The 55,843-nt window shown below is 65.6% G+C and carries 55 protein-coding genes (2 of these 55 only partly in view); 18 read left to right on the forward strand and 37 right to left on the reverse strand.

Features of this window, described 5'->3' with window-relative positions:
• On the forward strand, positions 1-34 hold the final stretch of the coding sequence (locus tag DX923_RS14425; protein WP_116115792.1) for an LON peptidase substrate-binding domain-containing protein. The gene continues 623 nt to the left of window position 1, outside the view; the window shows 34 of its 657 coding nt (coding positions 624-657); its start codon lies beyond the left edge, outside the window; it ends in the stop codon at positions 32-34.
• Positions 35-118: 84 nt separating this feature from the next.
• On the opposite strand, the gene DX923_RS14430 is transcribed toward DX923_RS14425, so the two are convergent.
• The 5 genes from DX923_RS14430 to DX923_RS14450 all read right to left on the reverse strand — a co-directional run bounded on the left by DX923_RS14430 (position 119) and on the right by DX923_RS14450 (position 6,617).
• Positions 119-1,327, reverse strand: coding sequence for a thiolase family protein (locus DX923_RS14430; RefSeq protein ID WP_240322656.1), 1,209 nt, complete (start codon positions 1,325-1,327; stop codon positions 119-121).
• Between the two features lie 63 nt (positions 1,328-1,390).
• On the reverse strand, positions 1,391-2,287 hold the full coding sequence (locus DX923_RS14435) for a prephenate dehydratase (RefSeq protein ID WP_116116367.1): 897 nt from the start codon (positions 2,285-2,287) through the stop codon (positions 1,391-1,393).
• Between the two features lie 6 nt (positions 2,288-2,293).
• A complete protein-coding gene (locus tag DX923_RS14440; RefSeq protein ID WP_116115794.1) occupies positions 2,294-4,378 on the reverse strand; it encodes an LCP family protein in 2,085 nt (694 codons plus the stop codon).
• A 154-nt stretch (positions 4,379-4,532) separates the two neighbouring features.
• On the reverse strand, positions 4,533-5,729 hold the full coding sequence (serA, locus tag DX923_RS14445) for a phosphoglycerate dehydrogenase (protein WP_116115795.1): 1,197 nt from the start codon (positions 5,727-5,729) through the stop codon (positions 4,533-4,535).
• A 108-nt stretch (positions 5,730-5,837) separates the two neighbouring features.
• Positions 5,838-6,617: a S1 family peptidase gene (locus tag DX923_RS14450; protein WP_116115796.1), complete on the reverse strand. Its 780-nt coding sequence runs from the start codon at positions 6,615-6,617 to the stop codon at positions 5,838-5,840.
• Positions 6,618-6,903: 286 nt separating this feature from the next.
• Between DX923_RS14450 and DX923_RS14455 the strand changes: the two genes are divergently transcribed.
• Positions 6,904-7,230 carry a hypothetical protein gene (locus DX923_RS14455; RefSeq protein ID WP_116115797.1) on the forward strand — a complete coding sequence of 109 codons (327 nt, stop codon included), beginning with the start codon at positions 6,904-6,906 and terminating at the stop codon, positions 7,228-7,230.
• A 140-nt stretch (positions 7,231-7,370) separates the two neighbouring features.
• On the opposite strand, the gene DX923_RS14460 is transcribed toward DX923_RS14455, so the two are convergent.
• The gene (locus tag DX923_RS14460; protein WP_116115798.1) at positions 7,371-7,997 is read right to left on the reverse strand and encodes an L-threonylcarbamoyladenylate synthase; all 627 of its coding nucleotides are present in this window, start codon (positions 7,995-7,997) and stop codon (positions 7,371-7,373) included.
• A 152-nt stretch (positions 7,998-8,149) separates the two neighbouring features.
• On the opposite strand from DX923_RS14460, the gene DX923_RS14465 reads away from it, so the two are divergent.
• On the forward strand, positions 8,150-9,088 hold the full coding sequence (locus DX923_RS14465) for a helix-turn-helix domain-containing protein (protein WP_116115799.1): 939 nt from the start codon (positions 8,150-8,152) through the stop codon (positions 9,086-9,088).
• Positions 9,089-9,128: 40 nt separating this feature from the next.
• Here DX923_RS14465 and DX923_RS14470 read toward each other — a convergent pair whose 3' ends face one another.
• The 5 genes from DX923_RS14470 to DX923_RS14490 all read right to left on the reverse strand — a co-directional run bounded on the left by DX923_RS14470 (position 9,129) and on the right by DX923_RS14490 (position 13,863).
• A complete protein-coding gene (locus DX923_RS14470) occupies positions 9,129-11,576 on the reverse strand; it encodes a heavy metal translocating P-type ATPase (protein WP_116115800.1) in 2,448 nt (815 codons plus the stop codon).
• 1 nt (position 11,577) lies between these two features.
• Positions 11,578-11,802 (reverse strand): heavy-metal-associated domain-containing protein, encoded by a 225-nt coding sequence (locus DX923_RS14475; protein ID WP_116115801.1) that lies wholly within the window; start codon positions 11,800-11,802, stop codon positions 11,578-11,580.
• A gap of 35 nt (positions 11,803-11,837) precedes the next feature.
• Complete coding sequence (locus DX923_RS14480; RefSeq protein WP_006504090.1) at positions 11,838-12,119, reverse strand: metal-sensitive transcriptional regulator; 282 nt, start codon at positions 12,117-12,119, stop codon at positions 11,838-11,840.
• Between the two features lie 104 nt (positions 12,120-12,223).
• Positions 12,224-13,171, reverse strand: coding sequence for an aminodeoxychorismate lyase (locus tag DX923_RS14485; protein ID WP_116115802.1), 948 nt, complete (start codon positions 13,169-13,171; stop codon positions 12,224-12,226).
• Entirely contained in the window at positions 13,168-13,863 is a 696-nt protein-coding gene (locus DX923_RS14490) for an alpha/beta fold hydrolase (protein WP_116115803.1), read from the reverse strand. The genes DX923_RS14485 and DX923_RS14490 overlap by 4 nt, the downstream gene beginning before the upstream one ends.
• Positions 13,864-14,029: 166 nt before the next feature.
• Between DX923_RS14490 and DX923_RS14495 the strand changes: the two genes are divergently transcribed.
• The 3 genes from DX923_RS14495 to DX923_RS14505 all read left to right on the forward strand — a co-directional run bounded on the left by DX923_RS14495 (position 14,030) and on the right by DX923_RS14505 (position 17,001).
• Complete coding sequence (locus DX923_RS14495) at positions 14,030-15,067, forward strand: HAMP domain-containing sensor histidine kinase (RefSeq protein WP_116115804.1); 1,038 nt, start codon at positions 14,030-14,032, stop codon at positions 15,065-15,067.
• Positions 15,064-15,723 carry a response regulator gene (locus DX923_RS14500; RefSeq protein ID WP_116115805.1) on the forward strand — a complete coding sequence of 220 codons (660 nt, stop codon included), beginning with the start codon at positions 15,064-15,066 and terminating at the stop codon, positions 15,721-15,723. Before DX923_RS14495 ends, DX923_RS14500 begins: the two co-directional genes overlap by 4 nt.
• 153 nt (positions 15,724-15,876) lie before the next feature.
• Positions 15,877-17,001 (forward strand): hypothetical protein, encoded by a 1,125-nt coding sequence (locus tag DX923_RS14505; RefSeq protein ID WP_116115806.1) that lies wholly within the window; start codon positions 15,877-15,879, stop codon positions 16,999-17,001.
• 167 nt (positions 17,002-17,168) lie between these two features.
• Here DX923_RS14505 and DX923_RS16375 read toward each other — a convergent pair whose 3' ends face one another.
• Genes DX923_RS16375 through DX923_RS14515 form a run of 3 tightly spaced genes read right to left on the reverse strand, consistent with a single transcriptional unit; the run spans position 17,169 to position 19,743 of the window.
• Positions 17,169-17,306: a hypothetical protein gene (locus DX923_RS16375; RefSeq protein ID WP_162873035.1), complete on the reverse strand. Its 138-nt coding sequence runs from the start codon at positions 17,304-17,306 to the stop codon at positions 17,169-17,171.
• Positions 17,306-18,577: a fatty acid desaturase family protein gene (locus DX923_RS14510; RefSeq protein ID WP_116115807.1), complete on the reverse strand. Its 1,272-nt coding sequence runs from the start codon at positions 18,575-18,577 to the stop codon at positions 17,306-17,308. The genes DX923_RS16375 and DX923_RS14510 overlap by 1 nt, the downstream gene beginning before the upstream one ends.
• 56 nt (positions 18,578-18,633) lie before the next feature.
• Positions 18,634-19,743, reverse strand: coding sequence for a ferredoxin reductase (locus tag DX923_RS14515; RefSeq protein ID WP_116115808.1), 1,110 nt, complete (start codon positions 19,741-19,743; stop codon positions 18,634-18,636).
• Positions 19,744-19,822: 79 nt separating this feature from the next.
• On the opposite strand from DX923_RS14515, the gene DX923_RS14520 reads away from it, so the two are divergent.
• Positions 19,823-21,028 (forward strand): PucR family transcriptional regulator, encoded by a 1,206-nt coding sequence (locus DX923_RS14520; RefSeq protein WP_116115809.1) that lies wholly within the window; start codon positions 19,823-19,825, stop codon positions 21,026-21,028.
• Here the strand turns inward: DX923_RS14520 and DX923_RS14525 are convergent.
• Together DX923_RS14525 and DX923_RS14530 are read right to left on the reverse strand one after the other, a co-directional pair.
• The gene (locus DX923_RS14525) at positions 21,018-21,605 is read right to left on the reverse strand and encodes a hypothetical protein (protein ID WP_116115810.1); all 588 of its coding nucleotides are present in this window, start codon (positions 21,603-21,605) and stop codon (positions 21,018-21,020) included. The two genes, DX923_RS14520 and DX923_RS14525, sit on opposite strands and share 11 nt — an antisense overlap.
• Positions 21,606-21,713: 108 nt before the next feature.
• Positions 21,714-22,364 carry a hypothetical protein gene (locus tag DX923_RS14530; RefSeq protein WP_116115811.1) on the reverse strand — a complete coding sequence of 217 codons (651 nt, stop codon included), beginning with the start codon at positions 22,362-22,364 and terminating at the stop codon, positions 21,714-21,716.
• 358 nt (positions 22,365-22,722) lie between these two features.
• Between DX923_RS14530 and sqr the strand changes: the two genes are divergently transcribed.
• From sqr to DX923_RS14555, 5 genes are all read left to right on the forward strand, one after another.
• On the forward strand, positions 22,723-24,063 hold the full coding sequence (gene sqr / locus DX923_RS14535) for a type III sulfide quinone reductase, selenoprotein subtype (RefSeq protein ID WP_116115812.1): 1,341 nt from the start codon (positions 22,723-22,725) through the stop codon (positions 24,061-24,063).
• 86 nt (positions 24,064-24,149) lie between these two features.
• Complete coding sequence (locus DX923_RS14540; protein ID WP_116115813.1) at positions 24,150-24,464, forward strand: TusE/DsrC/DsvC family sulfur relay protein; 315 nt, start codon at positions 24,150-24,152, stop codon at positions 24,462-24,464.
• Positions 24,465-24,520: 56 nt separating this feature from the next.
• Entirely contained in the window at positions 24,521-25,072 is a 552-nt protein-coding gene (locus DX923_RS14545; protein ID WP_116115814.1) for a DsrE/DsrF/DrsH-like family protein, read from the forward strand.
• Between the two features lie 109 nt (positions 25,073-25,181).
• Complete coding sequence (locus DX923_RS14550) at positions 25,182-26,006, forward strand: alpha/beta hydrolase (protein ID WP_116115815.1); 825 nt, start codon at positions 25,182-25,184, stop codon at positions 26,004-26,006.
• Positions 26,007-26,217: 211 nt separating this feature from the next.
• Positions 26,218-27,528: a citrate synthase gene (locus DX923_RS14555; RefSeq protein ID WP_116115816.1), complete on the forward strand. Its 1,311-nt coding sequence runs from the start codon at positions 26,218-26,220 to the stop codon at positions 27,526-27,528.
• 108 nt (positions 27,529-27,636) lie between these two features.
• On the opposite strand, the gene DX923_RS14560 is transcribed toward DX923_RS14555, so the two are convergent.
• Both DX923_RS14560 and DX923_RS14565 read right to left on the reverse strand, forming a co-directional pair.
• Complete coding sequence (locus DX923_RS14560) at positions 27,637-29,610, reverse strand: protein-arginine deiminase family protein (protein WP_116115817.1); 1,974 nt, start codon at positions 29,608-29,610, stop codon at positions 27,637-27,639.
• A gap of 248 nt (positions 29,611-29,858) precedes the next feature.
• On the reverse strand, positions 29,859-31,868 hold the full coding sequence (locus DX923_RS14565) for a protein-arginine deiminase family protein (RefSeq protein WP_116115818.1): 2,010 nt from the start codon (positions 31,866-31,868) through the stop codon (positions 29,859-29,861).
• A 267-nt stretch (positions 31,869-32,135) separates the two neighbouring features.
• Between DX923_RS14565 and DX923_RS14570 the strand changes: the two genes are divergently transcribed.
• The gene (locus DX923_RS14570; RefSeq protein ID WP_116115819.1) at positions 32,136-33,122 is read left to right on the forward strand and encodes an L-lactate dehydrogenase; all 987 of its coding nucleotides are present in this window, start codon (positions 32,136-32,138) and stop codon (positions 33,120-33,122) included.
• Positions 33,123-33,182: 60 nt separating this feature from the next.
• Here DX923_RS14570 and DX923_RS14575 read toward each other — a convergent pair whose 3' ends face one another.
• A complete protein-coding gene (locus tag DX923_RS14575) occupies positions 33,183-34,196 on the reverse strand; it encodes an ABC transporter substrate-binding protein (RefSeq protein WP_116115820.1) in 1,014 nt (337 codons plus the stop codon).
• A gap of 39 nt (positions 34,197-34,235) precedes the next feature.
• Between DX923_RS14575 and DX923_RS14580 the strand changes: the two genes are divergently transcribed.
• Genes DX923_RS14580 through DX923_RS14590 form a run of 3 tightly spaced genes read left to right on the forward strand, consistent with a single transcriptional unit; the run spans position 34,236 to position 37,083 of the window.
• Positions 34,236-35,270 carry a FecCD family ABC transporter permease gene (locus DX923_RS14580; protein WP_116115821.1) on the forward strand — a complete coding sequence of 345 codons (1,035 nt, stop codon included), beginning with the start codon at positions 34,236-34,238 and terminating at the stop codon, positions 35,268-35,270.
• Positions 35,267-36,319, forward strand: a complete 1,053-nt coding sequence (locus DX923_RS14585; RefSeq protein ID WP_116115822.1) for a FecCD family ABC transporter permease — start codon at positions 35,267-35,269, stop codon at positions 36,317-36,319. The genes DX923_RS14580 and DX923_RS14585 overlap by 4 nt, the downstream gene beginning before the upstream one ends.
• On the forward strand, positions 36,316-37,083 hold the full coding sequence (locus DX923_RS14590) for an ABC transporter ATP-binding protein (RefSeq protein WP_116115823.1): 768 nt from the start codon (positions 36,316-36,318) through the stop codon (positions 37,081-37,083). Before DX923_RS14585 ends, DX923_RS14590 begins: the two co-directional genes overlap by 4 nt.
• A gap of 52 nt (positions 37,084-37,135) precedes the next feature.
• Here the strand turns inward: DX923_RS14590 and DX923_RS14595 are convergent, their stop codons facing one another.
• The 12 genes from DX923_RS14595 to DX923_RS14650 all read right to left on the reverse strand — a co-directional run bounded on the left by DX923_RS14595 (position 37,136) and on the right by DX923_RS14650 (position 46,442).
• Positions 37,136-37,351 (reverse strand): hypothetical protein, encoded by a 216-nt coding sequence (locus tag DX923_RS14595; protein WP_116115824.1) that lies wholly within the window; start codon positions 37,349-37,351, stop codon positions 37,136-37,138.
• A 174-nt stretch (positions 37,352-37,525) separates the two neighbouring features.
• The gene (locus tag DX923_RS14600) at positions 37,526-38,392 is read right to left on the reverse strand and encodes an ATP-binding cassette domain-containing protein (protein ID WP_116115825.1); all 867 of its coding nucleotides are present in this window, start codon (positions 38,390-38,392) and stop codon (positions 37,526-37,528) included.
• Positions 38,393-38,465: 73 nt separating this feature from the next.
• Positions 38,466-39,173, reverse strand: a complete 708-nt coding sequence (locus DX923_RS14605) for a hypothetical protein (protein WP_162873036.1) — start codon at positions 39,171-39,173, stop codon at positions 38,466-38,468.
• Positions 39,170-39,796 carry a hypothetical protein gene (locus DX923_RS14610; RefSeq protein WP_116115827.1) on the reverse strand — a complete coding sequence of 209 codons (627 nt, stop codon included), beginning with the start codon at positions 39,794-39,796 and terminating at the stop codon, positions 39,170-39,172. The genes DX923_RS14605 and DX923_RS14610 overlap by 4 nt, the downstream gene beginning before the upstream one ends.
• A 42-nt stretch (positions 39,797-39,838) precedes the next feature.
• Complete coding sequence (locus tag DX923_RS14615) at positions 39,839-40,606, reverse strand: hypothetical protein (RefSeq protein ID WP_116115828.1); 768 nt, start codon at positions 40,604-40,606, stop codon at positions 39,839-39,841.
• The gene (locus tag DX923_RS14620; protein WP_116115829.1) at positions 40,603-41,172 is read right to left on the reverse strand and encodes an RNA polymerase sigma factor; all 570 of its coding nucleotides are present in this window, start codon (positions 41,170-41,172) and stop codon (positions 40,603-40,605) included. The genes DX923_RS14615 and DX923_RS14620 overlap by 4 nt, the downstream gene beginning before the upstream one ends.
• 131 nt (positions 41,173-41,303) lie before the next feature.
• A complete protein-coding gene (locus DX923_RS14625) occupies positions 41,304-42,809 on the reverse strand; it encodes a CoA-acylating methylmalonate-semialdehyde dehydrogenase (RefSeq protein ID WP_116115830.1) in 1,506 nt (501 codons plus the stop codon).
• Between the two features lie 33 nt (positions 42,810-42,842).
• Complete coding sequence (iolB, locus tag DX923_RS14630) at positions 42,843-43,748, reverse strand: 5-deoxy-glucuronate isomerase (RefSeq protein ID WP_116115831.1); 906 nt, start codon at positions 43,746-43,748, stop codon at positions 42,843-42,845.
• The gene (iolC, locus tag DX923_RS14635; RefSeq protein ID WP_116115832.1) at positions 43,745-44,743 is read right to left on the reverse strand and encodes a 5-dehydro-2-deoxygluconokinase; all 999 of its coding nucleotides are present in this window, start codon (positions 44,741-44,743) and stop codon (positions 43,745-43,747) included. The genes iolB and iolC overlap by 4 nt, the downstream gene beginning before the upstream one ends.
• Positions 44,744-44,919: 176 nt before the next feature.
• Positions 44,920-45,780 (reverse strand): hypothetical protein, encoded by an 861-nt coding sequence (locus DX923_RS16380; protein ID WP_162873037.1) that lies wholly within the window; start codon positions 45,778-45,780, stop codon positions 44,920-44,922.
• Positions 45,781-46,032: 252 nt separating this feature from the next.
• Positions 46,033-46,158 carry a hypothetical protein gene (locus DX923_RS16985; protein ID WP_275895834.1) on the reverse strand — a complete coding sequence of 42 codons (126 nt, stop codon included), beginning with the start codon at positions 46,156-46,158 and terminating at the stop codon, positions 46,033-46,035.
• Between the two features lie 95 nt (positions 46,159-46,253).
• The gene (locus DX923_RS14650; protein ID WP_205413058.1) at positions 46,254-46,442 is read right to left on the reverse strand and encodes a hypothetical protein; all 189 of its coding nucleotides are present in this window, start codon (positions 46,440-46,442) and stop codon (positions 46,254-46,256) included.
• Between the two features lie 469 nt (positions 46,443-46,911).
• On the opposite strand from DX923_RS14650, the gene DX923_RS14655 reads away from it, so the two are divergent.
• Positions 46,912-47,652: a GntR family transcriptional regulator gene (locus DX923_RS14655; protein WP_116115835.1), complete on the forward strand. Its 741-nt coding sequence runs from the start codon at positions 46,912-46,914 to the stop codon at positions 47,650-47,652.
• 72 nt (positions 47,653-47,724) lie between these two features.
• On the opposite strand, the gene iolD is transcribed toward DX923_RS14655, so the two are convergent.
• The 6 genes from iolD to DX923_RS14685 form a co-directional block, all read right to left on the reverse strand.
• A complete protein-coding gene (gene iolD, locus DX923_RS14660; protein ID WP_116115836.1) occupies positions 47,725-49,635 on the reverse strand; it encodes a 3D-(3,5/4)-trihydroxycyclohexane-1,2-dione acylhydrolase (decyclizing) in 1,911 nt (636 codons plus the stop codon).
• A gap of 135 nt (positions 49,636-49,770) precedes the next feature.
• Positions 49,771-50,844: a transaldolase family protein gene (locus DX923_RS14665; RefSeq protein WP_116115837.1), complete on the reverse strand. Its 1,074-nt coding sequence runs from the start codon at positions 50,842-50,844 to the stop codon at positions 49,771-49,773.
• A gap of 151 nt (positions 50,845-50,995) precedes the next feature.
• Entirely contained in the window at positions 50,996-51,919 is a 924-nt protein-coding gene (locus DX923_RS14670) for an alpha/beta fold hydrolase (protein ID WP_116115838.1), read from the reverse strand.
• A gap of 166 nt (positions 51,920-52,085) precedes the next feature.
• Positions 52,086-52,913 (reverse strand): hypothetical protein, encoded by an 828-nt coding sequence (locus DX923_RS14675; protein WP_116115839.1) that lies wholly within the window; start codon positions 52,911-52,913, stop codon positions 52,086-52,088.
• 155 nt (positions 52,914-53,068) lie between these two features.
• Positions 53,069-53,626 (reverse strand): hypothetical protein, encoded by a 558-nt coding sequence (locus tag DX923_RS14680; RefSeq protein WP_116115840.1) that lies wholly within the window; start codon positions 53,624-53,626, stop codon positions 53,069-53,071.
• A 231-nt stretch (positions 53,627-53,857) separates the two neighbouring features.
• Positions 53,858-55,396 carry a family 10 glycosylhydrolase gene (locus DX923_RS14685; RefSeq protein ID WP_116115841.1) on the reverse strand — a complete coding sequence of 513 codons (1,539 nt, stop codon included), beginning with the start codon at positions 55,394-55,396 and terminating at the stop codon, positions 53,858-53,860.
• A gap of 189 nt (positions 55,397-55,585) precedes the next feature.
• On the opposite strand from DX923_RS14685, the gene DX923_RS14690 reads away from it, so the two are divergent.
• Positions 55,586-55,843: the 5' portion of a hypothetical protein gene (locus DX923_RS14690; RefSeq protein ID WP_162873038.1), read on the forward strand. Its footprint extends 876 nt past the window's final position; 258 of the gene's 1,134 nt are visible here — the first part of the coding sequence; its start codon is at positions 55,586-55,588; its stop codon lies off the right edge, out of view.

Below are 55,843 nucleotides of genomic sequence, written 5' to 3' on the forward strand. Positions count from 1 at the left end.
CGCTTACCGGCCTGCGACGCCGGTCGCGAATTGAGCCGCTGCGCGGCATGGCGCGCAGGGTTCGGTGGGGGCAATGACATCGGGAGATGCGTTGGCGTGCGTGGTCTGCTGTTGTCGGTCAGAGTCGGGTGAACAGTGCGGCCAGGGCTTGTCCGCCGCCGATGCACATCGTGACGATCCCGGTCTCCAGGTCGCGACGTACGAGGTCTTTCATCACGCGCAGGGTCAGGATCGCCCCGGTCGCTCCGACCGGATGTCCCAGGGCGATGGCCCCGCCGTAGGGGTTCACCCGCTCTGGGTCCAGGCCGGTGTCGCGGGCGACGGCGACTGCTTGAGCGGCGAAGGCTTCGTTGAGTTCGATGACGTCGATATCGCCGGGACCGGTGCCGGTGAGGTCGAAAAGTTTCTGCAGGGCGTACACCGGGGCGTATCCCATCACCGACGGGTCGACGGCGGCGGTGGCCACGGCGGTCAGGGCGACTGTCGGGGTCAGTCCGCGTTCGGCGGCGACCCGGCCGCGGGTGACGATCACGGCGGCGGCGCCGTCGTTGACCCCCGAGGAGTTTCCGGCGGTGACGGTACCGCCTTTTTCGAAGGCCGGGTGGAGCCGGCTCAGCGTTTCCAGGGTGCTGTCCGGTCTGGGGTGTTCGTCGGCGGTGACGAGGACGGGGTTGCGTCCGCCGGTCTGCACCGGGGTGATCTCTTCGGCGAAGGCTGTCTGGGCCGGTGTGCCGGCGGCTCGTTGCTGGGAGCGCAGGGCGAATTCGTCTTGTTCCTGTCTGCTGACCCCGTAGATGCGGGCGATGTTCTCGGCGGTGCGTCCCATGTGGCCGCCGGTGAAGGGGTCGGTGAGCATCAGCAGGGTTCCGTCGTGAAGGGTGTGGTGTCCCAGGGTGCGTCCGGCGCGGGCGTCGAAATCGTAGAAGGGCATGCGGGACATGTTCTCGTCGCCGCCGGCGACGACGAGGTCGACGCCGCCCCAGTGCAGTTGCTGGGCGGCTGACCAGATCGCCTGGAGTCCGGAGCCGCACAGGCGGTTCACCGTCCAGGCCGGGGTGTCGACGCCGAGTCCAGCTGCGAGGGCTACTCGTCGGGCGTTGTAGGCGTCAGCGCCGACCTGTCCGATACAGCCCATGAGGACCTCGTCGACGTCCGAGAACGGTACGCCGCTGCGTTCCAGTGCGGCCCGCACTGCGACGGCACCCAGTTCATGAGCGGGTGTTCCGGCGAAGGCACCACCGAAGGCGCCGACCGGGGTGCGGGCGCCGTCGAGGAGGACGATCTGGTCGTGGCCGGTGGTCCGCGGCCCTGGCATCGCGGCAGTCATGGCCCCGACTGTAATCCGCTCAAAGCTGACGAAATAGTCAGCGCGCGAACGTTATTCAGATAATCATCGGCTTTCGTCGACCGGGTGGCCCACCGATGCCCCGACCCTGCGGCGGTGCGCATGTGCCGGGTAGACCCCCAACATCCGGAACTCGGTGGTGAAGAAACCCAACTCCTCCAGAGCCCGGGCCAATGCCGGGTCCTCCGGGTGCCCTTCGACCTCCACCAGGAACATCGTGGCCGCGAACTGGTCACCGACCATGTAGCTCTCGAGCTTGGTCATGTTGATGCCATTCGTGGCGAAACCACCCAAGGCCTTGTACAGCGCCGACGGGATATTGCGCACCCGGAAGACGAAACTCGTCATCGTCGGCCCTTGGAGCTCCTCACGGCTGGGCAGCCGCCCCTCCCGGGCCAGCACCACGAAGCGCGTCATATTCGTCGGATCGTCCTCGACGTCGGTGCGCAGCACCTCCAAGCCGTACAGTTCGGCGGCCCCTCGCGGCGCGATCGACAACTTCGCCGGGTCGCCCCAGTCGCGGACCTCCCGCGCCGACCCCGCCGTATCCCCGGCGATCACCGGACGCAGACCGTGCTCGGCGATCAGACGTCGGCACTGCCCCAGAGCGTGGATATGGCTGTGCACGGTGCGGGCGCTCTCGACCGTAGCGCCAGGCACGCCCAGCAACTCGAATCTGATCCGCAGGAAATGCTCCCCCACGATGTGCAGGCCCGCGGTGGGCAGCAGGTTGTGGATGTCGGCGACCCGCCCGGCCAGGGAATTGTCGATCGGAATCATGGCCAGGTCGGCCTCCCCGGAGGCCACCGCGTCCAAAGCCTCCTCGAAGCTGACGCACGGGGCTGCATCCCCGCCGGGGAACACCTCCTGGCACGCCAGATGCCCGTTGCAGCCGGGCTCGCCCTGATAGACGATACGAGGTCGAGCAGTGTTACCAGACACATTCACTCACTTCACACAGGGGATGATTCCGCCGGTCAACGCCGTCAGCGTACCGGGGGCGGTGTCTTCCTTCTTGTCGCCACTACCCACCGTGCTCGGGGCGAGCGCCGTCGTCGAGGGCGACGGCGTGGGGGCCCCTGGTCTGGGCGCGACGCCAGGCACCGAAGCCGGACTGCTCAAGCCAGCCGGGATCCGGAAACCTGCACCCAGGACGACCTGCATCTGGGTCGAGGAGAGACCGGCCTTCTCCGCGGTGACCGCACCATTACCGAGCAGGGTGGCGAGCTCGGTCGCCGCGGCGGACTGCCCCGGGCCGTGTTCCACGACGGTCTTGATCCGCACCGCTTGAGTACCGGCTTCTCCCTTCTGGTACCCCTTTCCGGCAAGACCGTTCAGCAGCTGTGCCGCCAGCCCGCTGGTGCCCGACCCGTTGGACACCGAGACTGTCGGCTTGGGTGCATTGCTCGTCGGGGCAGAGGTGGCCGTGGCCGTGGCGGCGGGTTTCTTCCCGCTCTCCAGCAACTGTTTGATGGTGGCTTGGATGACCGGCAGGTCGACCTTGTTGGAGGCACCGCCGTACTTGTCGGTGAAGAAGCCCTGCACCGGAAGCGTGTAGAAGACGACCTTGCCTTCGGTGACCTGCGTGACCTTGGTCATCAGGTCCATGACGTTGAGTCCGCTGTCCACGGCGATATTCCGTTTGGCGACCTCGATGAGGCCGCTGAGCTTGCTCGGGTTGGCGAAAGTACCGGCCTGGCGCAGCTGGTAGGCCAGCGAAGCCATGAAGGCCTGCTGCCTGCGTTCCCGGTCGAGGTCGGTGAAGTCTCCGGTTCGGGCCAGTTCGTCACGACGTTGACGGACGAAGGCGATGGACTGCTCGGCGTCGATCTCCTGCTTCCCGGCCTTGAAGTCGGCCCCGGAATAGCGGTCCTTGGTGTCATGTTTCAAACAGACCTGGACGGGCTGTACCACCTGGGCGATCTCGTAGAAGGCGACCATGGTCACCTCGACGAAATGGTGGATGCGCAGGCCGTTGCCGAGGAAGGCCTCGACGGTCTTGATCTCCTGTTTCCGGCCGGCTTCCCGCGCTTCGGTGTGCTTGTCCTCGTCGGACATGTTCGCCGTCTTCAGTTCGGCGGTGCGCCCTTCGAAAGCCACGTCGTAGGCTTCCTTGATCTTGCCGTCGCATTTCTTGTACGGGCATCCGGGGAAGTCGACGAAATTGTCCCGGGGGATCTGAATGATGGAGGCGGGCCTCCCGTCTGCCGGGATGTGCATCAGCATCAACACGTTGGTGTTCATCCCGCCGATGGTGGAGTTCCCGGTGTGCATCGCGTCGTAGATGTCCTTGGACAGGGGCTGACCTTTGAGGTTCAGCCGGCTGTCCAGCCCCATGATGAGGATGTTCGTGTCGGTGGTGACCCCTTTTTCTCCGGGGTGGAGTTCCTCGATGGCCTTCGACCGGTTGATCCCCTGGTCGAGTCGGATGTACTGGAATCCGACATAGCCCACGAGCGTGAGCACCAGCAGCAAAGCGGTCCCCCCGACCCAGCTCAGGGCACGAAGGACCGGACGTCGTTTCTTCGCTGGTGGTGTCGTCGGCTCAGGATCGGCGGGGATATCCGCGTCCGGCACCTGTTCGACGGCTGGTGCAGGCTCGACCGGCCGGACAGGTCGAGCTGGCGGGACAGGACGCGCAGGACTGGCAGCTGGTTTCGAGGCAGGAGGTTCCGAGGCAGGAGGTTCCGCCTTCGCCGGCTGCACCTTCTTGGCAGACACCCGCGGATCCGGTACGGGCAACCGGCGGATCTCCGCGGTCGACTCCGCAGGAGCGTCGGACTTCACGGAGACCGCCGACACCCGTTTCAGCGGCGGCAGCATCCGCGGCGAAGACGCTGCCGGCTTCCGCCTGGGCGGCGGCACCACAGCCTTCGGCTTCGTGCTCTTCCGCGCCGCTGCAGCAGACTTCTCAGCGCTCTTCGGCGTCGAGCCACCGGACCTCACGGCCGGTGCAGCAGGGAGCTCCGCAGCCTCGGCGCCCGGGCTCGCCTCGTTGTCGGGACGGGACGGGCCCCGGTCGTTCTTCGTCATTCCGCTCCTGGTCAGACCTGTATGCGGTCCCCCTCGATCGTCTCGGGCAGACGTCGCGCCCACACGATACCGACACCTCCTGGAAAAACGGTGAGCCTACCGAGCCCGCAAAGTGCGGGCGAAAGCTCCCCCAGGAAGCGACATTCGTTGTCGCTCAAGCGATGTGCCTGACCCTGATGGTCACTTCCGACCCGCGGAGAGACTCCAGGACACCCTCCGGCACCACATCATGGGTGTCGATGACCACATAGCCGAAATCACCGTGGGTGCCGAGAAACTGCGCCTCGACGTTGACCCCGTGCTCAGCCAGGAGATTGTTGACCGTCGCCAGCACACCCGGAACATTCAGGTGGATGTAGGCCAGTCGACTCCCCCCGGGCTCCTGACGCAGATTCACCGGTGGGAGGTTCACCGACATCGACGTATTCCCCAACAACGAATAGTCCCGCAGCTTCAACGCCACGAAACGACCGATATCGACCTGAGCCTCCTCGGTGGACCCCCCGATGTGCGGAGTGAGGATGACATTCGGCACCCCCTGCAACGGAGTCACAAAGGCATCGCCGCGGCTCTTCGGCTCCGTCGGGAAGACATCCACCGCAGCACCCGCGATATGACCCGAACGGATGTGCGTCGCCAAGGCACCGTAATCGACGACGAAACCACGGGACAGGTTCAGGAAAAGGCTCCGCCGCCGCATCCTCGCGAACTGTTCCTCACCGAAGAAACCCGCGTTGGCACCCCGCCCGTCGACATGCAAGGAGACGGCCTCGGCGACATCGAGCAATTCCTCCAAACTGTTGCACCGTCGAGCATTGCCCAACGCCAGCCGGTCCTCCACGTCGTAGTAGAAGACCTGCATGCCGAGCATCTCGGCGACGACCGACAACTGCGAACCGATGTTCCCGTAGCCGACGATGCCCAACCGGCGCCCCCGGATCTCGTGCGAACCGGTGGCCTGTTTGTCCCAGGTCCCCTCGTGCAAGGCTCGGTCCTTCTCGGTGAGTCGACGTGCCAACGAGATGATCTCCGCGATGGCCAGTTCCACCACCGAGCGGGTGTTGGAGAAAGGCGCATTGAAGACGGCGACCCCACGGGCCGCCGCCGCAGCCAGATCCACCTGGTTCGTGCCGATGCAGAAGGCACCGATGCTCTCCAGGTGCGGCGACGCGGACAACACCCGCTCGGTGATGTGCGTATTTGAACGAATACCCAGCGCGGTGACCCCGCGCAAGGCGGCGATCAACTCGTCCTCGTCGAGAGAACCACCGTGGGTCGTCACGTCAAACCCTGCACCGGTAAGGATCTCAGCAGCCAACGAGTGCACGTTCTCCAACAGGAGTGCCTTCATCTCCCCATTGTGGCGGGACGGACACCGTGGAGACGAAACATCCCGACTGCCGGAATTTTCCTCACGAAGAAGGTGACTGCTGGAATCTGCCGCGACGACCGCCAAGGGTCACCGGGTCGGGGCGACCCCTGTCGTCCGAGATATCCACGACGCATTGTCCGCCGTCGTGGTGTAGAAACCCTCCGAACGGCAATCTCCCCCCAAGAAGGCCCCCCACACCTTGCCGTCACGAAGCAACGGCCCGCCGCTGTCCCCCGAGCAGCCGGTGCCGGTGACCGGGGTCAGCACCGCCGCCTTGAGATCCGGGTAATTGGAGGTCCCCTCGAAACGGTCCATCCGCTGGGTCCCTCGGCGCAGCTGACGGCTCGGATCCGTCTCGAACGACTGCGACCCCCAGCCGATGACCGTGAAGAGGTCACCACGCCGGGGCCGACGATCGGTCCACGGCAGGAAAGAGCCCTCCGGCTCGCTGTCGAGCTTCACCACAGCCATGTCCCCCACCGGCGCGAACACCGCTTCGACGATCTTCGCCCGAGGCCCCACCCCGAAAGTCACCGTACGGGTGTACGCCGTGTCAACGCCGATGGCCTCGCCCTCACCCGTAGGCTCCGCGCAGTGCCTGGCCGTCAGCACCCAGCGAGGTGCGATCCGGCTTCCGGTGCACTGCGGGTCTCCTCGCAGGCCCAAGGAGACCACGCCGGGATTCTCCTCGACCCGCTTCACCTCTTCCCCACCGACGACCCGCACCCCGTCACCGCCCCTGTCCAGTGCTGCTGAGACGGACGGAACCGGGAGCACACACCAGGCGAGGACAACGGCCAGGACTCCCGCGGCCCGACGACCCCGGCCGTTCTGGCGACGAGGAGCGGTGCGGATGGGCGACGACATGACAGACTCCTTCTGGGCAGATCGTGGAAGGCAGCCACGCACCGGAAATCTCGACGACCCGGAACCATCACAGCCGCCAGCTTGCGGAGAGCACTCCTCGACCTTAAGGAAAGCGCCACCCTCCGAAAGGGATCCACGCCGAGTCCGCCTTCGCGAATATCACGGGGAGCAATCCGGAAGTTCAGCTCAGATCGGCCTGAAGACAGCCGATTCCGTTAAGCGTCCGAGAAAAACGGGGAAAACCTCCACAAGTTTCCCGCCCCTTCCAGCGCTCACGGAGATCACGATGCGCATCGAGTTCCAAGCCACCGACGGGTCCCGGGTGCGTGTACTCAATCTCTCCATCCACGACCCCCGCCGCAACAACCCCCGATACTTCGTGCTCGAGGAGAACCTCCTCGGGGAGACCACCACCCCGGACCAGCCCGGATTCGACCGCACCCACACGACCCGCGAGGCCGTCGCCATCGCGCTGGCGAAAGCCGTTGCCCGCGACAGCGCGACCTCCTCACTGCTGGTCGCCCATCGCGATACCACCGAAGAAGGCGATGTCGTCGACCGCACCGTCTTCGCCCCCGGCGCCTGGCCGGTCCTGACCTTGGTCGACGCCTAGCCTCTTCCCCCCACGCTCCCGCCCGGTCCCGATGATGCCACCTCGGGAACGGGCGGGCTCCCACATCACCCGAGGGCCCCGCAGCCGACCGGCTGCGGGGCCCTCGGCCTTCACCTCTGACGATCTTGCTGCGACTCCGATCAGTCCTCTTCGAAACGGCTCGCATCACCAGCGCCGTACCGGAGGATCTCCGCCACCCCGGAAGACAGGTCGACGACCGTGGTCGGCTCGGCACCACACTCGCCGGTGTCGATCACCACATCGACCAGGTGGTCGAGTTCGTCCTTGACCTCCCAGCCGTTCATCATCGGTTCGTCGTGATCCGGCAGGATCAACGTGGTGGTCAGCATCGCCTCCCCCAGCTCGGTGAGCAAGGCCTGCACCACCGGAGTCGGACTGATCCGCACCCCGACGGTGTGCTTCTTCGGATGCATCAGCCGCCGCGGAACCTCCGGGGTCGCCGGGAGCACGAAGGTGTACGGACCAGGTGTCGCCGCTTTGACCGCCCGGAAAACCGCATTACTGACGTGCACGAACTGCCCCAGCTGGGAGAAATCGGCGCACATCAGTGAGAAATGGTGCTTGTCGGTGAGACGGCGGATCGACACGATGCGCTCTTTACCGGAGACCTGGTCGAGGCGGCAGCCGAGCGCATAACCCGAATCCGTCGGGTAGGCGATCAGGCCACCTTCCCGCACGACGTCCACCGCTTGACGGATGAGACGTTCCTGCGGGTTCACCGGGTGCATATCGAGGTAACGGGCCATTCGATCAGCGTACGCTCCGGGTCCGTCCGGATCATGACCGACAGCGGGAAGGCCTCGTGACAGGGGCCGGAGCAAGCTGACAGCGGGTCCGTCCTCAAAAGCGGAGGCGCCGGTATGCCACCATGATTCGAGGAAGACCCCAGGGAGGGACGATGGTTCAGGAACGCAACCGTGACTTCGCGGATGCTCTGAGGGAGGCCATCGAATCACGTGGGCTGAGCCTCGACCGGGTGCGCGCCCACCTGCTGTCCTACGGCCACGACGTCTCAGTGGCAACCTTGTCCTACTGGCAGACGGGGCGAAGCGCTCCTGTGCGGCATGCCTCCCTCCAAGCACTGGGGGCGCTCGAGGTCATCCTGCAGGTGCCACGGGGTTCCCTGGCCTCACGGCTGCCCAGCCAGCGCAGCAAACGCTCGGGCGGACGAGTCGCGACCGTCCTGCGTCACGGCCCCGAAGAAGCCGAGTGCGACCGGATCTCAGCGATGCTGGGGGTCGCCTGGGACGACGGTTTCCGCCGGGTCTGCCAGGAGGAGTTCATCACGATCGGTGCCGACCGGGCGGAGAAGGAACACTCGGTGACCGATGTGATCGTCGCCGACCGGGACGGCTTCGACCGGCTCCTCGTCGGTTACTACTCCGACATCCCCGGGGTACTCCCGGTGGTCGGTGCCGGGCACGGCTGCACCGTCGGCAGAGTGGTCAGCGTCCTGCGGGAAACACTCACCGTTGCCGAGCTGATCCTGGACCAGCCGCTCCGCGCAGAAGACCCGTACCTGCTGGAACACCACGTGTCCTACGACTCGCCCCATGTCCTCGTCCGCGACTGGCAACGTCTGCACCTGAAGTCCATCTACTCACACAGCGTGACGGTTTCCTTCCCCCCGGAGTGTCCACCGTCACGACAGGAGTTCTACGTGGGCAGGCGGGTACCGGACATGTCCTTCCGCCCGGTCTCCTCACCGTCCCCGGAACTGACGATCTACACCCGGCACGACGAGCCAGGCACCATCGCGGTGCGCTGGTCCTGGGATGACGACCCCGCCGAACTCGAACAACCCACCCGACGGTTCCCGGACGGTTCGCTGACCTGAACGGCCCGGGAACTCCGGTACTGCACGACCTGGCCACAGATCAGTGGGCGCGCCGCAGCCGCAGCGAGTTGCCGACGACGATCACCGAACTGCTGGCCATGAACGCCGCAGCGATACCGGGATTGAGCAGACCGGCCGCCGCCAGGGGCAGTGCGATCACGTTGTAGCCGAAAGCCCAACCCAGGTTCTGTTTCACGATGCGCAGCGTGGCACGAGAAACCCGTACCGCGGTGGCGGCAGCCCTCGGGTCGCCCGACACCAGGACCACGTCGCCGGCCTCGATGGCGACATCGGTCCCGGTGCCGATGGCCAGACCCAGATCGGCCTGGGTGAGGGCAGCCGCGTCGTTGACCCCGTCACCGACCATCGCGACGACACGCCCTTGGCCCTGCAGGCGGCGCACCTCATCGGTTTTCCCCTCGGGGAGGACCCCGGCGGCTACCCGATCCGCGTCGATGCCCACCTCGGCGGCGATCTGCAGGGCAGCCTCGACGCGGTCCCCGGTCAACAGGTACGGCTCGACACCCAATGCCCGTAACTGGGCGATGGCATCCACGGCCTCGTCCTTGACGGTGTCGGACACGGCAAGAACCGCCTTGGCCCGGCCGTCCCAGCCGACGGCAACGGCGGTGACCCCGCCGGGGAGTGCCGCGACCAGCTCGGTGACACCGCTGATCTCCGTGCCCTGGTCGGCGAGCCAAGCGGGCCGTCCGACGAGAACCCGGCTCGGCCGTCCGTCGACCACGACCTCGGCGGTCACCCCCAATCCCGTGGAAGCGTGCACCGACGTCGCGCCGGGCAGACTCAGCCCGCGGTCACGCGCCGCCGCGACGACAGCGGCAGCGATGGGATGTTCGGAAGCACTTTCGGCGGCGGCAGCGACGGCGAGCGCTTCTGCTTCGTCCTGCCCGTCGAGGGGGTGTACGGAGGCGAGTGTCATCTGCCCGGTGGTGAGGGTTCCGGTCTTGTCGAGCAGGACGGTGTCGATCCGTCGAGTGGATTCGAGGATTTCCGGCCCTTTGATGACGATGCCGAGTTGGGCTGCCCGGCCGCTGCCGACCAGGAGGGCGGTCGGGGTGGCCAGTCCGAGGGCGCAGGGGCAGGCGACGACGAGGACGGCGACGGCGGCGGTGAAGGCGGCTTGCAGGGGTCGGCCGGTCATCACCCAGGTGAGGAAGGTCGCTGCGGAGATGGCGAGGACGACGGGGACGAAGACCGAGGAGACCCGGTCGGCGAGGCGTTGCACGGGTGCTTTGCCTGCCTGGGCTTCGGCGACCATGCGGGCGATCCGGGCCAGGGTGGTGTGTTCGCCGACCCGGGTGGCGCGGACGACGAGTGCGCCGGTGCTGTTGACGGTGCCTCCGGCGACCTCGTCCCCGGGGGTGATGTCGACGGGGACGGGTTCGCCGGTGAGCATCGAGCAGTCGACGGCGGAGTGTCCTTCGACGACGATGCCGTCGGTGGCCACGGTCTCTCCGGGGCGGACGAGGAAGAGGTCGTTCAGCCGGAGTGAGGCTGTGGGGATCTGCCGGTGGTGGCGGGTGCCGCCGGGGTCGGTGTCGACGCGGGTGGCTTCTTTCGCGCCGAGGGCGAGGAGCGATCTGAGGGCGTCGCCGGCCCGGTGTCGGCTCCGCGCTTCGGCGTACCTTCCGGCGAGGAGGAAGGTGACGATCATGGCGGCGGTTTCGAAGTACAGGTGGGGGATGTCTTCGGTGTGACCGTGGCCGGTCGTGGGGGCGTCGCCGATGAGGCCGCCGTCGAGCGCCGGGAGCAGGGACATGTCCATGCGCATGCCGAGTTGTCCTGCGCCGCCGAAGAAGAGCGCCCAGAGTGACCAGCCGGTGGAGGCGATGACGCCCAAGGAGACCAGAGTGTCCATGGTGAAGGCGCCGTGGCGGGCGGCGGTGGCGGCGCTGCGGTGGAAGGGCCAGGCGCACCAGGTGGCGATGGGGATGGTCAGCGCGGCGACGATCCACTGCCATCCGGTGAACTGCCATGCCGGGACCATGGAGAGCACCATGACGGGTAGGCCGCGGGTGGCAGCGACGAGGAGGCGGCGACGTAGGTCTGCGAGCCGTCGTCGGGTGGGCGCGGAGGTGTCGTGGACGTCGGGGACGCTACCGGTGTCGAGTGTTCCGGGGTCGGCGCCTTCAGCGGTGGGTGCCGGTGCGGTCAGGTCCCGGACGGCGAGGACACGGGCTCCGTATCCGGCTTTGACGACGGTGGCGACGAGTTCGTCGGCGGGTCGTTCCTGATGGAGGGTGATGCGGGCGCTCTCGGTGGCCAGGTTGACGACGGCGGTGACCCCGTCGAGTCGGCCTAGCCGTTTTTCCACCCGCGCCACGCAGGCCGCGCAGGTCATGCCCTCGATGGCGAGGTCGACCTGTCCGACCGGTGCGTCGGTGGTATCGGGTGCGATGTCGCCGGGCGTGCGGGGGGTTCCCGTGGCGGTCGTTCCGGCGGGGTGGCGCGGGTGGATGTCGGTCATGTCACTCCTGTACGGCGACGAGGTCGTATCCGGCTTCGTCGACGGCATGGGCGATGGCGTCACCGGTGAGGGGCGCGTCGCTGGTGACGACGGCGGTGGAAGTTCCCTCGGTGACCAGGTCGATGTCGACCGCGGTGACTCCGGGGATCTCCTGGAGTTCTTCGGTGAGGTGCTTGACGCAGTTTCCACAGGTGAGGCCGTTGACCTTGAGGGTGGTGGTGATCATGGTTGTGCTCCTCGGGTTGGTTGTTCTCGGATGGTTCAGCTACGGACGAGGCGTGCGATGGCGGCGGCGGCCTCGCGGACCTTCTCCTGGCCTTCTTCTTCGCTGGACATGGCGGCATGCAGGACGCAGTGCCCCATGTGGTCTTCGACGAGCCCGAGGGCCACGGCCTCGAGCGCTTTGGTGGCAGCAGCGATCTGGGTGAGGACGTCGATGCAGTAGGTGTCCTCGTCGACCATGCGTGCGATACCGCGGACCTGCCCTTCGATGCGGCGCAGCCTGGCGGCGTATTCGTCCTTGGACCCGCTGTATCCGGCCATGTCGGTGCCCTGTCAGGTGGTGGAGGTGTGGGATCGGTCGGTGCGCAGGAGTGCCGCCGACACCTCAGGGTACCCCCCGGGGGTACCCTGGATAAAGGAGGCTCTCAGTTCTCGTCCGAGCCGTCAGGACGATCCGCTCCGCCCACTTCCCCGGGCCGACCCGGTACGACGAAACCGGCATAACCCGCCACCCTGCGGATCAGCGCCTCCTCGACGACCAGATCCTGACCGTCCACCGCCCGCACCGGAGCAGGACCCCGGCCACTGCTGACCAGCCACACCCCATCGGCTCCCGCCAGATCAGCCACCGGGATCAGCTCGTACCGGGCCTCCATCCCGTCCGATCGCGCGGCAGCGACGATCCGGTCCACCGTCACCGATCCCAACAGCCCGGTCTCCCCCGTCGGAGTCGTTCGCAGCCGGCCCCCGTCCACCACGATCAACCCCGACGTGGGCCCGTCGAGGCAGAAGCCGTCGGTCGACACGAAAAGGACATCGTCCGCGCCACGACGTCGAGCCTCCCGCTGGGCCGCCGCATTCACCACGTACGACAAGGTCTTCACTCCGCCAAGAAGCCACGGCGCCCCGGCGAAGGCGTCGTGCGGATGCCCCTTGCTCAAGGTGACCACACGGATCCCCCGCCGCGCGGCGAACGGGTCGCCGCCGGTCAGCGGCACACTGCGATGCACCAGGGTCGCGTAAGCGGTCGGCTGCCCCGGGGCCCACTCACGTCCCCGGGTCAGCACCAGTTTCAAGACCGCCTCGCCCGGGGTGTCCCACTCGGCCAGCATCTCTTCCAGCAGTTCGCGCCACTGCCCGTGAGCAGGCGGTTCCAGGTCGAGAGCCGCCGCCGAAGCGGCCAACCGGTCCAGATGCGCCTCCAGGTTCTCCACTGTCGACGCCCCGTCCGGCCCGGTCACCACCCTGGTCGCGTCGAAACATCCGTCGCCACGGGTCGCTCCGAGGTCGTCCGCGGTCAATACCGGTTCGTCCGGGTCGACCACACCCCGACCCATCACCGCGACCGATGCCACTCGCGCCGTGGACCTCATGACAGATCCCAAGGCGCGATCGGCGAATCGTCGACCTGATCCGGGTCCACCGGGTCCACTCCGGCGAAGATCACCGCATTCACCTCGGCAGACGCCGCCGTAGGCAGGTCACCGGTACGGCCGGCCAAGGCTTCGATCCGAGCTTGCGGAAGCACGGAGGCCAAGGAACGGGCCGACAGCATCCCCGGCTTGTCGTCCGCACCGGTGATCAAGGTGACCGGGACCTCCAATCCGCGCAGATCATCACTGGTCAGACCGTCAGCCGCCCCGGCCAAGGCGGCGAGCAGCCGATCCTTGTCGATATTGCGGGCAGCCAGGCTCCGACGTGACATGAAACGCAATGCGGTCCGCTGTAGAGCGAGCTGCTTCTTCGACAGTTGCAGAGGCGCCGAAATCGCGTGGACGGCCACGACCCGCTCCGGGAAACGAGCCGCCGCGTGCAAAGCGATCGTGCCCCCGAAACCTGCCCCGACCAGGGTGGCCGAGGCCACGCCGTTCTCGTCCAAAGCCGTGATCAGCGATGTCGCCGCGTCACCGATCGTGAATTCCACGGTCTTCCCGCCGGGCCTGGTCCCCCGCAGCCACGGGCAGGCGGCGCCGACCCCACTGGGTAGAGCGGCAACCTGCTCCTCCCACTGCAACGGGGTCTGACCGAGATCGTGGACGAACAGAAAGAAAGGAGGTCGGCGCATACCTGTGAAGCTACCTGTTGGCTCTCCGATTCGAGTCACCTGCACCGGAAGTCACCCTCAGTCGGGCCTCGGCGAAGACCAGGACGAACACCGGAGTCGAGGACATACCCGGGGAAAACCGAGGACGACCCCGGTCCTTGGCAGACTGGTCGGAAAGGAGGCCCCCATGACCCTTTTCTGGCGACTGCTGGCAGGAAACACCCTGGTCGCTGCCCTGGTTCTCGCTGTCCTGCTCTTTTCACCGGCGACGATCAGCTCGCCTCCGCAGACTCATGAACTCCTGGCCGGGGCATTGACCCTCGCCGCCCTCATCGCCCTCAACGCGTGGGTGATTCCCGTGGCTCTACGCCCCCTCGCCGAGCTGCAACGCGCCATGGAATCCACCGAGAACTCCTTGAACCCCTCCCACGTGACCGTCCGGCGAGACGACGAGATCGGGCGTGTCAGCCGTTCGTACAACGCCATGCTCGACCGGCTCCGCGAAGAACGCGCCCACTCGGCCTCCCGGGCCATCCAAGCCCAAGAGGAAGAACGCGTCCGTATCGCCCGCGAACTACACGACGAGGTCGGCCAGAGCCTGACTGCGGTCCTGCTGACTCTCGGACACGCCGGTGCCACCGCCTCTCGCGAAGCCAGTGCCGACATCAGCGAAGCCCAGGAAACGGTCCGCGCGGCACTCGACGAGGTCAGAGCCATTTCTGCGCGCCTACGTCCCGGTGTACTCGACGACCTCGGGTTGGTTCCCGCATTGACGGCGCTGGCCGGCCAGACGGCCAAGAGCGGCGCGATCTGCCTCACTCGTGAGCTCGACGACCCCGGAGAACTCGACCCGACGCACGAGCTCGCCATCTACCGCATCGCCCAGGAAGCACTGACCAATGTCGTCCGGCACGCCGCAGCGACCCGGGTTTCCCTGCGCCTGAAGATCACCCCGGAACAGGTCGTGCTCACCGTCGAGGACGACGGCATCGGCTTCGACACCCGGACGGCCTCCTTCGGGAAATCCGCGCACGACCAGGCTGGGTCCTGCCTGGACTTCCCCGACAGCTCCGGCCTGCGCGGCATGCGGGAACGCGCACTTCTCGTCGGCGGGCACCTCCATGTCGACGATCTTCCCGATGGCGCAGGTGCCAGTGTTGTCTTCGTCCTCCCGCGAACGCCCCGCCTGCCGTCGAACGCGGCCGACCCCGGAGAGCAGCCATGACGATCAAGACACCGAACCCGTCCCGAGTACTCCTCGCCGACGACCATGCCCTGGTTCGCAGTGGCATTCGCCGCATCATCGACAGCCAACCCGACCTCACCGTCGTCGCCGAGGTCGACAATGGGTCCGCCGCCGTCGACCGGGTGACCGAAGGCGGCATCGACCTGGCGATCCTCGACGTCTCCATGCCGCGGATGACCGGCCTGCAAGCAGCCCGTGAGCTGACTCGTCGTGGCACCGACACCCGTCTCCTCATGCTGTCCATGCACGACAACGAGCAGTATCTCTTCGCCTCGCTCAAGGCGGGGGCCTGCGGGTACGTCCACAAATCTGTGGCTGACCGCGACCTCATCGAAGCGTGCCGGTCTGCTCTTCGCGGTGACCCCTTCCTCTATCCGGGTGCGCTGTCGACCCTCATCCAGGAATTCGTCGCCCGCCACGAGGACACCGACACCGACGCCCTGCTGACTCCCCGTGAGGAGGAGATCCTCAAGCTGATCGCCGAAGGGCACAGCGGTAAGGACATCGCGTCATCCCTCGTCATCAGCCCGCGGACCGTGGAGCGCCATCGGGCGAACCTGCTCGCGAAGCTCGGCCTGAAAGACCGCCTCGAACTGACCCGGTACGCCATCCGGGTCGGTCTCATCGAACCCTGAGCGCGGTCCGGAGTCGACCGGGGCCCTGCGAAACGGTGGCCTCGCGACGAAATGGGTGTCAGCCCCCACCCATATGGGTGTTTCCCCTGATGGTCCGAGCCACCCGATCCCCGAAGGATGGAGACACAGCCCGACGAGACGAGGAGCCGGCCCATGACCGAGAACCACTTCCACGACCTCGTGGACACCGTCACCGACGACACCCTGCACCGCTTGGCGGATCTGACCGCACCTTGCGTGTCGATCTATCTCCCCACCAACCGTGCGCACCAAGACCTCAGCCATGACAGTCTGGTGCTGCGTGGCCTTGCAGAAGACGCCGCGGCTGAACTGGCTGCGGCCGAGATCCCCGACTCGCTCACCGAGCAGATCCTCTCCCCCGTCCGTCAGCTCGTCGACGACCGGCCGTTCTGGGCCGAACAGGGCGAAGGACTGGCCGTCTTCGCCGACCGCAACGGCCACCACGAATTCCGTTTGCGCACCAGCCCGCCCCCCATGGCCGTGGTCGGTGCACACCCCCGGCTCGCGCCTATTCTTCCTGCCGTGACCGGTGCCGACGGCTTCTTCGTCCTCGCCGTCAGCTTGGGCGACGTCCGGCTGTTCTCGGCAACGACCGACAGCATCCGCCAGTGGGGGCTCGGCACCATTCCGGCCTCCGTGGACGAGATGGAACGCCGCCACCAGCGAGAGAACCAGCTGCAGCACCAGCACGAGCCGCCTGCATCCAGTGTCGCGACCTTCCACGGGCACGGTGGCAGCGACGCCGCCGAGGTCGTCCGGGACCACTTCCTCCGCGAAGTGGCCACCGGGTTGCGCCAGGTCATCGGCGCGGACAACCGTCGGCCTGTCGTCGTGGCCGCTGTCGCCGAATACCTTCCGGTGCTTCTGGACATGCAGCTCATTCCTGGGCTGCTGGAGCAGGGGATCCCCGGGAACCATGACGCGACTACGCCGATGCAGCTGCTCGAACTCAGCCGTCCGTTGGTCGAAGAAGCCGGTGCGGCACGGGCCGAGACCGATATCGAACGGTGCAGTGCTGCTCTGGCCAGCGGCAAGGCGTCGGTCGACCTGGCCGATATCGCTTCGGCGGCACAGCAGGGACGGGTCGACACCCTGTTCCTCCCTCCGGTCGTCCCCTCTGATCAGAACAGTGATCTTTCATTCGCTGCCACGGATCTCGATGCCGCTTGCGTCGCCGCGCTCCGTACCGGCGCGGATCTGCGCCCGGTCGACGCGCCGCTGCATGGTGCCCCCGCCGTAGCTCTGTTGCGTTACTGAGGGATAGACGGCGGCGGGGAGCCCCTGACTCTCCGCCGCGGGGCCACGGAAAGCACACACGACTGCGGGAGACATACACGACTGCGGGGTCAAGAACCGACTGTGGTGGTGACCTGTCGCCACCACAGTCGGTCTCAAACCCCGCAGTCGCCTTTCCGCCCCCGGAGTCAACGCGTCCTCGTCTCCTGTCGGACGCCACCAGTCCAGTCAGCACAGCCACCACCGCAGTAGTCAGCACGCGGCACCACCGACACCAACGCCAACACCAACGCCAACGCCAACGCCAACGCCAACGCCAACGCCATCAGCGTCGCGCTCTGCCGAAGGCGCCGCGCATCTTCGACCAGGCGCTCTCAGGCAGAGCATGGACGAAGACCTTGCGCCACACGCTGGCCAGCTGACGCGGCAACGAGCCCGCCTCGTAGTGAAGCCCGTATCGGGAGAAGACCTCTCGAACCTGAGGTGCGATCTCGGCGTATCGATTGCTAGGCAGATCGGGGTACATGTGATGCTCGATCTGGTGGGACAGGTTGCCGCTCATCAGGTGCATGAGCGGTCCCCCGGTGATATTCGCCGAGCCGAGCATCTGACGCAGGTACCATTCGCCGCGACTCTCCCCAGCGATACCTTTCCGGTCGAAGGTCTCCACGCCAGAAGGAAAGTGGCCGCAGATGATGACCGCATTGCTCCACAGGTTGCGGGCCAGGTTCGCCGTCAGATTGGCGGTGATCGTCGTGGCCCAGTTCGGCCCGGACACCGCCGGGTGGATCACGTAGTCACGGAGCAGATGGCGACCGACCTTACGAGCCACCCGGGGAGCTTCGGTGCGCAGTCGTTCCCGGTCGGCCTCGTCGGCACGGCCACTGAGGTGACGGTAGAGATCGAGGTCGTAGAGGGCGATGGAGTACTGGAAGAAAACGGCGTTCAGCACATTCCATACCGGCTGGAATACATAGATCGGATGCCAACGCTGGTCCGGATCGACCCGCAGGATGCCGTAGCCGAGGTCGTTGTCCATGCCGATGACATTGGTGTATGTGTGGTGCAGTTCGTTGTGGCTGTGCTTCCACAGCGAGGCCGGAGCGACGTTGTCCCATTCCCAGGTGCTGGAGTGGATCGCCGGATCCCGCATCCAGTCCCATTGGCCATGCATGATGTTGTGGCCGATCTCCATGTTCTCCAAGATCTTCGCGATCGACAGCCCGGCCGTACCGATGACCCAGGCCACAGGATGTCCGGAGAAGAGGAGCACGATCCGGGAACCGGCTTCCAGGCGTCGTTGGCCGTCGACCAGCCGCCGGATGTAGGCCGCGTCGGCTGCCCCTCGCGACGCGAGGACCTTCTCCCGAATGGCATCGAGTTCTCGGGCGAGCTCGTCGATCTGGGCAGGCGTGAGATGCCCGGCCGGGTCATTTCCGCCGGAAGGCTTCGGAGCCCAGTGCCGCCGGGTGGTGGCCGCGCCGACGCGGGACGAGACTCCGGCCCGGGGCGCTTCCGGTGCCGGGTTCCCGGTGGCGGGAGTGGCTTCGTCCCCGGTGTCGGTCGGGCCGGGGGTGTGGATCGGGGCGAGGGTCATCGGACGGCTCCTGTTCGCGGGTGCTCCGGGGTTCTGCGCACGTGTCCGGACGGGTCTCACAGGTGAAGGGTGCAATCGCCTGCAGCGGCGTGGACGCAGGTCTGTATCTCGATGGGTCCGTCGTCGGGCAGGACGGTGGTGACCTGCCCGTTCCGCAGATCGCGGACGCTTCCGTCCAGGAGCGGCACGGAACATCCGAAGCAAATACCCATCCGGCATCCGGAGGGCGCGGGAAGGTCCAGGTTCTCGGCGATGTCCAGCAGAGAACTGGCGCCATCGGCGTCGACGGTGGTGCCGGTGTGGGCGAAACGGACGGTGCCGCCTTCGGCGACGACAGCGACCGGTGTACGGAAACGTTCGATGTGCAGCCGGTCGAGGAGGCCTTGACCAGACCAGAGTTGTTCGCAGGTGTCCAGCATGCCGCCGGGCCCGCAGGCCCAGGTGTGTCTGTCACGCCAGTCCGGGACGAGCAGGTCGAGGGCGTCCGGGGTGTGCAGGTCGAGCCGTCCGCGATCGCCGGTGAGCCATTCGTGGTAGACGATCTCACCGGAAGCGGCCAGGGTGTGCAGCTCGTCGTGGAAGAGGACTTGCCCGTCCGTGGGCGCGCAGTGCACGAGGGTCACATCGGCCAGCGCAGTTCCGTCGTTGCGCAGCATGCCGATGATCGGGGTCAGCCCGCTTCCTGCGGTGAGGAAGAGCACTTTGTCAGGGATCGCAGCAGGCATGACGAAGTCGCCGGTGGCCTGGTCGAGGTGGATCAGCGTGCCGGTCTCGATGTGGTCGACGAGATACGAGGAGACATGTCCGGCCCGGGTGACAGTGACAGCGATACAACCGCCAGGCGCGGCGACCGGACTCGTCAGGGAGTAGGCCCGCCAGTGTCGTACACCGTCGACGTCCACCCCGAGGCGGACGTACTGGCCGGGCAGGTGGGCGCGCCAACCGCGGCCTGGGCGGATGACGAGGGTGATGGCATCGGGGGTCTCGACGCGTCGTTCGACGATGCGGCCACGCAACCGGGTGGACAGCAGCAGCGGGTCGACGAGTTCGAGGTAGTCGTGCGGGAGCAGAGGGGTGGTGGCCATCCTGGCGAGGGTCGCCAGATCGGTGCCGATCCGAGTGAAGGTCCCGCGCGTGGAGGCCCTGATCTGAAGGGGGCTACTCATTCCCTCAGTATTTATCTGTTTGAGTACTGTTTTCCTGCCCGAATAGCGTGAAGGAAGCGCACACTTTTATCATTTTTAGATGAAAAGTGGAGAGAGTGAGCACGCGGACTGGCAACTCGACCGGGTCAGCTACGACCGGATGCGCGGGGCGCTCGCCGAGGTCGCTGATGCTGCCGTGGCCACGATCATCGATGAGGTACCCAGTTATGCCGGTCCGTTCACCGGCCCGCGAGGACAGCGCATCCGTGAGGCCGTGCGTCTCGCCCTGGACGTCTTCCTGACGGTAAGTCTGCGCGCCGAGGATGTCGCACGCGCTGAAGCGGAGAGTTCCCGGATCACGGTGCGGGCCTATGACCTCGGGCGCGGCGAGGCCCGGGCGGGACGTCCGATGGATGCTTTGCTGGCGGCCTATCGCATCGGCGCAGGGGTGTCATGGCGTTTCCTCTCCCGGGAGGCGATCGCCTCGGGGATGCCGGCCGCTCAGGTAGGGCAGTTCGCCGAGCGGGTGTTCAGCTACATCGATGACCTGTCGGCGGCGAGCGTCACCGGTCACACCGACGAACTCGAGACCCGGGGGCGCGCTCGGGAGCGTTTGCTGGAGAGGCTGGCTCGAGCATTGGCCGCGGGAGAGCCGGAGGAGGAGCTACGTCGTCGGGCTGATCGCGCCGGCTGGGACCCGCCGTTGACCTTGACCGCGGTGTTGCTACCGACCGATGAGGCAGCGATGGTGCGGACGGGGCAGGATCCACGGACATTGTCCGTCACCGGCGAACTACCGGGCCTCGACGACGACCTGACATTGCTGTTCATCCCCGAGGTGGGGCCGTCGGATCGATTGGTGCTGCGCCGTCGCCTCTCGGGCCGGCACGCGGTGATCGGTCCGACCCGTCCCTGGGCATCAGCGATGGCTTCGTTGGCGCGTGCCCGCCGTGCCTGCCCTCAGCCGGGCCCTACGCCCTATGACACCGAGCAGCACCTGGTGGAGCTGGTGGTGTCGTCGGATCAGGAGGCTTTGACTGATCTGCGTGCTCAAGTACTGGCGCCTTTGGCGGGTCTGCGCCCGGCGGTGCGCGCCCGGTTGGAGGACACCTTGCGGTCCTGGCTGGCCCGGCAGGGCCGGCGGGAGGCGATGGCGGCGGATCTGTTCGTACATCCCCAGACGGTGCGCTATCGGATGGGTCAGTTGAGGCAGCTGTACGGGGAGTCCTTGGACGATCCGGCGACGACGACGGCGTTGACCGTGGCTCTGGCTGTTCGTCCGGGGCCTGGCGTGGTCAGCTGTTGATCGTCCGCTCGACGATTCTCCTGGTCGCGCCCCAGGTCCGCCCCAAGGTGCCGTCGTCGTAGCGGCGCAGCAGGGCATTTTTCTCGCTCGTGCTGATCTTGTCCTCCCGGACGGCTTCGTCGAGGCGTTTCTCCAGCACGATGCGCCGACGGGCTCGGGCCCGGTTCTGGGCGTTCTCGTACGCCGTGCTGACTCGGTCGACGGGCAGGCCGAGGGCGGTCGCGGCGATGACGATGCGGTCATGGGGTAACGGGCCGGTATGGCGGGCGTTGTCCCCATTGCTGCGGGCGTGGGCGATGGCCTGGCGTAGCCGGCTGCGTTCGATCTTGAGTTCGTCGGCCATGTCGTCGAAGACGGATGTGCAGCCAGCCATGCGACGTCGGAGTGCTGCGCGCGCCGTGGGGTCGGTAGGACACCGGTATTCGGCGTTCTCCTGGTGGGCGGTGGTGCTCTTCGAGAGGGTGTTGATGCCGAGGTCGAGGCCTGCCTCGGTGATCATCGCGGCTCCGACGACAGCGACCAGCCCGGCAGCGATGGCTGCGGCGATTCCGGCGACGGATTTACTGGGTCTCTTCACGCTGCTTTTTTCACGCTGCTCTCTTAGTACCGGTGCTGGTTTCGTGCATGACGAGGCAGAGGGCCCGCTGGTCCGGATCGGGTGGTGGGGTGGAGGGCCGGTGGACGATCAGGGGCGAACGCGGGATGTGGAGCCACCGCGGAGGAGGTGATCGAGGCGGGTGGCCGTGCCCGGGTGTTTGCTGAGCGTTCTGTCGTCGTAGGCGCGGAGAATTCTGTCGCGCTGCGCAGGCGTGATTTTTTTGGAGAGTTTGGCTGTTTCAAGGCGTTTTTCGAGTGCGGCTCGGCGGCGGGCGCGTTGTTCGGCGCTGACGGTGTCGAGGCTTCGGCTGACCTTTTCCGGGGGGACCCCGAGGTGGTGGGCCAGGGTTGCAGCCAGGGTCGCGCGGTCAGGGAGGGCGCGTTTGGTGTGGAGGGCGCGTTTGGTGTGGAGGGCGCGTTTTTTCTTCAGGTCTGTGCGGGTCAGTTCGATGGCCTTTTTCAGCTGTGCTTGGTCGACCTTGAGTTCGGCGGCGAGGACGGCGAGGAGTTCACGTTGGGTGAGCCGTTGTCCACGGATCGGGGTCTGGGCGCGTTCGACGAGCAGCCCGCTGGTGGCGATGGGGACGGTTGTGGGGGCGGCGTCGAACTCGGCAACCGCGGCGACAGGAGCGCTGCGCAAGTGGGTGTGGGGTCTCGGGGAGGGGGTAGCGGTGAGTAGTGCGGCGGTGGCCACGATCGCGCCGCCGATGGCGATGATGCGCCTCGTCGGTCTTTTCACGTGCAGCCTCCTCGATGGCGTGCTGATGGGCACCTGTCCAGGTTGCCTTGTCCAGGTGCGCCCTGACAAGGAGCCTTATGGAGATGTGACCTGGGCCCGGCGTAGCGCGGTTGCCGGTTCCGGGGTGGGGGTGAAGGATTTTCTTGCTGTTCATCACTGGTTTTCAGGTTGCGCTGGAGCCCCGTCCCGGGAATATTGCTTCAATATCGCATATTTTGTAGACGCGATCACGGCGGCGCTCTCTCCTTATGCCCGGTCAAGGACCGAAGTCCTTACGGACACATACCCCTAGGGGTATTGTTTTCGCCGGAAAGGTGCCTCTGCGGGTCGCAGGCACCGTACGAGAGGAGACTCGTCCATGCGCCACCTCGTCATCCTCGGCGGTGGAACCGCCGGCACCATGGCCGCCAACAAACTCCGTCGCAGGCTCCCCCGCACCACATGGTCCATCACCGTCGTCGACCGCGACGACCAGCACCACTACCAGCCCGGGTACCTCTTCGTCCCCTTCGGCACCTACACCCGACAGCATGTGGTGCGTTCCCGTCACGCGTTCATCAACGACGGCATCAACCTCGTACTGGCACCGATCGACCGGGTCGACGCCGAGGACCGCACCGTCCATCTCGCCGACGGCCGCGAGCTGCCCTACGACCAACTCGTCATCGCCACCGGGTGCACCCCCCGCCCTGAACTGACGCCGGGGCTCGCCGAAGCGCTCCAGGACGAGAGCGGAGCAGGCCGGGTCCACGAGTTCTACACCCTGCCTGGCGCCCTCACACTGCACGAAGCACTCTCCCGCTTCACCGGCGGACGTCTCGTCGTCCACCTCAACGAGCTCCCCGTCAAGTGCCCGGTCGCCCCGCTGGAGTTCGCCTTCCTCGCCGACGAATACCTCACCAAGCGCGGTCTGCGAGAACGCAGCGAGATCATCTACGTCACGCCCCTCGACGGCGCTTTCACCAAGGCCACCTGCTCCAAAGCCCTGGGACACCTGCTGGAAGAACGGGGGATCGCCGTGGAGACCGACTTCTTCACCGAACGGGTCGACCAGGACGACACCGGTGGTGCCGTCGTCTCCTACGACGAGCGTGAAGTCCCCTTCGACCTGCTGGTCACCGTTCCGATCAATACCGGGCAGGAATGGGTCACCCGATCAGGCCTGGGGGACGACATGGGCTATGTCCCCACGGACAAGCACACGCTGCGCTCCCAGCAGCACCCTGACATCTGGGTGCTCGGCGACGCCTCGGACATCCCCACCTCGAAGGCCGGCTCGGTGGCCCATTTCGCCGTCGACACCTTCGAGCGCAACTTCCTCGACGCCTTGGCCGGTCGACCGTTGGCCTCCCGTTTCGACGGCCACGCCAACTGCTTCATCGAGTCGGGTTACGGGAAAGCACTCCTCATCGACTTCAATTACGACACCGAGCCGCTTCCCGGCACCTTCCCCATGCCGAAAGTGGGTCCTATGCAGCTGTTGAAGGAGACCCGGGCCAACCATCTGGGCAAGCTCGCCTTCCGTCACATCTACTGGAACATCCTGCTTCCCGGCAGGCCCCTGCCGATCGGTCATGCGATGTCGATGCGCGGCAAGGACGCCTCTGCAGCGGTTGTGCCCTCAAGACCTTCCGCCGCCGAAAGTTTCACCGCTGCCGGCGAGTCCGCGAAAAAAGCCCCGATCGTTCCGGACTTCTGACCCCCCGAGGGCGCTGATCGCTCGCAGGAACGCCCGCCACCGAATCCGCCCCGTGCGCCAGGGCACGAGAGCCAAGGAGAGATGCCATGCCCACCACCACCATTGCCGGCCGCGACATCGAGGTCAACGACGAAGGTTTCCTGACCGACCCCACCCAGTGGGACGAAGCCCTCGGCGCGGAGCTGGCTTCCTTGATCGGCGTCGAGATGTCCGAACGGCACTGGGAGGTCATCCGTTTCCTGCGCCGCGATCACTCCTCCCGGGGAGAGACCCCTACTTTGCGGCGGGTCGCCACCGAAGGTGGATTCCCGACCAAGGAGCTCTTCGACCTCTTCCCGAAGAAACCCGCCAAGAAGATGTCCTATGTGGCGGGTCTGCCGAAGCCCAAAGGCTGCGTCTGATTCCCGTAGTTGATCCCCTCGAGGCCGTTTCACCCCGCTTCCCCAGGAGTACCGACATGAGTGAGACCCCGTTCGTGCCGAATTTCGGCGACGACGAAGCCGCCCCCACCCGGAAGATGTGTTTCATCTGCAGCAAGGGCAATCTCGACATGGCCTATCCGGCCTTGATCATGGGTAATGCCGCCCTGGGCGAAGGATGCGAGGTGCACCTCTTCTTCACTTTCTGGGGATTCGACATCATCAACAAGGCCACGATGGCCAATCTCAAGTTCACCTTCGCGGGGAACACCGCGATGCACATGGCTGATCTCGAGAAGGTTCGCCCTGGCCTTGGCGCGATGTCGATGCCGCAGCTGTTGGGCGTCCTGCCCGGCATGACGGGCATCGCCACGAAGATGATGCACAAGCAGCTCGACGACCTGCAGATCCCCACCGTCCCGGAGATGCTCGACCAGATCACCGCAGCCGGGGGGCACCTCTGGGGATGCCAGCTGTCGGCCGACATGATGAAGCTGACCGAGGGTGATCTCTACGACGGTGTCGAGGGCATCATCAGCGCCACCGACTTCATCGAGATCAGCGAAGGCGCGCAGATCATCTTCGTCTGACCCGTCGATCACCCGAACAGCGATCCGGCGAAGTAACTATGTCGGGCTCCCTCGGCCAGGAAGAGGAACCGGGCACGAGGAAGTATGGGCCGGCCCTAGGCTTACCGGCATGTCCGGCCCATCCCGTCGCACCGTCCTCACCTCTCTGGCTGTTTTCGGTGCGATCGGGGTCGGCGGTGGCGCCCTCGGGAAGGTGGCCCCTGACGCCGCAGCCCATCAGGAGGATGTCACTGCGTGGAATAGCGTCCGCATCGAACGCGGCGTACTCCGTTCCCGGTACCGACGTCGCTATGACAGTGCGTGGCTCCTCGTCCGCCCCAAGCAACCTCGTGGACTGGTCGTGGCTCTGCACGGCAAGGGTGGGCAGTCCTGGGATTGGGTGCTCAGGCATGACATCGTGGCTGCCGCAGGTGAGAGCTGTGTGGCGGTCGCCGCGATCGACGGTGGCGACACCTGGTGGCATCCCCGCACCGGCGGAAGGGAACCTGGCACCGACAGCGGGTCCTTGGTCTTCGACGAACTGTTGCCCTTGATCGCCCGGCACGGCATCGACACCCGACGGATGGGGCTGCTCGGCCTGTCGATGGGCGGATTCGGCGCCTTGAGTCTGGCTCAGCGGCACGGCCCGACGCGTTGCGCGGCGGTGGCCACGCTCTCTGCGGCGGTCTATCGGAACCTGGAGGACTCCGACCCGGAGGCTTTCGACGGTCCCGCAGACTTCGCCGCACACGATGTCATCACCCATGCACACCGGCTACGCGATATTCCGGTGTGGATGACTGTCGGCACTTCGGATGCCTTCGTGGCAGGGAACAGGGCTCTGGCCGGACGCCTCCCCCAGGCTCTCACCGACTTCCGCCCAGGTGGGCACAACGACCAGTTCTGGGTCGGCCAGGCACGGACCGCGGTCCGTTTCCTGGCTCCTTATCTCTGAGGCGAGCAGGTTTCCGCTGCCGGAGGAAGAAAAGGTTCGGTTTCTCCTCCCGGGGTGGAAGCCTCTCCGTTCAGCGCATCTACCAAAAACGAACTCGCACGACCAGCTGTCTCCGTCGATGCGACCGTGATCATCAAACGTAGACGGACTTATGGCCCTGGCTCATCGTTAAGCTGCACCCAGCGAGACACTGTCACGAAGGAGAGACGGCATGAGCGAATCGGCGCGGATCGAGCTGGACGGTAAGAGCTACGAGCTTCCCATCGTCGAAGGCAGTGAGCATGAGAAAGCCGTCGACATCAGCAAGCTCCGTAGCCAGACAGGCTATATCACCCTCGATGACGGGTACGGAAATACCGGTTCGTGTCGCTCGGCGATCACCTACATCGACGGTGACCAAGGCATCCTTCGCTATCGAGGGATCCCCATCGAAGATCTCGCCGGAAAGAGTTCCTTCGTCGAGATCGCTTGGCTGATCATCTTCGGCACACTGCCGACCATTGAGGACCGGGAGCGTTTCGCCGACCTGCTCACCGAGAACTCGATGCTCGACGAGAACATGAAGAAGCACTTCGACGGCTTCCCCACCTATGCGCCGCCGATGGCCATCCTCTCCGCCATGATCAACACCCTCTCGGCGCACAACCAAGAGGTCTGGGAAGCCCACGACGACGCCTCCATCGAGCGCGCAGCTGCCGTGCTGATGAGCAAGGTCCGTACGATCGCCGCGGCCGCTTACAAGTCCAGCATCGGCGAGCCGATCGTCTATCCGCGTTACGACCTCAAATATGTCGAGAACTTCCTCCACATGATGTTCTCCGTGCCTTATCGCAATTACGAACCCACTGACACCGTCACCAAGGCACTCAATCTTTTCCTGCTGTTGCACGCCGACCACGAGCAGAACTGCTCCACCTCCACGGTGCGCATGGTGGCCTCCGCTCAGGCGAATATGTTCGCATCCTGTTCTGCCGGTGTCTGCGCGCTGTGGGGGCCATTGCACGGTGGCGCCAATGTCGCCGTCATCGAGATGCTCGAAGAGATCCGCGATTCCGGAATGGATGTCAAGAAATACGTGGAGAAGGTGAAGAACAAGGAGGACGGGGTGAAGCTCATGGGCTTCGGCCACCGCGTCTACCGGAACTTCGATCCGCGTTCGAAACTTCTGCGCGAAGCGTCGGAGGAGTTGCTGCGCGAAATGAAGATCTCCGACCCGTTGCTCGATCTGGGGCAGGAGCTCGCGGATGCTGCATTGGCCGACGACTACTTCATCGAGCGCAAGCTCTACCCGAACGTCGACTTCTACTCGGGCATCATCCTGCGCTCCATCGGCGTCCCGGTGAACATGTTCACCGTCATGTTCGCCATCGGCCGAATGCCTGGCTGGATCGCGAACTGGAAGGAGATCCACGACGACCCGAAGGGTCGGATCTACCGTCCGCGTCAGGTCTACACTGGCCCGACCGATCAGGGCTGGATCCCGAGAGAGAACCGGGACTACCCCCACTTGCTGGCCGACTGACCGATCTCACACTTCCGACGGCGGCTGCCAGCAGTCCTCCTTGCCCGTCACTGCCGCACCTGCGAGAGGACGGCCAGAGGAAGACTGCTTGGCAGTCGCCGTGTTTCCTCAGCGAACCTCGGAAGTGGTCTCCCGCCAGGAATTCGTCCCCTGGTGGATACCGGTCTCGTCGAGATGCAGCGGGCGGCGATCGTCCAGGAAGATCACTGAAGCCCCTGCCTTGGCATAGGCCTCCTTCACCGCTTCGGCGAAGACGTCCTTGCCCTGTGCGTCCTGGGGACCGTGCTGCTCGGGGACGACGACCTTACCCCTGTGGAGTACGAGGCTGCTCACCGCGTTCGGCAACAACGAACTCACGTAACGGTTGTCGTTCGGGTCGTCGGCCCGTTCCCGGGATCGGTTCTCGTCGTCGTAGACCCGTTCGGCCAGTCGGTAGAGCACGGGGACACGGACGATGTCGTCGTCCTTGAGATCGAGGGCTTCCCGAAGACGGTCGACATTCTTCGCCATGATCTCAGCGGCATTGGCGTTGTGCCTTTTGGTCTCCGGGTTCCACACCTGTTCGAGGCTCTCCGGTTCGCCCTTCGCGTGAGGTTGTCCGCCACGACCGTCCCGGATGAGATGTTCGACGAGGTCGCTACCTGCCTTCGGGTCGGCGATGGCGACCTTCCACCCGCGTGTGGTGTCGGCGGGAAGCACCTGCACGATCTCGTCGACATGCCCGGTGCGGAGGAAACCGACGTCGAGCACCAAGGGTTCGGCATCGGACTGAGCCCGGAAGAATGTCGAGGTCGACTCCGAGGGGGTGCGAGGATCCTTGTCCTCGTACTTGCGTTCTTCGTTCTTCTTGTCTTCGTCGGCGGACTTCTGGTGCAGGGCCGGTGAGATCATCGGCTCCTCGATCACATTTCCTCCCCCGCCTGCTCCGTTGTCCGCAGGCTTCTCCGGTTCCTTGGGCTTCTCGTGACCGCGGGGGTAGTCGGTCGGCTTGGTCAGTCGGTGTCCGACCACAGCTCTGCCCAGGGAGAACTTGCGATCGCCCACGCTGTGCGGCGGAAGTGTCTCGTAGTTGCTCATCGAGTTCAGCGTTTCCTCGGAATCCGCATTCCCGGTGCGGATCACGCCTACGTCCTGGCCGCGCATGAGGTAGACGGCGGCGCTACCGTCCCGGGCCTGGTCGGACAAGGCCATCACCCGCATGGTGTGTGGTTCGCCGGATTCCGTCGGCAGTTGTTGGTACATCGGCTCGAAGAGGCCTCCGGTCCGCAGTTCGTCGCCGACCAGCTGACTCAGGGTGGCCCCTTCGGCTTCGACCGTTTTCTTCAAGGCGTCCTTGAATGCCGGGGCATCGCCGTGCCCGCTCTCGTCGGGGCCGATGAACACCGAGGAGGCTTTCTGAAGGTGGTGATGGGCGATCAGCGGCGCTTGACGCAGTTTCACCGAGGAGTCGTTCTTCCTCCCGTCCGATGTCACGGAGATATGTATCTCAGCGACGCCGTCCCAGGCCTTGAGGTCTCGTAGGACGTCTCGACCTTCCAGCCCCATGGTCAAGCCTTTTTTCAGTTCTTCGGCGTTGATCTTGTCCTTGCGGGTGATCGGCGACCACTGGTCACCACGCTTCAAGAAAAGCCGGGTTCGTTCGGCTGCGGCTCCTTCGACCCAGATCTCTGCGGTGGTCCCTTCGGGAACATCCTTCGGGACGGTGCGTACTGGGGCGAGATCCTTCTCGTCCTCGGGGCCGTTGACGATCTCGTCGGCGCCGTCGTGGCAGGAGGCGAGGTCGCCGAGCGGGCGGATCCCCCCGTCCTGGTTCGTCTCACAGCGTGCCGAGTCGTCGTCGACATTCGCCAGGAAGACGGCTCCGCGGGTGACAGAGGCTTCTTTTCCGTCCTTGTCGCTGTCTCCGGCGAGGTCGACCTTGCCATCTCGGTTCGCATCGACACGCAGATCGATGGAGACGGAACCTTTCCCTCCTGGTAGCGATCCGGTGCAGGCGCTCAGGGAGAGCACGCTCAGCGAGCCTACGGACAGCGCTGCCAGCAGAGCCAGGCGAGACCGTCTCACCGGAACCGTCTCAGACATGAATCATCTCCTTGCCGAAGGAAGAAAAACCAGAAGGAATCTCTGAGGCATTCTAAAAATGCCGACGAGGAGAATTGATAGATATGACTGAAATGCCCATTAATAATTTTAGATTATTTCTGGAATTATTTATTCCTACAAAATAGATGATCTGTTCAGCTGTTTTCTGATCGCTTCCACAGTGAGAGAGCATGCTGCCCCGGCGTCGAAGACGCCGGGGCAGCAGACAGCACCATCGAGCGGGAGGCCTACTTCTTCTGTGCCGGAGGCAGCGACGGGAACTGACGGAAGACGTTCGTTCCGCAGTGCACCTCGCCACCTGACATGTGGTAGGTGAAGTAGGTGTTCACATAGGTCGCCTTGGCTCCACGCTTGCTGTGGGCCGCATTGATCGCCTCGACGAAGACGTCCTTGCCGTCCAGCTTCGGGCCGTACGGGTCTGGAACCAGAATCCGCTCAGCATCCAAGGACACAGCGTTCACACCGTCCGGAATGGCGAAATCGAGGTTCCGCACCCCCAGAGTGGCCTTACCACCGGTCTTGTCCTTGTCATCGCCGTTCTTGTTCTTGTCGCCAGCCTTCCCTTTGCCCTTACCCGCATCCGAGCCGTCGGTGTGCTCGTCAAGGTAATGGTCACCGCCACCTGGGAGCACGGCATCGCTCTTGCTCCCCTCGACCAGGCCGCCGTCCTCAGCAGGCTTCGGTTCGCCATCGGCTTCGGCCCGCTTCATCAGGATCGGCACCTTCAAGAAGTCGCTGTCGTTGAAGCCCAGCTCCTTCTTCAAGATCTCCACATTGGCATCGATCCGCTGCTGACCGATCTCATTGGCCTTGATGAAGTCAGCATTCTTCAACGCGTCCTTCACCTTGGGAGTATCGGCATCGAAGAGCCTGTGCTTCGGCGGGCTGGACAGGTGCTGGTCGCCCTTGCCGGCACCGTCGACCTTCTTCAACAGCTCCACGCCATCCTTGGGGCTGGCCACCGCGAACATCCAGCCACGCTCGTTCTTCGCAGGAACGACATGAATGAACTCGTCCACGTGACCGACCGACAAAAACGACGTGTCCAGATAGATCGGCTTCTGATCCGCATTCGACTCGAAGAAGGACCGCTGGACCTGGGACATCTTCCCGTGCTTGTACTTCTCCGTGTGGCCCATGATCAGCCGACCGGCCGCGAACTTCTTGCCGTCCTTGGTGTACGCGCCAATACCCTCGACGTTTCCAGTCGACTCCAGCGACGTATTGCCGTTGGGGCCGGTCAGCGCGATCACGCCGGTGTCCTTACCCCGGAAGGCGTACCACTCGTTCTTGGATTCCACATTCGTGTGGGCCAGCGCCAGCACGCGGATGTTCTGCTGCTTACCGCCCTGCGTCATCGACGCGTACATCGCCTCGAAGTGGTCCTGGCTCCACTGATGAGAGGAAGCATCGACGACACGAACTTGAAGCTGGGCCTTTGTGCCCGACTTCTTCATCTCCTGACCAGGCCACTGGTGCCGTTCCTTACCGCTGTCCTCGCCATCGGTCCGGACCACCTTCTCCACATCCTGCGTGGAGAACGGGGTCAGCTTCGCGACCTGCAACTCCAGGGAAGCCTTCGAAGCCTTGTCACCCTCCTTGACCTCGAGATCAAGGCTGAACTTCCCATCGAAAGCTTTGGCGTCCCGGATCACGTCCGTGGCCTCGACCCCGAAGGTCATCCCGGCCTTCAACTGCGCCGCAGTCAACTTCGCCGGCAAAGTCAGACCCGCCGACCACTTGTCGCCTTCCTTCACGAAGACGCGAACCTTGCCCTTGGCCTTGTCCGGCACCGACAGGGTCGCCGCGGCCTTCTCGTTGATGTCCTTGATCGCAGGCAGGGTCACCAGAGTCAGATCCTTGGCATCTTCAGCACCGTTGACCACGTTGTCCGCACCGTCATGACAGACACTTGCTGTCTTGAACTTCACCGGCTGCTTGGCCGGGACGGCACAACGACCCGAGTCGTCATCGACATTCGGCAGAACGGTCTTCGTCTCCGAGGTCAGACGGACCCGACGATCCTTGTCATCGCCCTTCTTGTCATCGCCCTTCTTGTCGCTGCCCTTCTTCTCGTCGCCCTCAGCCGCACGGCTGTTATCGGCAGCGAAAGACGACGGCGCAGTACCCTGCACCATCGCAGCAGACGCCCCCAAGGGGAAAGCGCACAGGGACCCGGCGGCCAGCGCGGCAGCCAACGCAAGGCGTGGGCGTCGTGGCAAGACCGTCAAAGACATAAATTATCTCCTTGCTGAGGGGGGATTGATATCAGCGTACGGGCCATTCCGAGTTGAATAAACATCCCGAGTTACTTTCAGGACAAATGACGACGAAATGTTATTGTCAGGCTTTCTTCAGGCTTCTCTACTTTTCCACTCAGTTTCATATATTCATTCGATACAAAACGGATTAAATTTCCATCAAAGATCATCTTTCATACTTGACTTGCCTCGAAACGCGGGCGGATACGCACATCACTCCACCCGCCTGAGAGGGTTGACCCCATGAAGTACGTCGACAACAAGGTCGTCCTCATCGGAACCGGCGCAGTAGGCATGGCCTACGCCTTCGCCGTCGTCAACCAAGGGCTCGCCGACGAGCTCGTCCTCATCGACCTCAACGAACGCAAATCACGCGCAGATGTGCTCGACCTCAACCACGGAGAAGCCTGGGCACCCCACCCGGTCAGCGTCTCCTTCGGTGACTACAGCGACTGCCGCGATGCCGCCATGGTCGTCATCTGCGCAGGGGTGGCCCAGAAACCGGGACAGACCCGCCTCGAACTCCTCGAAACCAACCTGGGCATCTTCAAAGACATCGTCGGCCGCGTCATGGACACCGGCTTCGACGGGATCTTCCTGGTCGCCACCAACCCGGTCGACATCCTCACCTACGCGACCTGGCAATTCTCCGGTCTGCCCTCCGCACAGGTCATCGGGTCGGGAACCACTCTCGACACCGCACGGCTGCGTTTCAACCTGGCCCAACACTTCGAGGTCGCCACGACCAACGTCCACGCCACCATCATCGGCGAACACGGCGACTCCGAACTACCCGCGTGGAGCGCCGCCTCCATCGCAGGGCGTTCGATCACCCGCCGTCTTGCCCAACACCCCGAGCTGCACGACGATCTGGAACGCATCTTCGCGATGACCCGCGATGCCGCCTACGACATCATCGACGCCAAAGGCTCCACCAGCTACGGCGTCGGCATGGCGCTGGCGCGCATCACCCGGGCCATCATGCGCAACGAGAAGGTCACCCTCCCGGTGTCCGCCCTGCTCCAGGGCGAGTACGGACACGAGGACCTCTATATCGGTGTGCCCACCAGCGTCGGTCGGCGCGGCATCCGCCAGATCATCGAACTCGATCTGGACGAATCCGAGCAGACCGCCTTCGACGCCAGCGTCGCCAGCCTCCACGCCGCCATGGCACCGGCCCGTGCCGCCGGGGTCCTCCCTTCCCGCACGGACGCGAACGACAACGCCTGAACAACCCGAACCTGAGCACCGAGTACGGTGCTCAGGTTCGGGTTGTAGGAGACAGGCAGGTCAGGGCACTAACGGATCTGGCCCCGGAACCTCGTAGGTCTTCGCGATGTCCTCCAGGATCTTGTACGCACCCTGGACACTCACCGCAGACATCCAGGACAGGTCATCGACCGGAGCCGTCTTCGGAGCCAGGTTCGCCCACAACGGATTCGCCTCGAAGGTCGACTTCAGCTCGGTGCTCTTCCCCTTCTCCGGGTCGGCCACCGTGACGAAGATCTTGTCCGCATCGGCCATCGGGATCTTCTCCTCGCTGATCTCCGTGGCGAAGTCCTCCACCGCCTGGGACTCGGGGCGATCCAGCCCGGCATCCTTCAGGACGATGCCGGAGAAGGACTTCGCCTGATAGAGACGTGTCTTCCCCTCCATGAAGCGCACCACCGAGATCTTCGGGTTACGCCCGACCTTCTCCTTGACCGCGTCGCCGACCTTCTTCGCCTGCTTCTCGTACTCGGCGATCCGCTCCTTGGCCAGATCTTCCTTCCCCAGGGCCTTCCCGGCCAGCAGGACGTTCTCCTTCCAGGTCGGCCCGGTGGATTGGCTCATCACCGTGGGGGCGATCGCCGAGAGCTGGTCGTACAACTTCTCGTGACGCACCTTCGCCGACAGGATCAGGTCGGGTTTGGCCGTGGTCAACTTCTCCAGGCTGGGCTCCTGCAGAGTGCCCAACACCGTGGCCTCCCCAACGTACTGGCGTCCGCCCTCCCCCATGTGCGGCAAGGCCCCGCCGACCACCGAGTGGTACGTGGTGATGGCGACCACCGGGGTACGCAGCAGAGCAGCCGCTTCGACATAACTCTGGTCCAGGGCTGCGACCCGCTTCGGTTGGCCGGTGACCGTGGTCTCTCCCATGGCGTGGGTGATCTTCCGCTGCTCGCCCCCGGAACCTGACGAACCTTGATTCGCTTGCACCGCTCCGCAACCGGTCAACAGGGCTGCTGCAGTCAGTGCGGAAAGCACGGCAAGAGGGCGGCGAGATCGGGGGTGACCTCCGGAGACAGCGGATGAGGGGCGCACAGGGACTCCTTCATAAATCAGGTTAGGCTGACCTTATCTATGAATGTCACGGAGTCCACAAAGCACCCACAGGCTGCCCGTCGCACAGCCACCGCCGTCGCTGTCGTCACCGCGCTGATCGCCGCTGCCATCGCCAGCATCGCCCTGGGCAATCACACCCTCGCCCCCGGTGAACTCTGGCAAGCGGTCACCACCCACGACGGCTCCCAGGCCGCCGTCATCGTCCACGACCTACGCCTCCCGCGTACCCTCCTCGGGCTCACCGTCGGCGCAGCCCTCGGCGTCGCCGGCGTCCTCGCCCAATCGCTCACCCGCAACAGCCTCGCCGACCCCGGACTCCTCGGCGTCAGCGCAGGATCAGCCCTCGCCGTCGTCCTGGCCACCGCCACCGGCCTCCTCACCGGCGGTTTCCACGGCACCGCGGTCTGGGCCTTCGCCGGCGCACTCGGCGCCACCACGCTCGTCTTCGGAGCCACCACCGTCGCCGACCGACGACGCAGCGCCGGCGCCTCCGACGCCACCCTGCCCGTCATCGGCATCGCCACCTCCGCCGCCCTCAGCGCAGTCACCTCCGCCATCGTCCTGCTCGACGCCAGATCGCTCGACGCCTACCGTTTCTGGGCCATCGGTGCCCTCGCCGGACGCACCCCCGACACCTGGCTGACGGCGGCACCCCTCATCGCGGTAGGCCTTCTCCTCGCGGTTCTCGCCGGGCGCGGACTCGACGCCATCGCCCTCGGCGACGACCTCGCCAGCGGACTCGGCGTCGACCTACGCCGTCTCCGGTTGCTCACCGTCACCGCCATCGCCCTGCTCACCGGAACCGCCGTCGCCGCCTGCGGCCCCCTCGCCTTCGTCGGCCTGCTCGTCGCACACACCGGCCGTGCCCTCGTCGGCCCCCGACACAGCCTGCTCCTCCCGTTGTCCGCGCCGCTGGGAGCCTGCGCCGTCCTCACCGCCGACGTCCTGGGACGGCTCATCGCCGGACACCACGAACTCGCCACCGGCGTCGTCCTCGGCCTCGTCGGCGGCCCCCTGTTCGCCCTCCTCGTCGCCCGGAAGGTCCACCGATGAGCACCGGACCCGCCGGCGACGGCTACACCTCCCGCGCCCACCGGTCACGCCACCGGTGCAACCTCGGCTCCGCTCTGTTCATCGCCCTCGCCGCCGCCCTGACCACCCTCAGCATCGGCGCCGTCACCATCCCGCCCGGTCAGGTCGTCTCCGCGCTCCTCGGCTTCGCCGACCCCCAGACCACCCTCGTCGTCGGAGTCCTCCGGCTCCCCCGCGTACTCACCGGCCTCGCCGTCGGTGCCGCGCTCGGTCTCGCCGGAGCCCTCACCCAGACCGTCACCCGCAACCCCCTGGCCAGCCCCGGCATCATCGGCGTCACCTCCGGAGCCAGCGTCGGCGCCGTCGCCGTCGCCATGGCCGCCGGCAGCGCAGGTGGAGTCTCCGGGCCGTGGGCAGCGCTCGGCATGCCCACCGCAGCTGCTCTCGGCTCCATCACCGCGACCGTCACCGTCATCGCCGTCGCCCGCACTCCCGAACGTGTCGTCCTGGTCGGTGTCGGCATGACCGTCGCCGCGCAGTCCCTCGTCGCCTGGATGCTCACCTGGGGAAACGCCCAAGACGCGGCGCGGGCCACCACCTGGCTCACCGGAAGCCTCGGCGGCAGCGGCTGGACACTGCTCCTGCCCGTCCTGGTCGTCCTGCTGATCGCGGTGCCGGTGATCGGCGCGATCGACCGCGACCTGGCGGTCATCCCCCTCGGCGACGACCTCGCCTCCGGGCTGGGCATCGACGTCACCAAGGTCCGATGGACCGCTCTGCTCACCGCCGCCGTGCTCGCTGCGGCCGCCGTCGCCGCCGCCGGACCGGTCGCCTTCGTCGGGCTCGTCGCCCCCCGGCTGGCCGCCCGACTGTGGGATGCTCCACGTCCACCCGCCCTGGGGTCCGCCGTCTGCGGTGCCGCACTGGTCACCCTGTCCGACCTCATCGCCCGGAACCTGTTCTCCTGGCTCGGCATCGGAGTCATCGAACTCCCTGTCGGCATCATCACCGCCGCCGTCGGCGGGGTCTACCTCGTCTCCCTGCTCACCTCCCGGAGGATCGCCGCATGACCCTCGCCGCCCATGGCGTCCACCTCGGGTACGACGGCCGCCCCGTCGTCACCGGGCTCGATCTGACGCTGCCGCCCGGTGAGCTCACCGTCTTCATCGGCCCGAACGGCTGCGGCAAGTCGACACTTCTGCGCGGGCTCGCCGGTCAGCTCCCACCGACCGGAGGGCACTGTTCCGTCGACGGGCGCCCGCTCACCGATCTCTCCCCCACCGAACGGGCCCGGGCCATCGGCCTGCTCCCCCAGGCCCCGGTCGTCCCCGAAGGACTCACCGTCGCCGAACTCGTCGCCCGCGGACGCCACCCGCATCGAGGGATGCTCCGCCGCTGGTCCGTCGCAGATGCCGCCGCCGTCGACCAGGCGTTGAGCGCTGTCGACCTGCACCCTCTCGCCGATCGCCCCGTCGAGGCCCTGTCCGGCGGCCAGCGGCAACGCGCCTGGATCGCTTTGGTCCTCGCCCAGCAGACCCCTTACCTGCTGCTCGACGAACCGACGACCTTCCTCGACCTGGCGCATGCGATGGACGTGATGGACGTGGCCCGGCAGGCCGCCGTCTCCGGGACGACCGTCGTCCTCGTCCAGCACGACCTGACCCTGGCAGCCCGTTACGCACACCATCTGGTGGTCATGCAGGACGGCGGGGTCGCCGCACAAGGGGCCCCCGGCGAAATCCTGACCCCGGAACTGCTCGACGACGTCTTCGGGCTGGCCGCTCACGTACAGGACGTCGGAGGAGCCCCGGCCGTGGTTCCGGTGGCCCGCTGAACACAGATGGGCCGGGAGGACATTCCCCCCGGCCCATGGTCCGTCAGGCGGATCAGAGCGCTTCCACCTCGGCCTTGATCGCGGCGAGCTTGTCCTGGCCGACCATGCCGCCCGCCATGCTCATCGCCTGACCTGCGGTCATCCCCTTGGCCATGCCCAACATCGGGTTGTTCGTCAGGCCGGGGGCGTGTTTGTCGAAAATCGCCACGACCTGCGGGTCGTCCAGCAGTTCGCCGAGCTTGGTGCTGTTGATGTCGTACTTGGCCACAAGAGTCTCCTCTGTTCTTCCCGGGTCACCCGCCAGCCGGGGGCGATTCCCCTATGGTGCTCGACCTGAGGTCGGTAGAGACCTCGAAGCAGAACGCGATATTCGTCACGCCTGCGACTTCCGTCCTTTTCCGGTCCCTCGGCATATTCCTGGCAACGGACGTCGGAAACCCGGTCAGCCGCAGACCCGGTTCATGACGGCGATATAACCGTCCTCGATCGTGGGCTCCACCGGCCGAGCACCGGCAGGGGGCACTGATCCGACCACACGGTAAAGGGTTCCGGACGCCGAGGAGACTGCGTTGACAACGTGCATCCCCTCCGGCGGAGGACCTGGAGCGATCAGAAGGTAGGTGACGCCTTCGCCATGGTGCACCAGATCGACGGTCGGGCCCGAGTAGAGGATCCGCCCCTCGCGCATGACGCAGACCCGAGGGCAGGTTTGGGCGACGTCGTCCAGGATGTGCGTCGACAGGATCACGGTGCGGTCGCCGCCCAATGTCGAGAGCAGACTGCGGAAACGCATCCGTTCCTCAGGGTCCAGCCCGGCCGTGGGCTCGTCGACGACGATGGTCCGCGGATCGCCGGTGAGTGCCTGGGCGATCCCGACCCGTCGGCGCATGCCGCCGGAGAACCCGCCGATACGTCGGTCGGCGACATCGGCCAGGCCGACTCGTTCGATCAGCTCGTCCGCTTCCCGGCGAATACGCCGCCGGTCGGTCATCTCTTTCAGCAACGAGACGTATTCGAGGAACTCACGCGGCGTGAGATTGCCGTAAAGCATCAGATCCTGGGGTAGATAGCCCAGGTGCCTTTTGTGATCCAGCAAGGCCGAATTCTGCGAGATGCTCGCACCGTCGACGAACACTTCTCCCGAGGTGGGTCGCAAAATGCCACAAACGATACGCATCAGCGTGGTCTTACCTGCACCATTGGCTCCGAGGAGCCCGGTCATACCCGTTTGGAAGGTTGTCGTCAGATGATCGATGGCGCGGGGCTTGGACGGGAAATCCTTGGTCACGTCGGCGATACGAATGCTCATGAGGGGGTGGCCTCCGATGGTGGGGTGCGTGGTCATCTGTGCTGGGCCCGGGCGAGCAGGCCGGTGCCGACGATCAACAGGACACCGAGAACGAGCAGAGTGGCGAGGTTGCCCCAGGCGAAGTCGACGGTGTAGCTGCGTGCCTCGATGTCGGACCCGAAGAAGGTGCTGGCGACGACAGAACCTCTCGGGGAGAAGAGGGTTCCCCGAGAGAAGGTCCGGGAATCGTCGGGGTGTCGAAGAAGGCAGCCCACCCCCACACGACGACAGCAGTGATCCTGGCGAAAGCGACCGGCAGCAACCATTCGAAGACGGCGTCAAGGCCGAGGATGATCAGTGCACCCGGCACGGTGATGGTCAAGAACGCCATCGGTGCGGCAAGGAGCGAATTCCAGCTTCTCTCAGTGATACCCAGCCATAGGCCGAGCATGACCAGTACCACCAACGTAGGAAGAGTGACGCTCAAGACGCCCACTACGCGTAAGGCCAGCTGCTGCCAGCCAGGGACGGGTGCGGATCGACAGATCTGACTCATCCCGTCGCACCCCTTGATCCCTAGAGTGCCGACGAAGGTGGCACTGAAGATCAGACCGAGGAGCATGTTCATCAGGACAGCCCAATCCGCGACACGGGCCGTTCCCTGAGCAGCGTTGAGACCCGCGCTGGTGGCGCACAGCAGGAGAACCAGCAGGTAGGCGGGGGCCAACGCGGTCCACAATGATCGGCGCCGCACCACCAGACGCATTTCGATGCGAGCCAAGCCCGCAAACGCGGGGGTCAAGACTGCACCCCCTGCAGGAGCCGTTCGGAGTCTCCCAGCCGCTGGTAGCCGATCTGTACCAGAACCGCCGCGAGGACGAGCAGCAGAACACGGTTGACCAGGACGTCACCGATGACAGCGTTGATACCGAACACCATGAAGATCCAGGCGGTCATGACCAGCAGACTGGCCGAGGACGCTGTGGGCGTGACAGAAACTGCGGCATAGGCGACCGCAATGAGGAAGGCCCCCTGGCAGAAGGTGTTCAGCATCCCCGATATCCCGGGAGGGCCGCCCCACATGTTCATCAGGTGCATCCCCAGGTACAGGGCGGCGCTGGTGATCAGAGCCGCAACGGTCACGACGATTGCGCGACAGACCAGAGTTCGCCGGAACGGGGTCGGGCTCGATTCGTGGAGCTCGACGACAGGATCACCGGTCAGCGGGGCCACCGCAGCCAGCCCCTGGGCCAGGGGCAGCAGCCACACGAATTTACTCAGCCCTACTAGAGCGGCTTCCCTGCTGGGGGCCATCTGGTACGCCATGGCGGCCAAGCCCAACAGGGCGACTGTAGCCGCCGGCGGAAGCGACAGGCTGAGCCAGGAACACTGCCGAGCTTCCTGCCGGAGAAGATCATTGGTCATACTCCTTAGTGGTCTGCACCACGCAGAAGGTTCACGGCATGCTCAAGAAAAGGCGACCGACGCCGCCCCACGCCCGGCCGACTTGATCGCCGCCACGAGTAAGAGCACCCCCAGCAGTCCACTGATCAGCGGCGAAATGAACGCAAACTGCCCCAACGAGACGGGGACAATGACGAAAAGCGCCAAAACGCTCACGATCACCGCCGACCTCGTCCCACGCCAGACACCGGCCCAGGTCACCGACCCTGCGATGAACAATGCCGGCCCCAGCCACGCCAGCACAGCGCCGAACGGATCGGCTGCGATCGAACCGATGAACGTGAGAACCACCGAACAAGCCGCAGCGACCAGGATCGTCCCGCCGAGCACAATGGTCAGTCGCGCCGCCAACACCGCTGACGGGCTGACCGGAGTGACGAAGAGGTACTCGCGGCGCACATCACCAGGAGTCGCGATGACACAGGCAACCGCCACACACGCCAGGACGAGAACCGCATGCAGACGTGCTGCCGCGTCCACCGGCGCACTGGACATCCCGATCGCTACGCTGCTCAGACCGAGCAGGGTGACCAACACCGGCACCACCATCGGATGGATCAGACGCAGCTGGGCAACCGCGATACGACCGGCCAGACGCGCCGCATCAGCCGCGCTCAAAGGCCCACACCGGGCGGCATCGGGCCGACCACCACTGCTGCGAACCAGAGCAAGCATGTGTTCAGCAGGTGGCACCGGGACCGCTGCTCTGCGCCGAGTTTCAGCATCGCGTACGGCGCGGACGAAGGGGTCGTCCGGAGGAAGCTGCGTCATCGGCCGTCCTCGATACGGGCGCTCAACGTGAGCGACAGGTGTGTTCGTGCCTTGGAGATCCTGCTCTTGACCGTTCCAATCGGAATCCCTTGCAGCTGAGCTACTTCCGCATAAGGAAGTTCTTCCACCCACGCAAGGACCACCGTCTCGTACAAGTGGGGAGGCAGCCCTCGCACAGCCTCGACCATCTCATGACGCTGCGCCGATGCCAGGGCGGACAGCAGCGGTTCATCAGGCCGGTGTGTGTCCGGGACATCCTGTACGAGAACCTCGCGAGCGCTGCGACGGGCCCTGTCCCGATGCCGGGAGGCCACCTGTCGGGCGGTGATGCCCAGCAGCCACGTCTTGACCGTCGGCTTACCGTGAAATCCGGCCGCGGCCGTCCAGCACGTGACCCATACGCTTCCGACAGTCTCTCCCACCTCGTCGGTAGGTGTGCCGCGCAGAGTGGCGAAGGCGGAGACGGCCTGCGCATGTCGCTCGTACAGCTCAGTGAAGGCAGCTTCGTCACCGGTCGCGATGCGGGCGAGCAGCTGCTGATCCTCACGATCCGTGGGGAGGTTCATGGCGCCTCATCAGTGAATTTCTTGCCTGGACGACGGCGTCCGCCCTCCGAGTTCGAGGACGGACGCCGTCACCTGTACTCGTTTCTGCACAACGAGCACCGACCCCGGCCGTCTTGCAGCCGGATCCCGCATCAGTCGTTCTGCGGGAAGCCCAGGTTGAGGCCGCCGTGGCTCGGGTCGAGCCAGCGCGCCGTCACTGCCTTGGTGCGGGTGAAGAAGTGGACGCCTTCCATGCCGTGGGCGTGAGTGTCTCCGAAGAGGGAGGCCTTCCAGCCGCCGAAGCTGTAGTAGGCCATCGGGGTGGGGATCGGCACGTTGACGCCGACCATGCCGACCTGGACCTCGTGCTGGAAGCGGCGGGCTGCTCCGCCGTCATTCGTGAAGATCGCGGTGCCATTGCCGAAGGCGTTGTCGTTGATGAGTTTCAGGCCCTCCTCGTAGGAGGAGACGCGGACCACGCAGAGCACCGGCCCGAAGATCTCGTCGGTGTAGATCGACATCTCGGGGGTGACGCCGTCGAAGAGGGTCGGCAGGACGAAGAAGCCCTCCGGGGAGCCGCCCACCCATTCGCCCTGGCGTCCGTCGACGACGAGTTTCGCGCCTTCGGCTTCACCGGCGTCGATGTAACCGCGTACCTTGTCGCGGTGTGCCGCGGTGACCAGCGGCCCCATGTCGATGCCCTCGCCCAGGCCTTCCCCGGTCTTCAGGGTGGCCATGCGTTCGGTGATCCGGCCGATGAGGTCGTCGGCGATGGAGTCGACGGCGAGCAGCACGGAGATCGCCATGCAGCGTTCGCCGGCAGCACCGAAACCGGCGTTGACGGCGGCGTCGGCGGCCAGGTCGAGGTCGGCGTCGGGGAGCACCAGCATGTGGTTCTTCGCGCCGCCGAGGGCCTGGACGCGTTTGCCTGCGGCGACTCCACGCTCGTAGACATATTTCGCGATGGGGGTGGAGCCGACGAAGGAGATCGACTTCACGGTCGGGTTGTCGAGCAGGGCGTCGACGGCTTCCTTGTCGCCGTGGACGACGTTCATGACGCCGTCGGGCAGTCCTGCTTCACGCCACAGGTCGGCGATGGCGAGGGTCGAGCTGGGGTCTTTCTCGCTGGGTTTGATGACGACGGCGTTGCCGCAGGCCACGGCGACCGGGACGAACCACAGCGGCACCATCGCGGGGAAGTTGAACGGGGAGATGACGCCGATGACACCGAGCGGCTGCATGATCGAGTAGGCGTCGACGTCGGTGGAGACGTTCTCGCTGAATCCGCCTTTGAGCAGGTGGGAGATCCCGCAGGCGAAGTCGGCGACTTCGAGGCCGCGGTTGATCTCGCCGACGGCGTCGGGGAAGGTCTTGCCGTGTTCGGCGACGATCAGTTTCGCGATCTCTTCGCGGCGCTGGCTGAGCAGCTCCCGGAAGCGGAAGAGCACCTGCGTCCGTTTGGCCAGGGAGATGGTCCCCCAGGAGCGGGCGGCCTGGTCGGCGTGGGCGACGATCTCGTCGACGAGGGTTTTGTCGGCGAAGTCGACGGTGCCGATGATCTCACCGGTGGCGGGGTTGTAGACGTCGCCGGTGCGGGCCGCTGTCCCGTCCCAGGGCTGGTGGCCGATCAGGTGGGTGATACGCGTGGGGGTGTTCACGGGTCTGTAGTCCTTCCGGGATGCCGGGCGTGGTCAGTGGTGGTGCAGGGGGAGGCGGGCGTCGACCGGCTGGTCGTCCCAGGTGCCGCGCACCCATGAGTGGGCGGGGTCGTCGCAGATCAGCCAGGCACGTTTCTCCCCGGGGCCCGCCATGACGTTGAGGTAGTACATGTCGTACCCGGTGGGTGCCATGGCCGGGCCGTGCCAGCCGTGGGGTACCAGGACGGTGTCGCCGGAACGAACCTCTTCGAGGACGTCGATGGGCTGCTCGTCGGTACCGTAGACGCGCTGGTAGCCGAAGGGTTTGGCGAAGCGGGCGGCGGCGCGCCCGGTCGGGGTGTCCTCGACGCGCATCTCGAAGTAGTAGATCTCTTCGAGTTCGCTCTCCACGCCGTCGCGTTCGGTGTCATGTTTGTGTGGCGGGTAGCTGGACCAGTTACCGGCGGGGGTGATGACTTCGCAGGCGATCAGGGAGTCGGCTTCCAGGACGCCGGGGGTGCCGAAGTTCTGCACCTGGCGGGAGGCCTGTCCTGCTCCGCGGAGTTCGACGGGGACGTCTGCGGCGGCCAGGTAGGCGAAGGGGTAGGCGGTGCGGGCTTTGGCGTGTGGCAGCGCGATGGTGCCGGCGGTGGTCGCGGTGACGGTGAATTCGCCGTCGCGGGGGATGAAGGCCAGGTCGGTGGGTCCGGCGAGGACGTGTTCACGTCCGGCCAGGTCGACGTGGTGTTCCTGGCCGTCGACGGTGGCGTCGACCTGGTAGGACCCGGAGAGCGGCAGGGCGATCCATTCGCGGTCTCCGCAGGTGATGGTGCGGCTCTCCCCGGCGTCGAGTCGTGCTGTCCACAGCCCGGTGTACGACCATCCTTCTCGGCCGGGGCTGATCTGGGTCTCGTAGCCGTCGCTGGTGGTACTTCCGGCAGGGAGGAACCAGTCGCTCATCGCTCTCCTTCGTGATCTGTGGCGTGGGCGGTGCTGCCCTGTCGTCGTTCTTCCATGGAGCGTTCGACATCGGAGGCGGTGGGCATCGCGGTCGCGCACTCCAGTCGTGAGGCGACGAGGGCTCCGGCAGCATTCGCGAATTCGAGGGTTCTGCGGAGTGTCCATCCTTCGAGGAGTCCGTGGCAGAGCGCTCCGCCGAAGGCGTCTCCGGCGCCGAGTCCGTTCACGGTCTCGACGGGGCTCGGGGGGACGAGGACCCGTTCGTCGCGGGTGGCTCCGAGGACTCCGCGGGGGCCCATCTTGACGACGGCGAGTTCGAGGCCGCGGTCGAGCAGGGCGTCGGCGGCGCGTTCGGGGTCGGTTTCGCCGATGGCGACGCGGCATTCTTCGAGGTTGCCGACGGCGGCGGTGCACCAGGCGAGAGCGGCTTGCATCTGGCCGGAGGCATTGGATTCGTCGTCCCAGAACTGGGGGCGGTAGTCGAGGTCGAGGACGGTGTGGGTGCGTCGCTCTCGGATCTGCCAGGCGTGGCGGTGGGCGGCGCGGCTGGGTTCGCGGGAGAGTCCGGTGGCGGTGGCCCAGAAGATGGTGGCGTCGCGGACGGTGTCGGCGGGGATGTCGTCGGGCCGGATCATCAGGTCGGGGGCGACCGGGTACCGGTAGAAGTACAGGGGGAAGTCGTCGGGCGGGAAGATCTCGCAGAAGGTGACGGGGGTGGGGAAGCGTTCGACCTCTTCGATGTGGTGGTCGTCGACGCCGAGGGCGCGCAGTTCGCGCCGGACGAAGCGTCCGAAGGGGTCTTTCCCGGTTTTGCTGATCAGTGCGGTGCGGTGCCCGTGCCTGGCGGCGGCGACCGCGACATTTCCGGCGCTTCCGCCGAGGAATTTTCCGAAGGTGTCGACGTCTTCGAGCCCTACTCCGGTTTGCATCGGGTAGACGTCGACGCCGACACGGCCGATGGTGACCAGCTCGTGCGGCTGCCGCTCATGGCTCATGTCCGCCTCCGATCGCCGTTGTTGCGGAGCCTTGTCGCCGGTGGTGGCCGGTGGCCTCCACAGCGTCGTGGGTCGGCCGTGGTGACTGTTCACACCCTGCCGGACCGCCGATCAGCTGTCAATATTTGTAATGACATTTACTCATAGGCGGATATTGCCAACCTGATGGCCCCTACTCAGGCCGGACTCGCCTGAGCCACCCGAGCCTTGGCCAGCCAACGCTGCGCCGTACGCACCGACGGACGCGGATATCCTGCTGCCGCAAAGGCATCGCACATCAACGGACCGGTCGCCTCATCACCCATCCGGTCGACTACGTCACGGGCTATCTCCAAGCGAGGCTTACGCCGCATCCGCGAAGCCGGACGAGTCACCCGCACCACCTGCATCGGCTCCATCACCGGCACCTGCACCGCGCGCACCGTCTCGGTCAGCGCCACCATGTCGACCCCCTGCTGGTCCACCGCGACCGTCGCCATCGCCGCCGGAGAAGCACTGGCCGCCACCGACACCGCAGGCGTCGACAACGGCATCACCGGCGCCACCTCGTGCTGCACGCACTCCGGCACAGCCGCATCCTCAGCCGCTGCGCTCTCCTGCGCACCGTCACCCAGCAGGTCCGCCAGGACGCCCTCGGTCATCGCCCGGTACCAGAGCCAGCAGGCCGCCAAAGGTACTGCAGCCCAGATGACAAAGGCGGACACCGACGCCGGAGCCAACGTCCACCCCTGCGGGCCGACGATCTCGTGCAGCGCGGAGAGCACCCCCACCACCACGACAGAAGCCCACGTCGTGAGCAGGTTCATCCGGTTGTCACGGCCTTCGAGATGAGCCGCATAGGCCAGCGATGCACTGCACGCCACCACCGCGAGCAGAAAAAGCGTGTTGATAAAAGCCACTCCGGCCGACCAACCCAAGGCTCGGGACAGGTCACCGGCGCCGACCGCCGCGAAGACGACGGCCAGTCCCACCACGGCCGCAGTGGCCATCCCGGCGATCTGACGGCTGCGGCCACGCAGGGCCGAGAAATGAATCATCCTGATACCTCCATGAATCCTTCAGCGCGCGAGAGGCGCCGCTGTCCGACACCGCTTCTGGAGGCATGTCGCGCGGTCCACCTCTTGTCCCGAAAAGCAGCCGGACGGACGATCCGGCGCACCCACCCTGTACGGAGGTGCTTCGATCTCCCTGCGGGCAGGGCATCGCGGTGGAATGAATGACCCTGCGAACCGGGTACACGCGTATATCGTTCGCCGGTTCCCCCCATGCCCGTGCCAGTGGGGGAACCCTCATGCCGGTGATATCTCCGGGAAAACTTCCACCGCATGAAAAACCCGGATGCAGATGTCATTCATGATGTCGAACCGCATCTGCACGACCTGAAGGCCGCGGCCCGCATCTTCGACATCGCGCAAGCCCGCTGTCTGTTCGGGATATTCAGCATAGACAATGCCGGATATCGCGCTGCGGACACCCTCGGACTTACGTCCGAAGCTGTCCGTAAGGCACCTCACCGAGAGACGCGATCGGCTTCCGTGACGGGCAATGCGGACGCTGTCCGACGTAATCCGTCCAGCTGTCCCAATGCCGGGTCCAGCGACCATTCCGTACACCAATATCCGTAGGCCACCGGGGTCTTGCCGTCGACTTCAGCCGGAACTTTGCGGAAGTCGGCATCCAATACGCCTTTGGTTTTCACCCTGTCGAGGATCACGACATCTTTGACGGAAAAATGGAACCGATCATCCGACGCCCGAAGAACGTGTTTCCGGGCGGGGCCGGAGACATCACGGGGACGACCGGCCCGCGATGGCGACGAGCCGAGGCGCCCCGGAGGAAGGCACACGGACCCCCGGGGCACCGCTCGACCACCGGTGTTGACCCCGCACCTCGTGGCCCGGGAGAGCGTCTGAACATGCACTCTCTCCCTGCCCCGCCGTCGTCGATCTGGCGGGGTCCGCGCCCTCACGCTAACCCACCGCCCCTTTGTGCTGTCAATAGGTCATAAGCTGGCATTCATCCAATGGATACGGACGTACGTCCCACTTCGTCATCCTGCATTCCATATCCCACCTGCAATGACCCCAGAAGGTAAAAGTTTTGTCCGTACGTGAACACACCATGACGAGTTACCGACCGACACTCCCTACAACGCTTACCATCACGCCATGACCGCAGAGCTGCCCGTGGTGATCGACCGGACCAGCCCGGTGCCCCTGTACCACCAGCTGGCACAGCAACTCACCGCAGCCATCGAGACCGGCGTCCTCAAACCAGGCGACCCCTTCGAGAACGAGATCGCTCTCGCCGAACGCCTCAACCTCTCCCGCCCCACCGTGCGCCGGGCCATCGCCGAAATGGTCGCCCGCGGACTCCTCGTCCGACGACGCGGCGTCGGCACCACCGTCGCCAACGAAGTCATCCACCGACGAGACGAACTCACCAGCCTCTACGACGACCTCGTCCGTGCTGGACGCACCCCCCGCACCGAAGTACTCACCTTCGACCCCGAGGCCTACGACAACCGGGCCGCTGCCGCCCTAGGTCAGACACCCACCACTCCACTGGTCCTCATCGAACGTGTCCGTTACGCCGACGACCAACCCATCGGCATCCTCCGCAACTGGCTGCCACCGCAGTTCGCCGATCTCGACCCGGACGAGCTGACCCAGCGCGGCCTGTACGAACTGCTCCGCGCCCGGGGAATACGCCCCGCCGTCGCCCACCAGACCATCGGCGCGCGCAGCCCTGATGCTCGGGAGCAGCGCCTGCTCAACCTGGGCAAGGGCGAGCCGCTGTTGACGATGACCCGTAAGGCTTATGACTCTTCCGGCGCTGCGGTGGAGTTCGGCGATCACTGTTATCGGGCGGACCAGTACGCCTTCGACATCACCGTCTACGAACGCTGACGAAAACCCGTTTAGAACCCGAACCTGAGCACCGTACTCGGTGCTCAGGTTCGAGGTGGTGAGGGTTGGGGGTCAGAGGTAGTGGCGCTGGTGTTTCTTCTCGGCGAGGTACTCCTGGTAGGCCTGTCGAGTGGAGTCCAGTTCGCTGACCTCGGCGACGGGCACGTCCCACCAGGCACACCCGGGCGGGTTGGGCCCGTACAGGTCGGTCTCGATGTACAGCACGACCGGGCCGTCGGCCTGTGCTGCGGCGGTGTATTTCTCCCGGAAGTCGGCGATGCCTTCGCAGATGAGGACCTTCGCTCCCCAGCTGGCTGCATTGGCGGCGAGGTCGAAGGGCATCTGGTCGCCGTCGAGTCGGCCTGTTCCGGCGTTGCGACGCCGGTAGCGGGTGCCGAAGCGCTGGCTTCCTCGTGATTCGGAGAGCGCGCCGATGGAGGCGAAGCCGTGGTTCTGCAGGAGGACGAGAGTGATGTCGAGTCCTTCCTGCACCATGGTGGCGATTTCGGCAGGCAGCATCTGGTAGGTGCCGTCACCGACGATGGCGACGACCTGACGGTCGGCCTGTCCGGCGTCGTCCAGCGCCATCCGTACGCCGATGGCTGCGGGGATCTCGTAGCCCATGCAGGAGTAGGCGTATTCGAGGTGGTACTGCTCGGGGGTGCTGGCCCGCCAGAGGGTTTGCAGGTCGCCGGGCATCGAGCCTGCGGCGTTGATGACGACGTCGCGCTCCCCCATGAGCTCGTTGAGAGCACCGAAGACCTCGGTCTGCGCGGGCAGTGGTTCCTGTCCGCGGTGGTAGCACTCGTCGACGACCTGTTGCCATTCTGCGTGGAGTTCTTGTCCGCGGGCTGTCCAGGCGGGGTCGCTCCGCCAGCCGTCGAGGGCCTCGCGCAGCCCGTCGAGTCCGGCCCGGGCATCGGCGAGGAGCATCTGCGCAGAGTGTTTGGCCGCGTCGAAGCTGCCGACGTTGAGGTTGACGAAGCGCACGTCGGGATCGGCGAAGACGGTGTGGCTGGCGGTGGTGAAATCGCTGTAGCGGGTGCCGATGCCGATGACGAGGTCGGCTTCGCGGGCGAGGGTGTTGGCGGCCCGGTTTCCGGTCGAGCCGAGCCCGCCGACGGCGCAGGGGTGGTCCCAGTTGAGGGCGCCTTTACCGGCTTGGGTGTCGGCGACCGGGATCCCGGTCGCGGTGGCGAAGGCGCGTAGGGCGTCGGAGGCACCGGAGTAGATGATGCCGCCACCGGCGACGAGCAGGGGTTTCTTCGCGGCGCGGATCGCGTCGACGGCCCGGGTGAGCGCGGCGGGTTCGGGGACGGGTCGGCCCACGTGCCAGATCCGTTTGCGGAAGAAGTCGACGGGGAAGTCGAAGGCTTCGGCTTGGACGTCCTGGGGCAGGCAGACGGTGGCGGCGCCGGTCTCGACGGGATCGGTGAGGACGCGGCAGGCGCCGAGCAGCGCGGGGATCAGTTGTTCGGGCCGGGTGACGCGGTCGAAGAAACGGGAGACGGGGCGGAAGGCGTCGTTGACGGTGATCTCTGGGCTGTAGGGCTGTTCGAGCTGTTGGAGCACGGGGTCGGGGTGGCGGGTGGCGAAGGTGTCCGCGGGCAGCAGCAGGACCGGTAGCCGGTTGGTGGTGGCCAGTGCTGCGCCGGTGACCATGTTGGTGGCTCCGGGGCCGATGGAGGTGGTCACGGCAAGGGTGCTGAGCCGTTCGGTGGTCTTGGCGTAGGCCGCGGCGGCGTGGACTCCGGCTTGTTCGTTACGGATGAGGTAGTAGGGCAGTTCGGCGTCCTGGCTGCTGGTCTCGGCAGCGAGTTCGGCTTGGAGGAGTGCCTGGCCGACGCCACAGACGTTGCCATGGCCGAAGATGCCGAAGATGCCTGCGAAAAGGCGGTGTTCGACGCCGTCCCGTTCGGACCACTGATTCGCGAGGAAGCGCACCACGGCTTGGCCGACGGTGAGACGGACGGTGGACGGCATCTTTCGACTCCTTCGTCTTCTTCGACATGCGCGGGGAATGCGCTGGCGCCGGTCGCCGGGTGCGGGCGAGGGCACGGGGAAGACGGTACGCCGAACGGCGGGAGGGGGGCCGTTCGGTGTACCGCCGGGGTGTGCTCAGACGGCGGGGACGGTGACGTCCACGACGAGCTGGTCGAGTTCGGCGTCGGCGGCGAGGAATTGCCGCAGGGTCCTGCGGGTGGCACCGAAGTCGTCGAATTCGGCGGGGGTCATGCCGTCGACGTCGTAGGCCTTCCGGAATTCGGGCATCTGCGCGTACAGGATGTCGATGATCTGCTGGTCGACAGGAATGTCCATCCGCGGCTGGGGGTCGATCCCGCTGTTCTGGAAACGTTTCTGCCAGGCGAAGGGCGGGGAGAGCACGAGGTCGCCGCCGATGAATTCCGTCCACTGCAGGGAGTTGCGGTAGGCGGCGGCGAGCAGGCGGGAGCGCAGTCCGCGGGCGGTGAATTCGCCGTAGGCCTTTTTCATGACGGCCACGCCGGCCCATTCGAGGTGTCCGGGGTCGAAGCAGAGTTCGTCCTTGGCGTAGCACTCCTTCAGCCAGTCGTCGATGCGTCCGACCATGATGGTGACGACCGGGCCCATGCCTTCGGTGGTCCTGCCTTCGGCTTCGCGTCGTTGCAGTCCGCGTTCGATGGCTTCGCCTGCGGCGACGGCCTGGGCGACGGTGAAGGAAACGGTGACATTGACCGAGACGCCCCGGTAGGTGGCTTCTTCGATGGCTTCGAGGCCGACGGAGGTGGCGGGGATCTTGACGATGATGTTCTTGGCCAGGCCGTGGAAGTGTTCGGCCTGGTCGGCGAGGGCTTGGGCGTCGCGGTGCAGTCGGGGGTCGGTCTGCATGGACAGTCGCCCGTTGAGTCCGGCGTATTCCTCGAAGGCCGGTTCGAGGAGTTTGGCGGCGTCGATGGAGAGTTCTTCGACGACCTGCCAGCCGATCTCGGATTCGCTCATGGTGCGGTTCTCAGCAGCGATCTGGGCGATTCGGGTGGACCACCGGGGCAGGTCGGCCTTGACGCAGGTGACGGCGATGACGGGGTTGCAGGTTGCTCCGACTGCGCCGTAGGAGATCGATTCGGTGAGCTCTTGGGGGTCGGCCGAGTCGTTCCACAGGACGGTGGGTCCAGCCTCGGTCATGCTGTTGAGCGGGCGCGGGTTGGGGGTCATCGCCGGGGGCCTTTCGACTGGTGCTCGTCGCGGCACGGGTGCACTGCGCGGAAGCTTTGTGACGGCGGCTCCTCCCGTGTCCGCCTGATGCCATTCAACGCCGCACCCAAGACACTGTCAATACATTGTCATCACATTCAAACAAACTAACTCAGCGGAAGTCGGCCGCTCCTCCACTGACAGCCATCTGCGAAAGCACCGATGCCACCACCTCGGCCAATTCGTCGACGGCGGTGTACTGCGGCCACTGCCCGCTCATCAGCAGGCGGAGTGAGATCTGCGGATAACGCTCCGCCAGATCGCGACCCGCATCCAAAAGATTCCCGTCGAAGCCCTCGGAGAGGCCGACCAGCCAGGTCGGCACCCACAACTGGGCGTACAGCTCCGGCGACGGCGCCAGCGGCGAGCTCTCGTCGAAACGAAAGGCGTTCTCCATCGCCTCCACGGTGGGCGTGTTCACCCACCTCCCGTCGGATCCGAAGACGATCGAATGTTCGATCTCAGCGCCGAAGCCTGATTCCAGCCCGGTCAGCATCCAGTCTTCGGCGACTCGGTCCACCAACTCCCGCTGCAATTCTCGGGCCGATTCCACCCCTCGCCCGGTCGCGCCGACCCGGAAGCGTTCCGCCAGGGTCCGCCGAAGCTCCGCATCAGCCAGGAGTGCGCCCCCTTCGACGGTCCGAGCCATCGAGCCACCGACCAGGACCAGCGCCCGTACCAGCTCGGGATGCACGATTCCTGCGACCATCGCGGGCCAGACCGACAGATCGTGCGCCACCACCACGGGGCGGTCCAGCCCTGCACCCTCGATCACGTCGACGAACACATGCCACAGATCGTCGGCTTCCGTCAGGGGCACAGAGGTGTGGCCATGGCCGGGCAGGTCGAGGGAGAGCGGCCGACACTGATGAGCCAGGGATTCCGCCAGCAGTCTCCATTGCGGCCCGCAAAAACCCAAAGAATGTACGAGTAGGACATCGACTCCGCTGCCACCGTAATCTTGCACCGCTATACGGCCTGCTGGGGTCTCCACATACATTTCACGCACGATGCACACTCCCGTCATCGCAGACATGGTGTGTTTCCTTGCCACACCTCCCGGGTATTCCCCCGCCCACGGCAGATACCACCGATTCTGGATATACCGTCAATACTTAGCCTGACATATCTTCTCGAGGAAATTCCGCCCAGGCCTGGGAAGTCGCCAGAAAACACGTGGTAAATGCCACATCGCCTTCCAGTCAGTCAAGGAACTTTCGACGGTGGTGGGCGGCCTGCTTCATCGTGGATCGCCGCGCACCGTTCACGGCCTGCCAGGTCCGGACGGCCACCTGCACACGAGAGCCACCCCGGCCGACCAGCACTGCGGCATGACGCCATCCCATCGACAGCGCTGCCACCACGGCCAGCAGGGCCCACAACAGCGACCAGACCCCGGCCTGCAGGGCACTCCGGTCGGCGAACGCCTCGACCAGCACCGATTCCACGAAGCGGGCGTGGCCGGAGACATCCGGAAGAAGACAGCTGGCCACAGCGCGGATGACCGGGTCAGGCGCCGCCGATTGCGCCCATCCGTAGTAGACGGCGGCAACGGCGGAGGTCACGGCCCAGGCGCAGAGCACCCCGAGCACCCCCAGGTGCTTCAGCCCTCGCCTGCTGAGACTTCCCGACGTCGATCCGCCGGCACGCAACGGGGTATCGGCGTCGAATCGGGCGAGCAGCATCCGGGCCAGCCTGGTATGTCTGCGCCGTTCGGCGAGCAGCGCAGACACCGACGAGACATATCCGGCCCTTTGCACCTCCAGTGCTGTAGGAATCCGCCGGCCGTCGATCGAGGTCGAGGCGTGAAAGGTCCGCCAGGACTCGACCCAGCGATTTTCCTCCCGTCGGGAGAGTTCCACATCGGCACCCCAGTCGATATGCCATTCGCGCTCCCGCACCGAGTCCGCATTCGAGGTGAAGTATTCGTCCCAGACCGACCAATCCTGTGTCGACGTGAAATCGTCCCCCCGGGTTTCGTCACCCGAGGCTCTTTTTTCGTCCGTAGGAGCCACCAGCAATGTCACCATACGTCCCGACGCTAAAGATCAGCGGTGAAAAGAAGCTGGACGTCTGCCTCAAGGGAACTCAGAAAATCTCTGTCATTCGAGGTGGGGGTCGGAGAAGGTCGGGCGGGTGGCCCCCCGACCATCCGCCCGACCCAGTTCCGGTGCCGATCTACCTGTCATCGATTCCCGAGCCCGCCGAGGAACAACCACTGGACGAGTTCACCGATCTGTCGTTGCATGCTGCGCTCGGCGCCGTGTTCGGCGGAGCGCACGGGCTGGCGCACGTCGGGGCGCGCTGCACCGCTGTTCGATCGGCAGTTCTCGGTGGCCCGACGTTCGGCGCGGGCGTAGCGGTCCCGGCCCCTCCAGGATGTGACGTCGCCTTGGCGGTGGAGCAGGATCTTCACCATGCGCCACCCTGCGGGGCCTTCCGTGCACTGCGGGCAGGAGGCCCGTCGGGCCCGTCCGGCGCGTCGTTCGGTCGATGTCCTGCGCGGGGTGGAGCATGCTTTGCTCGCCGGGGTTGCCGACCCTGCGGTGGGGTTCTCGTCCGCGTGCGGGGAAGAGCCGGGCAGCGTGCCGGCCGGGTGCTCTTCGTGAGCGGCCAGTGCTGACGCCGACAGGGCAGCTGGACGCTCGTCGGTGACACGCACCTGGGCGATCGCCGGGGCTGCTGCAACGAACAGCAGGGTCCCTGCGAGAGACCAGGATGCGATCGATCCTCGGCGAGCCATGACATGCCCTCATGATCCTGATGACGCATCCGGCACGTCCGCGATGTACGTGGAGAGAAAAGGGCGGACGTGCCGTTGACGATGCATGCAAAACGGTCATTTCGCACGTTACGTGCGTGAACCCTACGGAAACGGATTCAAGGCGCACCCCTGCGGAAATGACATCAGATCGTGACTAATGTATCTGTCTTGCCATGAATTAGCCGCCGATACATATCTCTGGACGAGCCGTCAGGGTGCGGTGAGCTCCGCCCCTGCCGTCTTACCGGCAGCGACCTGGACCGTCACCGGAGCCGAGGGCTTGCCCTGCCCGGAAACCTTGGCCTCCGCCTTGTACTGGCCTGGCGCCAGCCCGGCGAACACGAACTGCCCCGAGGCGTCGGTGAGTACCGTCTTCTGTCCACCAGCTGCGCCTCCAAGGGGTGTCAAGGTCACCGTCGCCTGGTCAACGGCCTTCCCACCGTGGATCGCCTTGCCGGAGATCAGACCGGTGGACTGCTTCCACGGCATCTCCGGCACCGCCGCAGGCGCCGTGAAGACCTCCTTGACCAGCGCTTCGTGCAATGTCTTACGTTCGCTCGCCCGCTTGGCGGCGTCACCACCGGCTGACGACGGGGAGGCATAGGAGTAGCCTCCCCAGCCCAATCCGTGTCCGGCGATCTCCTTGGCCTGGGTGAGCGACTCGGGGATCGTGTTCAGGTGCAGCGCCGCTCCGGAGATGACGTGCCGACCGGAGTCGGCGGCCAGTTTCTGCAGCGTCTTGTTCCAGCTGCGGAAACCCTGGGCCTGTTCGGGCCGACTCTCCCGCTTGTAGTTCATGGCGGCGACGGTGTCGATGTATCCGTCACGCATCCATGCCCGGTAGTCCTGGAGGACGCTGCCGTAGGGGCGGGTCTTCTCGAAGGAACCGACCTGGTCGCTCCCGACGCCGTAGGTGATTCCGTTGACCGACAGTCGGGTCTTGGGGTTGTGGGTGTACAGGGCTGCGTAGACCCGCCGAACGATGTTGTCGACCTGTCCGCGCCGCCAGGCGGACCACTGCTCATCGGCCGGGGCCGGTCGATCGGCGCGCCCGGTGTGTGCTTTGAAGCGGGCCAGTGCGGTGTCGGTGTACCCCCAGTCGTTGGCGCTCTCGGTGGAGTTGTTGTCGGGATAACGGATGTAGTCGAGGTTGATGCCGTCGATGCCGTACTGCTTCTGCAGCGCAACGGCGCCCGCGACGATGTCTTCCACGACATCGGGGTGCGCGGGGTCGACATAGCTGTTGTTGTCGACGATCTCCTTGCCGTCGACCCTCTTGTTGAGCCACCGGTCACGCCCTTGAGCGTTGGGTCCGTGCTTGTGATAGGCGTGCTTGGTGTCGCGGGGGGCCTTCGTGGAATTCCACAGCGTCGTGGCATTCACCCAGGCGTGCACCTGCAATCCGGCGGCGTGGGCCTGCTTGACGATCTCGGCCAGGGGATCGAAGGGTGCCGGTGCAATCGCGGCATCGGTCCGGGGGTGATGGCCCTTGTTGCAGAAGCAGTCGAACCGGCGGACGGTCTGCACGAAGAGGACGTTGGCGCGTGCTTCACGGGCGGCGGCGATCATCGCGCCGACTTCCTTGGCGGAGAAGATCCCGGGGTTGAAGGCGTCCACCCAGTAGCCGCGGATCTGGTCGGATTTCGCGGGTGGAGCCTGTTTCTCGGCGGCGGACACCGCTGGACCGAACCCGAGCGACAAGCCTGTGGCCAAAGCGGCCACCACCATCGTGGACATACCTTTACGCATCCATGCCTCCTAGGGCATCCATCGCGCCGCCGAGCGACGCTCCTTTGCAACGGAATCCACCATCTTGGCGAAACCCTTAGCGGTTCAAAAGATCTCAACCACAAGTAGTTCCCCGAACCACAAGACACATCATGTAGGAAGGTCTCCTAGGCTGGGGGGTCTTACCGCCCAACACGGGAGTACAGCAACATGATTGATGCCTTCAGTCCTCGACGACGAACGTCGGTCGCTGCCATTGCGACATCGGTGGCCTTCTGCCTGGCCACGCCCTTGTGCGCATCGGCGTCGACGTCACCTGCTTCAGCCGCAGACACCCCCGCAGTCGCCCCTGAGGTCGCGCCGGCCGCACCGCAGAACAAGACTGCCGCCGAGCGGATTCTCGGGGTCAAGCCCCGTTCCGGGCTGCCCTGGTTCTCCGGGATCTGGCGTGGCGCACCCCACACCACC

Source organism: Austwickia chelonae (assembly GCF_003391095.1).
GTDB classification, from domain to species: domain Bacteria; phylum Actinomycetota; class Actinomycetes; order Actinomycetales; family Dermatophilaceae; genus Austwickia; species Austwickia chelonae_A.

What these genes read in the sequence shown, in the direction of transcription:
- DX923_RS14565 (WP_116115818.1), bottom strand. Translation starts at nt 31,868, where the DNA reads ATGTCTTTGACGGTCTTGCCACGACGCCCACGCCTTGCGTTGGCTGCC.
- DX923_RS14680 (WP_116115840.1), bottom strand. Translation starts at nt 53,626, where the DNA reads ATGGCTCGCCGAGGATCGATCGCATCCTGGTCTCTCGCAGGGACCCTG.
- DX923_RS14585 (WP_116115822.1), top strand. Translation starts at nt 35,267, where the DNA reads ATGAGCACCGGACCCGCCGGCGACGGCTACACCTCCCGCGCCCACCGG.
- DX923_RS16375 (WP_162873035.1), bottom strand. Translation starts at nt 17,306, where the DNA reads ATGGCGTTGGCGTTGGCGTTGGCGTTGGCGTTGGCGTTGGTGTTGGCG.
- DX923_RS14505 (WP_116115806.1), top strand. Translation starts at nt 15,877, where the DNA reads ATGACCGAGAACCACTTCCACGACCTCGTGGACACCGTCACCGACGAC.
- DX923_RS14560 (WP_116115817.1), bottom strand. Translation starts at nt 29,610, where the DNA reads ATGTCTGAGACGGTTCCGGTGAGACGGTCTCGCCTGGCTCTGCTGGCA.
- iolD (WP_116115836.1), bottom strand. Translation starts at nt 49,635, where the DNA reads ATGCCGTCCACCGTCCGTCTCACCGTCGGCCAAGCCGTGGTGCGCTTC.
- DX923_RS16380 (WP_162873037.1), bottom strand. Translation starts at nt 45,780, where the DNA reads ATGATTCATTTCTCGGCCCTGCGTGGCCGCAGCCGTCAGATCGCCGGG.
- DX923_RS14670 (WP_116115838.1), bottom strand. Translation starts at nt 51,919, where the DNA reads ATGTCTGCGATGACGGGAGTGTGCATCGTGCGTGAAATGTATGTGGAG.
- DX923_RS14540 (WP_116115813.1), top strand. Translation starts at nt 24,150, where the DNA reads ATGCCCACCACCACCATTGCCGGCCGCGACATCGAGGTCAACGACGAA.
- DX923_RS14500 (WP_116115805.1), top strand. Translation starts at nt 15,064, where the DNA reads ATGACGATCAAGACACCGAACCCGTCCCGAGTACTCCTCGCCGACGAC.
- DX923_RS14655 (WP_116115835.1), top strand. Translation starts at nt 46,912, where the DNA reads ATGACCGCAGAGCTGCCCGTGGTGATCGACCGGACCAGCCCGGTGCCC.
- DX923_RS14675 (WP_116115839.1), bottom strand. Translation starts at nt 52,913, where the DNA reads ATGGTGACATTGCTGGTGGCTCCTACGGACGAAAAAAGAGCCTCGGGT.
- DX923_RS14510 (WP_116115807.1), bottom strand. Translation starts at nt 18,577, where the DNA reads ATGACCCTCGCCCCGATCCACACCCCCGGCCCGACCGACACCGGGGAC.
- DX923_RS14590 (WP_116115823.1), top strand. Translation starts at nt 36,316, where the DNA reads ATGACCCTCGCCGCCCATGGCGTCCACCTCGGGTACGACGGCCGCCCC.
- DX923_RS14430 (WP_240322656.1), bottom strand. Translation starts at nt 1,327, where the DNA reads ATGACTGCCGCGATGCCAGGGCCGCGGACCACCGGCCACGACCAGATC.
- DX923_RS14495 (WP_116115804.1), top strand. Translation starts at nt 14,030, where the DNA reads ATGACCCTTTTCTGGCGACTGCTGGCAGGAAACACCCTGGTCGCTGCC.
- DX923_RS14570 (WP_116115819.1), top strand. Translation starts at nt 32,136, where the DNA reads ATGAAGTACGTCGACAACAAGGTCGTCCTCATCGGAACCGGCGCAGTA.
- DX923_RS14545 (WP_116115814.1), top strand. Translation starts at nt 24,521, where the DNA reads ATGAGTGAGACCCCGTTCGTGCCGAATTTCGGCGACGACGAAGCCGCC.
- DX923_RS14520 (WP_116115809.1), top strand. Translation starts at nt 19,823, where the DNA reads ATGAAAAGTGGAGAGAGTGAGCACGCGGACTGGCAACTCGACCGGGTC.
- DX923_RS14455 (WP_116115797.1), top strand. Translation starts at nt 6,904, where the DNA reads ATGCGCATCGAGTTCCAAGCCACCGACGGGTCCCGGGTGCGTGTACTC.
- DX923_RS14685 (WP_116115841.1), bottom strand. Translation starts at nt 55,396, where the DNA reads ATGCGTAAAGGTATGTCCACGATGGTGGTGGCCGCTTTGGCCACAGGC.
- serA (WP_116115795.1), bottom strand. Translation starts at nt 5,729, where the DNA reads ATGAAGGCACTCCTGTTGGAGAACGTGCACTCGTTGGCTGCTGAGATC.
- DX923_RS14580 (WP_116115821.1), top strand. Translation starts at nt 34,236, where the DNA reads ATGAATGTCACGGAGTCCACAAAGCACCCACAGGCTGCCCGTCGCACA.
- DX923_RS14490 (WP_116115803.1), bottom strand. Translation starts at nt 13,863, where the DNA reads ATGCGCCGACCTCCTTTCTTTCTGTTCGTCCACGATCTCGGTCAGACC.
- DX923_RS14475 (WP_116115801.1), bottom strand. Translation starts at nt 11,802, where the DNA reads ATGATCACCACCACCCTCAAGGTCAACGGCCTCACCTGTGGAAACTGC.
- DX923_RS14555 (WP_116115816.1), top strand. Translation starts at nt 26,218, where the DNA reads ATGAGCGAATCGGCGCGGATCGAGCTGGACGGTAAGAGCTACGAGCTT.
- DX923_RS14610 (WP_116115827.1), bottom strand. Translation starts at nt 39,796, where the DNA reads ATGACCAATGATCTTCTCCGGCAGGAAGCTCGGCAGTGTTCCTGGCTC.
- DX923_RS14665 (WP_116115837.1), bottom strand. Translation starts at nt 50,844, where the DNA reads ATGACCCCCAACCCGCGCCCGCTCAACAGCATGACCGAGGCTGGACCC.
- DX923_RS14615 (WP_116115828.1), bottom strand. Translation starts at nt 40,606, where the DNA reads ATGACGCAGCTTCCTCCGGACGACCCCTTCGTCCGCGCCGTACGCGAT.
- DX923_RS14515 (WP_116115808.1), bottom strand. Translation starts at nt 19,743, where the DNA reads ATGAGTAGCCCCCTTCAGATCAGGGCCTCCACGCGCGGGACCTTCACT.
- DX923_RS14470 (WP_116115800.1), bottom strand. Translation starts at nt 11,576, where the DNA reads ATGACCGACATCCACCCGCGCCACCCCGCCGGAACGACCGCCACGGGA.
- iolB (WP_116115831.1), bottom strand. Translation starts at nt 43,748, where the DNA reads ATGAGCGACTGGTTCCTCCCTGCCGGAAGTACCACCAGCGACGGCTAC.
- DX923_RS14450 (WP_116115796.1), bottom strand. Translation starts at nt 6,617, where the DNA reads ATGTCGTCGCCCATCCGCACCGCTCCTCGTCGCCAGAACGGCCGGGGT.
- DX923_RS14485 (WP_116115802.1), bottom strand. Translation starts at nt 13,171, where the DNA reads ATGAGGTCCACGGCGCGAGTGGCATCGGTCGCGGTGATGGGTCGGGGT.
- DX923_RS14480 (WP_006504090.1), bottom strand. Translation starts at nt 12,119, where the DNA reads ATGGCCGGATACAGCGGGTCCAAGGACGAATACGCCGCCAGGCTGCGC.
- DX923_RS14465 (WP_116115799.1), top strand. Translation starts at nt 8,150, where the DNA reads ATGGTTCAGGAACGCAACCGTGACTTCGCGGATGCTCTGAGGGAGGCC.
- DX923_RS14460 (WP_116115798.1), bottom strand. Translation starts at nt 7,997, where the DNA reads ATGGCCCGTTACCTCGATATGCACCCGGTGAACCCGCAGGAACGTCTC.
- sqr (WP_116115812.1), top strand. Translation starts at nt 22,723, where the DNA reads ATGCGCCACCTCGTCATCCTCGGCGGTGGAACCGCCGGCACCATGGCC.
- DX923_RS14600 (WP_116115825.1), bottom strand. Translation starts at nt 38,392, where the DNA reads ATGAGCATTCGTATCGCCGACGTGACCAAGGATTTCCCGTCCAAGCCC.
- DX923_RS14440 (WP_116115794.1), bottom strand. Translation starts at nt 4,378, where the DNA reads ATGACGAAGAACGACCGGGGCCCGTCCCGTCCCGACAACGAGGCGAGC.
- iolC (WP_116115832.1), bottom strand. Translation starts at nt 44,743, where the DNA reads ATGAGCCATGAGCGGCAGCCGCACGAGCTGGTCACCATCGGCCGTGTC.
- DX923_RS14550 (WP_116115815.1), top strand. Translation starts at nt 25,182, where the DNA reads ATGTCCGGCCCATCCCGTCGCACCGTCCTCACCTCTCTGGCTGTTTTC.
- DX923_RS14620 (WP_116115829.1), bottom strand. Translation starts at nt 41,172, where the DNA reads ATGAACCTCCCCACGGATCGTGAGGATCAGCAGCTGCTCGCCCGCATC.